65 protein-coding genes (2 of these 65 only partly in view) are annotated in these 56,424 nt (G+C 53.3%); 64 read left to right on the top strand and 1 reads right to left on the bottom strand.

Annotation, left to right across the window (positions count from 1 at the left end; genetic code table 11):
• From ypeB to R70723_RS20430, 49 genes are all read left to right on the top strand, one after another.
• Positions 1-632 carry the final stretch of a germination protein YpeB gene (ypeB, locus tag R70723_RS20665; protein WP_039874978.1) on the top strand. Its footprint begins 730 nt before the window's first position, so only the last 632 of its 1,362 coding nucleotides appear in the window; its start codon lies beyond the left edge, outside the window; the stop codon is at positions 630-632.
• Between the two features lie 159 nt (positions 633-791).
• On the top strand, positions 792-1,445 hold the full coding sequence (locus tag R70723_RS20660; RefSeq protein WP_179088055.1) for a flagellar brake protein: 654 nt from the start codon (positions 792-794) through the stop codon (positions 1,443-1,445).
• A 184-nt stretch (positions 1,446-1,629) separates the two neighbouring features.
• Positions 1,630-2,340, top strand: coding sequence for a (d)CMP kinase (cmk, locus tag R70723_RS20655; protein WP_039874976.1), 711 nt, complete (start codon positions 1,630-1,632; stop codon positions 2,338-2,340).
• Positions 2,337-2,924 carry a lysophospholipid acyltransferase family protein gene (locus tag R70723_RS20650; protein ID WP_039874973.1) on the top strand — a complete coding sequence of 196 codons (588 nt, stop codon included), beginning with the start codon at positions 2,337-2,339 and terminating at the stop codon, positions 2,922-2,924. Before cmk ends, R70723_RS20650 begins: the two co-directional genes overlap by 4 nt.
• A gap of 167 nt (positions 2,925-3,091) precedes the next feature.
• Positions 3,092-4,405: a 30S ribosomal protein S1 gene (gene rpsA / locus R70723_RS20645; RefSeq protein WP_039874970.1), complete on the top strand. Its 1,314-nt coding sequence runs from the start codon at positions 3,092-3,094 to the stop codon at positions 4,403-4,405.
• A 198-nt stretch (positions 4,406-4,603) separates the two neighbouring features.
• Complete coding sequence (gene der / locus R70723_RS20640; RefSeq protein WP_039874968.1) at positions 4,604-5,929, top strand: ribosome biogenesis GTPase Der; 1,326 nt, start codon at positions 4,604-4,606, stop codon at positions 5,927-5,929.
• Between the two features lie 12 nt (positions 5,930-5,941).
• Positions 5,942-6,559, top strand: coding sequence for a glycerol-3-phosphate 1-O-acyltransferase PlsY (gene plsY / locus R70723_RS20635; RefSeq protein ID WP_039874965.1), 618 nt, complete (start codon positions 5,942-5,944; stop codon positions 6,557-6,559).
• Positions 6,552-7,592, top strand: a complete 1,041-nt coding sequence (locus R70723_RS20630) for an NAD(P)H-dependent glycerol-3-phosphate dehydrogenase (RefSeq protein ID WP_039874962.1) — start codon at positions 6,552-6,554, stop codon at positions 7,590-7,592. Before plsY ends, R70723_RS20630 begins: the two co-directional genes overlap by 8 nt.
• A 66-nt stretch (positions 7,593-7,658) precedes the next feature.
• Entirely contained in the window at positions 7,659-7,934 is a 276-nt protein-coding gene (locus R70723_RS20625) for a stage VI sporulation protein F (protein ID WP_039874961.1), read from the top strand.
• A gap of 162 nt (positions 7,935-8,096) precedes the next feature.
• Entirely contained in the window at positions 8,097-8,276 is a 180-nt protein-coding gene (locus R70723_RS20620) for a DUF2768 family protein (RefSeq protein ID WP_039874959.1), read from the top strand.
• A 92-nt stretch (positions 8,277-8,368) separates the two neighbouring features.
• Positions 8,369-8,992, top strand: coding sequence for a nucleotidyltransferase family protein (locus R70723_RS31665; RefSeq protein WP_144027082.1), 624 nt, complete (start codon positions 8,369-8,371; stop codon positions 8,990-8,992).
• Positions 8,989-9,357: a 2Fe-2S iron-sulfur cluster-binding protein gene (locus tag R70723_RS20610; protein WP_039874958.1), complete on the top strand. Its 369-nt coding sequence runs from the start codon at positions 8,989-8,991 to the stop codon at positions 9,355-9,357. The genes R70723_RS31665 and R70723_RS20610 overlap by 4 nt, the downstream gene beginning before the upstream one ends.
• A 28-nt stretch (positions 9,358-9,385) precedes the next feature.
• Entirely contained in the window at positions 9,386-10,180 is a 795-nt protein-coding gene (locus tag R70723_RS20605; protein WP_231574758.1) for a DUF3939 domain-containing protein, read from the top strand.
• 412 nt (positions 10,181-10,592) lie between these two features.
• Entirely contained in the window at positions 10,593-12,071 is a 1,479-nt protein-coding gene (gene spoIVA, locus R70723_RS20600; protein ID WP_039874956.1) for a stage IV sporulation protein A, read from the top strand.
• A 296-nt stretch (positions 12,072-12,367) separates the two neighbouring features.
• Complete coding sequence (locus tag R70723_RS20595) at positions 12,368-12,640, top strand: HU family DNA-binding protein (RefSeq protein ID WP_039874954.1); 273 nt, start codon at positions 12,368-12,370, stop codon at positions 12,638-12,640.
• Between the two features lie 119 nt (positions 12,641-12,759).
• Complete coding sequence (gene mtrB, locus R70723_RS20590; protein ID WP_039874953.1) at positions 12,760-13,008, top strand: trp RNA-binding attenuation protein MtrB; 249 nt, start codon at positions 12,760-12,762, stop codon at positions 13,006-13,008.
• Positions 13,009-13,115: 107 nt separating this feature from the next.
• Positions 13,116-13,649, top strand: a complete 534-nt coding sequence (locus R70723_RS20585) for a hypothetical protein (protein WP_039874949.1) — start codon at positions 13,116-13,118, stop codon at positions 13,647-13,649.
• A gap of 112 nt (positions 13,650-13,761) precedes the next feature.
• Positions 13,762-14,631, top strand: coding sequence for a heptaprenyl diphosphate synthase component 1 (locus R70723_RS20580; RefSeq protein ID WP_039874948.1), 870 nt, complete (start codon positions 13,762-13,764; stop codon positions 14,629-14,631).
• A 3-nt stretch (positions 14,632-14,634) separates the two neighbouring features.
• Positions 14,635-15,387: a demethylmenaquinone methyltransferase gene (locus R70723_RS20575; protein WP_047171174.1), complete on the top strand. Its 753-nt coding sequence runs from the start codon at positions 14,635-14,637 to the stop codon at positions 15,385-15,387.
• Positions 15,380-16,252 carry a UbiA-like polyprenyltransferase gene (locus R70723_RS20570; protein WP_039874946.1) on the top strand — a complete coding sequence of 291 codons (873 nt, stop codon included), beginning with the start codon at positions 15,380-15,382 and terminating at the stop codon, positions 16,250-16,252. Before R70723_RS20575 ends, R70723_RS20570 begins: the two co-directional genes overlap by 8 nt.
• A complete protein-coding gene (locus R70723_RS20565; protein ID WP_039874944.1) occupies positions 16,249-16,857 on the top strand; it encodes a UbiX family flavin prenyltransferase in 609 nt (202 codons plus the stop codon). The genes R70723_RS20570 and R70723_RS20565 overlap by 4 nt, the downstream gene beginning before the upstream one ends.
• Positions 16,854-17,714 (top strand): menaquinone biosynthetic enzyme MqnA/MqnD family protein, encoded by an 861-nt coding sequence (locus R70723_RS20560; protein ID WP_039874943.1) that lies wholly within the window; start codon positions 16,854-16,856, stop codon positions 17,712-17,714. The genes R70723_RS20565 and R70723_RS20560 overlap by 4 nt, the downstream gene beginning before the upstream one ends.
• A complete protein-coding gene (locus R70723_RS20555) occupies positions 17,711-18,679 on the top strand; it encodes a polyprenyl synthetase family protein (protein ID WP_039874941.1) in 969 nt (322 codons plus the stop codon). The genes R70723_RS20560 and R70723_RS20555 overlap by 4 nt, the downstream gene beginning before the upstream one ends.
• Before the next feature lie 88 nt (positions 18,680-18,767).
• Positions 18,768-19,211, top strand: coding sequence for a nucleoside-diphosphate kinase (gene ndk, locus R70723_RS20550; protein ID WP_039874938.1), 444 nt, complete (start codon positions 18,768-18,770; stop codon positions 19,209-19,211).
• 27 nt (positions 19,212-19,238) lie between these two features.
• Positions 19,239-20,039: a CheR family methyltransferase gene (locus R70723_RS20545; RefSeq protein ID WP_039874937.1), complete on the top strand. Its 801-nt coding sequence runs from the start codon at positions 19,239-19,241 to the stop codon at positions 20,037-20,039.
• A gap of 105 nt (positions 20,040-20,144) precedes the next feature.
• Positions 20,145-20,306 carry a hypothetical protein gene (locus R70723_RS33800; RefSeq protein ID WP_179088054.1) on the top strand — a complete coding sequence of 54 codons (162 nt, stop codon included), beginning with the start codon at positions 20,145-20,147 and terminating at the stop codon, positions 20,304-20,306.
• Positions 20,307-20,505: 199 nt separating this feature from the next.
• Positions 20,506-21,675: a chorismate synthase gene (gene aroC, locus R70723_RS20540; protein ID WP_039874935.1), complete on the top strand. Its 1,170-nt coding sequence runs from the start codon at positions 20,506-20,508 to the stop codon at positions 21,673-21,675.
• Between the two features lie 2 nt (positions 21,676-21,677).
• Positions 21,678-22,781 (top strand): 3-dehydroquinate synthase, encoded by a 1,104-nt coding sequence (aroB, locus tag R70723_RS20535; RefSeq protein WP_039874932.1) that lies wholly within the window; start codon positions 21,678-21,680, stop codon positions 22,779-22,781.
• Positions 22,775-23,146, top strand: a complete 372-nt coding sequence (aroH, locus tag R70723_RS20530; protein ID WP_039874930.1) for a chorismate mutase — start codon at positions 22,775-22,777, stop codon at positions 23,144-23,146. Before aroB ends, aroH begins: the two co-directional genes overlap by 7 nt.
• A gap of 337 nt (positions 23,147-23,483) precedes the next feature.
• Positions 23,484-25,037: an anthranilate synthase component I gene (gene trpE / locus R70723_RS20525; protein ID WP_039874929.1), complete on the top strand. Its 1,554-nt coding sequence runs from the start codon at positions 23,484-23,486 to the stop codon at positions 25,035-25,037.
• A gap of 72 nt (positions 25,038-25,109) precedes the next feature.
• Positions 25,110-26,150: an anthranilate phosphoribosyltransferase gene (trpD, locus tag R70723_RS20520; protein WP_039874928.1), complete on the top strand. Its 1,041-nt coding sequence runs from the start codon at positions 25,110-25,112 to the stop codon at positions 26,148-26,150.
• Positions 26,140-26,970, top strand: a complete 831-nt coding sequence (gene trpC / locus R70723_RS20515; RefSeq protein WP_039874926.1) for an indole-3-glycerol phosphate synthase TrpC — start codon at positions 26,140-26,142, stop codon at positions 26,968-26,970. The genes trpD and trpC overlap by 11 nt, the downstream gene beginning before the upstream one ends.
• Positions 26,963-27,646, top strand: a complete 684-nt coding sequence (locus tag R70723_RS20510; protein WP_039874923.1) for a phosphoribosylanthranilate isomerase — start codon at positions 26,963-26,965, stop codon at positions 27,644-27,646. Before trpC ends, R70723_RS20510 begins: the two co-directional genes overlap by 8 nt.
• Positions 27,643-28,839, top strand: a complete 1,197-nt coding sequence (trpB, locus tag R70723_RS20505) for a tryptophan synthase subunit beta (protein WP_039874921.1) — start codon at positions 27,643-27,645, stop codon at positions 28,837-28,839. Before R70723_RS20510 ends, trpB begins: the two co-directional genes overlap by 4 nt.
• A complete protein-coding gene (trpA, locus tag R70723_RS20500) occupies positions 28,839-29,660 on the top strand; it encodes a tryptophan synthase subunit alpha (protein WP_039874919.1) in 822 nt (273 codons plus the stop codon). The genes trpB and trpA overlap by 1 nt, the downstream gene beginning before the upstream one ends.
• Before the next feature lie 56 nt (positions 29,661-29,716).
• Positions 29,717-30,814, top strand: coding sequence for a histidinol-phosphate transaminase (gene hisC, locus R70723_RS20495; protein WP_039874918.1), 1,098 nt, complete (start codon positions 29,717-29,719; stop codon positions 30,812-30,814).
• Positions 30,815-30,862: 48 nt separating this feature from the next.
• Entirely contained in the window at positions 30,863-31,957 is a 1,095-nt protein-coding gene (locus tag R70723_RS20490) for a prephenate dehydrogenase (protein ID WP_039874915.1), read from the top strand.
• Positions 31,958-32,684: 727 nt separating this feature from the next.
• On the top strand, positions 32,685-33,272 hold the full coding sequence (locus R70723_RS20485) for an RNA polymerase sigma factor (protein ID WP_039874913.1): 588 nt from the start codon (positions 32,685-32,687) through the stop codon (positions 33,270-33,272).
• 5 nt (positions 33,273-33,277) lie between these two features.
• A complete protein-coding gene (locus R70723_RS20480; protein ID WP_039874912.1) occupies positions 33,278-33,871 on the top strand; it encodes an anti-sigma factor family protein in 594 nt (197 codons plus the stop codon).
• A 253-nt stretch (positions 33,872-34,124) separates the two neighbouring features.
• Positions 34,125-34,712 (top strand): histidine phosphatase family protein, encoded by a 588-nt coding sequence (locus R70723_RS20475; protein ID WP_039874910.1) that lies wholly within the window; start codon positions 34,125-34,127, stop codon positions 34,710-34,712.
• An 89-nt stretch (positions 34,713-34,801) separates the two neighbouring features.
• Positions 34,802-35,890: a hypothetical protein gene (locus tag R70723_RS20470; RefSeq protein ID WP_039879058.1), complete on the top strand. Its 1,089-nt coding sequence runs from the start codon at positions 34,802-34,804 to the stop codon at positions 35,888-35,890.
• An 11-nt stretch (positions 35,891-35,901) separates the two neighbouring features.
• Positions 35,902-36,408: a gamma carbonic anhydrase family protein gene (locus R70723_RS20465; RefSeq protein ID WP_039874909.1), complete on the top strand. Its 507-nt coding sequence runs from the start codon at positions 35,902-35,904 to the stop codon at positions 36,406-36,408.
• A gap of 18 nt (positions 36,409-36,426) precedes the next feature.
• A complete protein-coding gene (locus R70723_RS20460; protein WP_038594463.1) occupies positions 36,427-36,606 on the top strand; it encodes an IDEAL domain-containing protein in 180 nt (59 codons plus the stop codon).
• Positions 36,607-36,683: 77 nt separating this feature from the next.
• Positions 36,684-37,088 carry a DUF2487 family protein gene (locus R70723_RS20455; RefSeq protein WP_179088053.1) on the top strand — a complete coding sequence of 135 codons (405 nt, stop codon included), beginning with the start codon at positions 36,684-36,686 and terminating at the stop codon, positions 37,086-37,088.
• A gap of 218 nt (positions 37,089-37,306) precedes the next feature.
• Complete coding sequence (locus tag R70723_RS20450) at positions 37,307-37,861, top strand: Rieske (2Fe-2S) protein (RefSeq protein ID WP_039874903.1); 555 nt, start codon at positions 37,307-37,309, stop codon at positions 37,859-37,861.
• Between the two features lie 5 nt (positions 37,862-37,866).
• Positions 37,867-38,538 (top strand): menaquinol-cytochrome c reductase cytochrome b subunit, encoded by a 672-nt coding sequence (qcrB, locus tag R70723_RS20445; RefSeq protein ID WP_039874901.1) that lies wholly within the window; start codon positions 37,867-37,869, stop codon positions 38,536-38,538.
• Between the two features lie 28 nt (positions 38,539-38,566).
• The gene (locus R70723_RS20440) at positions 38,567-39,445 is read left to right on the top strand and encodes a menaquinol-cytochrome c reductase cytochrome b/c subunit (RefSeq protein ID WP_039874899.1); all 879 of its coding nucleotides are present in this window, start codon (positions 38,567-38,569) and stop codon (positions 39,443-39,445) included.
• Between the two features lie 96 nt (positions 39,446-39,541).
• Entirely contained in the window at positions 39,542-40,189 is a 648-nt protein-coding gene (locus tag R70723_RS20435) for a DUF1405 domain-containing protein (RefSeq protein WP_039874897.1), read from the top strand.
• Between the two features lie 55 nt (positions 40,190-40,244).
• Positions 40,245-41,129 (top strand): sporulation protein YpjB, encoded by an 885-nt coding sequence (locus tag R70723_RS20430; protein ID WP_052421404.1) that lies wholly within the window; start codon positions 40,245-40,247, stop codon positions 41,127-41,129.
• Between the two features lie 181 nt (positions 41,130-41,310).
• Here R70723_RS20430 and R70723_RS20425 read toward each other — a convergent pair whose 3' ends face one another.
• Complete coding sequence (locus R70723_RS20425; protein WP_039874895.1) at positions 41,311-42,180, bottom strand: YitT family protein; 870 nt, start codon at positions 42,178-42,180, stop codon at positions 41,311-41,313.
• Between the two features lie 159 nt (positions 42,181-42,339).
• On the opposite strand from R70723_RS20425, the gene R70723_RS20420 reads away from it, so the two are divergent.
• The 15 genes from R70723_RS20420 to R70723_RS20350 form a co-directional block, all read left to right on the top strand.
• On the top strand, positions 42,340-42,669 hold the full coding sequence (locus R70723_RS20420; RefSeq protein ID WP_039874892.1) for a nucleotide pyrophosphohydrolase: 330 nt from the start codon (positions 42,340-42,342) through the stop codon (positions 42,667-42,669).
• A 59-nt stretch (positions 42,670-42,728) separates the two neighbouring features.
• Positions 42,729-43,250, top strand: coding sequence for a tetratricopeptide repeat protein (locus tag R70723_RS20415; RefSeq protein WP_039874888.1), 522 nt, complete (start codon positions 42,729-42,731; stop codon positions 43,248-43,250).
• Between the two features lie 34 nt (positions 43,251-43,284).
• On the top strand, positions 43,285-44,088 hold the full coding sequence (dapB, locus tag R70723_RS20410) for a 4-hydroxy-tetrahydrodipicolinate reductase (RefSeq protein WP_039874887.1): 804 nt from the start codon (positions 43,285-43,287) through the stop codon (positions 44,086-44,088).
• A 17-nt stretch (positions 44,089-44,105) separates the two neighbouring features.
• Positions 44,106-44,528 carry a methylglyoxal synthase gene (mgsA, locus tag R70723_RS20405; protein ID WP_039874886.1) on the top strand — a complete coding sequence of 141 codons (423 nt, stop codon included), beginning with the start codon at positions 44,106-44,108 and terminating at the stop codon, positions 44,526-44,528.
• On the top strand, positions 44,528-45,238 hold the full coding sequence (gene bshB1, locus R70723_RS20400; protein WP_039874885.1) for a bacillithiol biosynthesis deacetylase BshB1: 711 nt from the start codon (positions 44,528-44,530) through the stop codon (positions 45,236-45,238). Before mgsA ends, bshB1 begins: the two co-directional genes overlap by 1 nt.
• 83 nt (positions 45,239-45,321) lie before the next feature.
• The gene (gene bshA, locus R70723_RS20395; RefSeq protein ID WP_039874884.1) at positions 45,322-46,479 is read left to right on the top strand and encodes an N-acetyl-alpha-D-glucosaminyl L-malate synthase BshA; all 1,158 of its coding nucleotides are present in this window, start codon (positions 45,322-45,324) and stop codon (positions 46,477-46,479) included.
• A 10-nt stretch (positions 46,480-46,489) separates the two neighbouring features.
• Positions 46,490-47,827, top strand: a complete 1,338-nt coding sequence (locus R70723_RS20390; RefSeq protein WP_047171173.1) for a CCA tRNA nucleotidyltransferase — start codon at positions 46,490-46,492, stop codon at positions 47,825-47,827.
• A complete protein-coding gene (locus R70723_RS20385) occupies positions 47,817-48,617 on the top strand; it encodes a biotin--[acetyl-CoA-carboxylase] ligase (protein WP_052421403.1) in 801 nt (266 codons plus the stop codon). The genes R70723_RS20390 and R70723_RS20385 overlap by 11 nt, the downstream gene beginning before the upstream one ends.
• A 325-nt stretch (positions 48,618-48,942) precedes the next feature.
• Complete coding sequence (gene panB, locus R70723_RS20380) at positions 48,943-49,809, top strand: 3-methyl-2-oxobutanoate hydroxymethyltransferase (protein WP_039874882.1); 867 nt, start codon at positions 48,943-48,945, stop codon at positions 49,807-49,809.
• Positions 49,810-49,858: 49 nt separating this feature from the next.
• Positions 49,859-50,701 (top strand): pantoate--beta-alanine ligase, encoded by an 843-nt coding sequence (gene panC, locus R70723_RS20375; RefSeq protein WP_372238243.1) that lies wholly within the window; start codon positions 49,859-49,861, stop codon positions 50,699-50,701.
• The gene (gene panD, locus R70723_RS20370; RefSeq protein WP_039874878.1) at positions 50,694-51,077 is read left to right on the top strand and encodes an aspartate 1-decarboxylase; all 384 of its coding nucleotides are present in this window, start codon (positions 50,694-50,696) and stop codon (positions 51,075-51,077) included. Before panC ends, panD begins: the two co-directional genes overlap by 8 nt.
• A 114-nt stretch (positions 51,078-51,191) precedes the next feature.
• Positions 51,192-51,833, top strand: a complete 642-nt coding sequence (locus tag R70723_RS20365) for a tetratricopeptide repeat protein (RefSeq protein WP_039874876.1) — start codon at positions 51,192-51,194, stop codon at positions 51,831-51,833.
• 114 nt (positions 51,834-51,947) lie between these two features.
• Positions 51,948-54,806 (top strand): ATP-dependent DNA helicase DinG, encoded by a 2,859-nt coding sequence (gene dinG, locus R70723_RS20360; protein ID WP_039874873.1) that lies wholly within the window; start codon positions 51,948-51,950, stop codon positions 54,804-54,806.
• Positions 54,807-54,927: 121 nt separating this feature from the next.
• Complete coding sequence (locus R70723_RS20355) at positions 54,928-55,581, top strand: redox-sensing transcriptional repressor Rex (protein WP_039874869.1); 654 nt, start codon at positions 54,928-54,930, stop codon at positions 55,579-55,581.
• Positions 55,568-56,424: the 5' portion of an amidohydrolase gene (locus R70723_RS20350; RefSeq protein WP_039874866.1), read on the top strand. 445 nt of this gene lie beyond the right edge of the window; the window shows 857 of its 1,302 coding nt (coding positions 1-857); the start codon lies at positions 55,568-55,570; its stop codon lies beyond the right edge, outside the window. The genes R70723_RS20355 and R70723_RS20350 overlap by 14 nt, the downstream gene beginning before the upstream one ends.

Below are 56,424 nucleotides of genomic sequence, written 5' to 3'. Positions count from 1 at the left end.
TGGACATCCGCGAAAACGGGAAGGATACCGAGTGGGCCTCATATACCGCTACGGTGACGAGTCCGGATCATAAGCAGCCGGTTACCATGAATTTCACCAGAGAAGGCGGGCTGCTGATCGGCTATAACGACAACCGCGAGGTTGGGGAGGCCAAAGTATCAATGGAGCAGGCGGTGGAGAAATCCGGTGAATTCCTCGCGAAAAAAGGGTACCCGGACATGACGGCTGTCAATGCGGACCGGTATGACAATCTGGGTAATCTCACCTTTGTAAGCAGCCAGGACGGAGTGCTGATCTATCCGGAGAAAATAACGGTCCGCGTCGGGCTGGATACCGGATTGCCTACAGGCTTCCAGGCCAGTGATTATGCCAAGGAGCATCAGGAGAAGCGGGAGATTCCGGAGCCGGGCTTATCAGTTGAGAAGGTAAGAGAGCATCTGAATCCTGAATTCAGGGAGCTGTACCACCGGCTGGCCTGGATCGAGAATGAGGATGCGGTGGAGCTTCTGACCTATGAATTCGGCGGAAAAATCAACGGCTCCCAATACCGGATCTACCTGAATGCGGCTGACGGAAACGAGGAAGCTGTCGAAGAGGTGCGCACCTCTTCGGGGGCACAGGACAAGCAATAAGATATGCAGGCTAGAGGAGGAGTGCTTCCGGCGGGAGTGCTCCTCCTTCTGCTGTCTGAAATTTTGACCGGCTGTACAGCAAGTTTTACTAACCCGGTGTCAAAAGGCCGTGCTATAATCGGTAATATGATTAATTACTAACTTGTGGCGGTGACCGGATTGTATCCCAAAATTAATGAGCATCTTTACATACAGGTAGCTTCCAGCGATGCGGCTGAAGCAGAGAATGAATACAGATCCAGAATCGCTGACATTGAGGACGATGCCCTCCTGATTGAAATTCCGATGCAGATCGGCAAGGCACGCCTGAAAAAGCTGTTTATGGGAGATGAGCTCTCCGTATATTTTCTGACCGAGGGCGGTATCAAAAATTATTTCAATACTCATGTCATCGGGTTTAAGGAGGATGTGATCCGGATGATCCGGATCCGTAAGCCTGAAGAGGAGCATATCTTCAAAATCCAGCGCCGCAGCTTCCTGCGTGTAAACGCAGAGCTTGAGCTGGCGGTAAAGGACTCGCTCGGCAGCCGCATACTTGTCCGTACTGACGATGTCGGAGGCGGGGGGACCTCTTTCCTGAGTGACGGTAAGGTCAAATTCGCGCTGGCTGACAAGCTGAGCTGCTGGATACTCCTTCCATACCGCAACGGCAGCATCGAGCATGCGAACTTCGAAGGGGAGATTGTGCGGATGAAGGAGCTGGATAACGGCCGCAATCTGGTTATGCTGAAATATTCGGAAATTTCCGATGCGGAGCGGCAAAAGATTATCCGTTATTGCTTCGAGCGCCAGTTCGATTTCCGTAACCGCTGATGATTTTTTGTGTTTTTTTGCACGGTTAGCCCTTTATGCGGTTTTGCACTGTGTTCCAAACTGTGGTATAATTTTATAAGTCGCAGGCAATGCCTGCTTTTTTCTTGATAATATCAGCAGATTCCTTGGGGGTCTGCAGCGGCCGGAATTTCGGCTGAATGAGTGTTTGAGGAGGAATGCCCCGTTGGACAGGCAGGGGACACATACTTACGACAGAATTAACGTCGCCATCGACGGACCTGCTGGGGCAGGCAAGAGCACTGTTGCCCGATTGGTAGCACGTAAGCTTTCTTACATTTATGTTGATACCGGTGCCATGTACCGTGCTATTACGTGGTATATGCTCCGTGAAGGCATACCACCCGAGGATGAAACTCAAGTGAACCGGATTGTCCGGGACATGGTAATTGAGCTCATTCTGGAGGAAGATGTGCAGAAGGTGCTGCTGGGCGGGGAAGATGTAACCCCGCATATCCGGAGTCTTCAGGTCAGCGGCCAGGTATCGCAATACTCGAAGCTTGAAGGGGTACGCGACAGACTCAGTCATCTGCAGCGTCAGATGGCGCTCCGCAAGGGAGTGGTCATGGACGGGCGTGACATTGGTACGACCGTGCTGCCGGATGCCGAAGTGAAGATTTTCATGACGGCAAGCGTGGAGGAACGTGCTCTCCGTCGTTACAAGGAGCTGAAGGATACGGAAACAGTGACTTTAGAACAGCTTGAACACGATATTGCAGCACGCGACCGTCTGGATGAAGGGCGGGAAATTTCGCCGCTGCGCCGTGCAGAGGATGCCATTCTTCTGGACACGACCTTTATGGATATCAATCAAGCCGTGGAAGCCATTGTCTCCCACTGCAGATCTCACGTTGACGGGGAGAGAAATCATTCATGATTTATGTATTTTGCCGTGGATTGCTTCGCTTGATTTATGCCATCTTATTCCCGCTTAAGATTGTAGGGAGAGAAAATGTGCCAAAGGAGGGCGGAGTGCTGCTCTGCGCGAACCACATCAGCCTGCTCGATCCGATGACGATCGGGATTAAGCTGGAACGTCAGGTTAAGTATATGGCTAAAGCTGAGCTGTTTGCAGTCCCGGTGTTGGGCTGGCTTATCGGCAAGCTGGGCGCTTTTCCGGTCAAACGTGGCGGCGTAAGCAAAGAATCCATTAAAACGGCCCTTAATACGCTTCGCGGCGGACATGTTATGGGCATCTTCCCGGAAGGAACACGCAACTCTGATACCGGTGTGGCGAAGAAGGGTGCAGCAAGCTTTGCACTCCGCAGCGGGGCAGCAGTTGTTCCGGCCGCTATCGTCGGGTCCTACAAGCCTTTCCGGCGGATGACTGTCATCTACGGGCAGCCTATTGACCTGAGCGCCTTTGACGGGGCGGGCAGCGAGTCTCTAGAAGAGGTTACCGATGTTATCATGGGACGGATTCATGAGATGATTCAGACCGGCAGGCCCAGCGCCAGATAATAGCAATCCGGTTAAGCTTTCTGATGCTGCTGTGGATTAACGGCATAACCGCTAATTTTTGGAACATACTAACGTAATACTGAAATGGTATACATGTATTGATTGTTTTGAACCCTGCTATACGCGGGTTTAAATAAATGGGGTTTTGAATCGAGGAGGGTAATCACATGTCTGAAGAAATTAAAAATCAGGAAGCTGCAGCTAATGTTGAGAACAACGAAGCTGTGGAAGCAACAGAAGCTGTGGAAACCGCTGCACCTGCTGCTAGCAACGAAGAAGAAGTGACTAGCCAAGAAGGTTTGGAAATCATTTCTGTGAAAAAAGGCGATACCGTGAAAGGAACAATCGTCAAAATCGAAGATAACCAAGCTTATGTAAGCATTGGATATAAATACGACGGTGTGATTCCGATTCGCGAACTTTCTTCCGTACAGCTTGACAACGCTGCAGCAGCAGTTGAAGTAGGACAAGAAGTGGAATGCAAAGTAGTAAGCGTCAACGACAACAAGGAAAGCCTTGTGCTCTCCAAACGTGCCATTGACAGCGAAAAATCATGGGAAGATCTGGAGAAGTATTTTGCTTCCCAGGAAGTGATCGAAGTTACAGTCGCTGATGTTGTTAAAGGCGGTCTTGTAGCTGATGTCGGCGCGCGCGGATTTATTCCGGCTTCCATGGTTGAGCGTCACTTCGTAGAAGATTTCAGCGACTACAAAGGCCGCACACTCCGCGTTAAAGTAAAAGAACTGGACCGCGAGAACAGCAAGGTTATTCTTTCCGCCAAAGAAGTGCTGGAAGAAGAATTCGAAGCTAACAAGCAGAAAATCATGTCCGAGCTGACTGAAGGACAGGTTATCGAAGGTACAGTACAACGTCTGACCCAGTTCGGCGCATTTGTTGATGTAGGCGGCGTTGACGGTCTGGTTCACGTATCCGAGATCGCCTGGAACCACGTTGAGAAACCATCCGACGTTGTATCCGAAGGCGACAAGGTAACGGTTAAAGTACTTAAAGTAGATCCTGAAAAGGGCAAAATCAGCCTCAGCATCAAAGCTGCTGCTCCAGGTCCTTGGGATTCTGCTGCCGGCAAGATCAACATCGGCGATGTAGTAACAGGCGAAGTTAAACGCCTTGTAAACTTCGGTGCATTTGTTGAGCTGCTGCCAGGCGTTGAAGGCCTTGTGCACATCTCCCAGATTTCCCACAAGCACATCGGCACTCCGCACGAAGTGCTTAAGGAAGGACAAGAGGTACAGGTTAAGGTTCTGGACTTCAATCCATCCGAGAAGCGCGTTAGCCTCAGCATCAAGGAAACCGAAGAAGCTCCGGCTCCTACGGCTAAACCTGAACGCAGAGAGAGACAGGACAGAGCTCCTAAAGAAGTTCTGAACAATCCTAACGTATCCCTTAGCAACGAAGGCCTCAGCTTCACACTGGCTGAGCGTTTCGGTGACAAGCTGGATAAATTCAAGGGCAACAACTAATCCCTTACATTAAGCTTCACACTGCAATATAAGAATGCTGCATAAGGCAACTTATCTGCTCTTATATGTGGTGTTATACCGGGTAAAGTAATCGGCGAGCCCTCACTTGGGGGTTCGCCGATTGTGTTTGTATGGAGTTAGCCAATTGAATTGTTTTTTGCTATGATGAGAGACGTAAGTAAGACAGGAGGAATGAATATGGCAAGACCCGTTGTGGCCATTGTAGGCAGGCCTAACGTCGGCAAATCGACGATATTTAACAGGCTGATTGGTGATAAGCTGGCCATTGTAGAAGATAAACCGGGTATTACCCGTGACCGGATTTATGGAATTTCCGATTGGAACGGCAAATCCTTCAGTGTTATTGATACCGGGGGGATTGAGGTAGACGGTGAGGATTTCATCCTGAAGTCCATCCGCGTCCAGGCCGAGCTGGCTATTGAGGAAGCGGATGTAATCATCTTTATGTGTGAGGCCAAGAGCGGACTGACAAATGCCGATGAAGAGGTAGCACAGATTCTGTTCCGGTCAGGCAAGCCGATTGTTCTGGCCATTAATAAAGTGGACAATATGAAGCGTGCAGATGATATCTATGAATTCTACGGGCTCGGCATCGGCGATCCGATTGGTATTTCCGGCAGCCATGGTACAGGTGTCGGCGATCTGCTGGATGCGGTTGTTGAGAAGCTGCCGGATAAGACTGATGAAGAATACGATGATGATGTAATCCGCGTTGCGCTGATCGGACGGCCTAACGTAGGCAAGTCCTCGCTGGTCAACGCCATTCTTGGCGAAGAGCGCGTTATTGTCAGTGATGTAGCCGGAACTACACGCGATGCAATTGATACGCCGTTTGAACGGGATGGCCAGAAATATGTCCTGATCGATACTGCGGGTATGCGCAAGCGCGGAAAGGTCTATGAAAGCACAGAGAAATACAGCGTGATGCGCGCCATGCGCGCTATAGAACGGGCGGATGTGGTACTGGTTGTCATCAACGGCCAGGAAGGCATCATCGATCAGGATAAGCACATTGCCGGTTATGCGCATGATGCGGGCAAGGCTTCTATCTTTGTCGTGAACAAGTGGGATGTCGTGGAAAAGGACGACAAGACCATGCAGCACTTTGAAAATACAATCCGTGATCACTTCCTGTTCATGAGCTATGCTCCGGTTGTGTTCCTGTCTGCATTAACGAAGCAGCGCCTGCAGAAGCTGCTGCCGGTCGTGCAGCATGTTGCACAGCAGCACGCTCTGCGGATTACCACCCATCTGGTTAACGATGTGGTATCTGATGCCGTTGCGATTAACCCGCCGCCAACAGATAAAGGACGCCGCCTGCGCATCAACTACGTAACCCAGGTTGCCGTGAAGCCGCCGACGATTGTGGTGTTTGTAAATGATCCGTCGCTGATGCACTTCTCCTATGAACGTTATCTGGAGAACAAAATCCGCGCGGCATTCAATTTCGAAGGCACACCGATCCGTCTCTTTACACGGCGTAAATCTGATAACGAAAGTTAGGGGAGAAGTGTAGTGGCGTTTGAACTTCTGGTTATCGTTGTAAGCTATTTGCTTGGCTCTGTCAGCTTCAGTGTTCTGCTTGCCCGGCTGCTTAAGGGGATTGATATCCGCCAGTACGGAAGCGGCAATGCAGGTGCAACCAATACACTGAGGGTGCTGGGAAAAGGACCGGCTATACTCGTACTTGTTCTGGACGTAATGAAGGGAATTGGTGCGGTCTGGCTTGGAACATGGGCCGGCGGCTGGGGAAGCTGGATTGCGGTCGGCTGCGGGATTGCAGCCATTATCGGACATAACTGGCCGGTATATTTCCACTTCCGCGGGGGCAAGGGGGTTGCTACGGCAATCGGCGTCATGGCGACACTGTTCTTCTGGCCTGCGCTGGCTGCAGGCGTCCTGGCTATTCTGGCTATTGTCATTACCCGTTATGTATCGCTTGGTTCCCTGATTTTTGTAGCGCTGACTCCGGTATTTCTGCTGTTTGCCGATTATACAACCCCCGAGCTGTGGGGCAGTCTAATCATCGCAGTCTTTGCCTTCTGGCGGCACCGCAGCAATATCGTCAAGCTCTCACAGGGAAAAGAGAACAAAATCGGCTCCAAAGCCAAGGAGGGGAATCGTGTTGTCTGATAAAGTAACTGTGCTGGTTGCAGGCAGCTGGGGAACTGCACTGGCATCTGTGCTGGCGGCTAATCACAAGGAAGTTTATCTTTGGACACGCAGGCCCGAACAAGCTGCCGAGATCAATGAACACCACACGAATGAACACTTTTTGCCGGGCATCCGCCTGCCTGAGAATATCATTGCCACAACGGATATGGAACAGGCAGCCGCCGGCTCCAAGGCGGTAGTCATTGTTTCGCCTTCCTCCGGTATGCGCCAGGTAGCGCGCAGCCTGAAGCCTTACTGGAAGGATGATATGCTCTGCATTCATGCCACCAAAGGCTTCGAGACGGAAACCATGAAACGGATGTCTACGGTTATTTCCGAGGAGCTGGGTTGCAAGGAGGGAGAGATCGTTGTCCTCTCCGGGCCGAGCCATGCTGAGGAGGTCGTCCGCCTCTGTCCGACAACCGTGGTTGTTGCTTCTGCAGATGAAGCACGTGCGGTCACTGCACAGGGACTGTTCATCAATAACGATTTCCGCGTGTATACCAACCGCGATCAGCTCGGTGTTGAGCTGGCAGGAGCGCTCAAGAATATCATCGCTCTTGGTGCAGGCCTTTCCGATGGTCTGGGCTTCGGTGATAATGCCAAGGCAGCACTTCTCACCCGCGGGCTTGCCGAGATTTCCCGTGTCGGAGTCGAGCTAGGAGCGAATCCGCTGACCTTCTCCGGGCTTGCCGGACTCGGTGACCTTGTGGTAACCGCAACCAGCCGTCATAGCCGTAACTGGCGTGCAGGCTCGATGCTGGGACAGGGCAAGCCGCTTGCTGAGGTGCTGGAATCGATGGGCATGGTTGTTGAAGGAATCCGGACGACAGAGGCGGCCTATGCCATTTCGGTGAAATTGGGCGTACAGATGCCGATAACGGATCAGATTTACCATGTGCTGTTTAAGGGCAGAACACCGCGCAATGCGGTGGAAGCCTTGATGGGCCGTGACCGCAAAACGGAGATGGAAGCTATTTCGCAGGAAACCTGGGAGCAGTGGCATTCCTGAGATTGTTCACCTTTTGCCGGATATTCTCATATGTTGTAGTGGGGATTGACGGAGGAGGGAAGAAGAGTGAACAGAGATTTTTCCAAGGATGCCCTGAATGCTATCAACAAAAAAACGGGCAAGAATATCACACCGGGTGCTGTTAAGAAGCTCGCAAGCACGGTGAAGCCGGGAACCACACAGAATGAGGCCCAGCTCCGCCAGCTGATCAAGCAGGTATCCGCAATGGCCAAAGTGCCGGTTACTGAGGCTACCGTGCAGGAAATCGTGAATACGGTCAAAAAAGGCGGCACAGGTTCCGGCACAATGGAGTCTTTAATGAAAATGCTTATGAAAAAATAGTGCCATCTCTTTGATGCATTCAAAGAGCAGAAGCCGGAGTCTTGCAGATTCCGGCTTTTTTGCTTTTTTTTTGCTGCAGACAGCACTTTATAGGTTTCGGGACCTGATGTTCATGCTATAATATTTGCAATTCAATACAAGCGGCAGGAGGCTCGGGCGGCTATGGATCCGATGACGAAGATGTGGTTATCACTAATTGCGATACTGATTATGGGAGTATCCGTATTTCTGATCACGTTTGCGCGCAGCAGAACTAAGGGGCTGCTCAGAGCCGTGTTATCCGTCATCGCGTTTGTCGTAATGCTGGTCGGTCTGCTCAGCGGAGCGGCTTCAATAATGTAAGCATTTACAACCGGGCTCAGTCAGATGTGTTTCTGGAACAATCGGTTACCGATTACTCAGGAATGGGGCGTGCTCAGATGACGGGGGCAGGGATGTCTTACTTATACGAGTCAGCACTCAGGAGGATTGCGGAAGCACTGGATGTGGGCGGGCTGGAGAAGCCGCCGGTCTGGCTGCTGGGAGGGAGCTGTGCTCTGCTGCTGCATAATGTGCCGCTGGATAAACCGCCGTCTGATATAGATCTATACGCTGATCTGGAGGATGCAGGGCTGCTGCATCAGGCGCTTAGCTGCTATTCGGCAGATGAGGGGCCGGAAGAGGATTACAGCGGCAATTGCTACTCAAGGCGCAGCCGGTATGTGGTGGACGGGATGAAGGTTGAGCTGGTATGCGGCTTCCGGATGGGGATTCCGCCCTTCGGTTATGCAGCGGATATACATATGCTGCTCAACCATGCCCCAGTCAGCCGGATTGACAGTCTATGCCTGATCCGGCTTATGCCGCTAGCACACGAGCTGCTGTTTAATATGCTGCGAGGAAGAATGGAGCGGTGCCGTGCTATCGCCGGCAGGATGCACAGCAGCCTTCAGCTGCATGTTCCCCTGCTGAACGAGCTGGCAGACCGGAACGAGCTTGCCCCCTCCTGCCGGGCGGAGCTGTACGGACTGCTGCGGCAGCCGCTGGAAACAGAATTCAGGAAGGAAACTGCACGATGAAACCGCAAAAAGGAATTACCGTTACTTTTCAGCCGGGCGGCCGCCAGGCTGCAGTTAAGCAAGGCACAACCATACTGGAGGCTGCCCGCAAAGCCGGCGTAGTCCTGCCGACCCGCTGCGGCGGTAAAGCCGCCTGCATGATGTGCAAAGTGACCGTCGGAGCAGAGGAGGCCGGAGCTGTCCGCCCGCCTGAGGACATTGAGCGCCGCAAGCTCGGCAGCCTGCTGGAGCAGGGCATACGTCTGGCTTGCCAGACCGCGGTATGGGCTGATCTGAGTGTCACTGTACCGGAAGATCCGCTCAAGGCTGCCGTAAGGCGCAGGCTCGAAGCTGCACGGCGCGGCGGAATGGACGAGCTGTGGTAGAAAGGGCAGTGCCGGCGGATTAACAGAATTGATAGTACAGCAACTGTTGATTAAACGGGAGGTGAAGGCAGTCGGTAACAACAGACGGAAGGGGAATGTCTCATCGGCCAGTCTGCGGCTGACGGCGGCAGTATTGCTGCTATGTGTCATGGCAGGCTGTATGTATCCAAAGGAACAGCAGCAGCCGGGAAACGGCAGCAGAGAGAGCGTCAGACGGGTACAGGCTGCTGTTGATGATTACCGGCAGCAGGAAGGGTTATTGCCCATTCTGAACAGTACAGCGGATACTCCGCGTTATGAGAAGTTTGTGATTGACCTGGAGAAGCTCAATCGTCAGGGGTATCTGGATGAAATTCCGTCCGCTTCATTTGAGCAGGGTGGGAATTTCTATTTCCTTCTGCTGGATGAAGAAACATTGCCTGTAGTGAAGCTGATGGATCTGGTCACAGTGCAGCTGGTAAATGATGTCCAGCGGCAGGTGAACCGCTATAAGTCTGCTCACGGGGGCCGCCTCCCGGCAGGAGAAGAGCTGTACCCCGGGCTATATGCTGTTGAAGACAAGGCGGCGGGGATCTCTGCTATCACACTCAGCAGTGTCTATTCCGGTCAGCCGCTTGAGTTCATGATGGACGATAGCGGCAATGTATTTGTAGATTATGCGTCTGATATTATGACTGCTGTGCGGAATAGCGGCTCCACCCCCGGAGCAGACGCGGATTTACGGACAATGCTTGAGGACGTCTCCTATTATGTGCCTGTCAAATCCCTGCCTTATCTGTGGCTCAGCGGCGAACCTGTTCCGCAGCCTGAGGATCATCCATAACTGCGCCCAAGGCCTCCTTAACCAGGGAGGCTTTTTTATTTTCCGAATCTATAAGGCAATCCGGTAAGTTCTATCTCCTGAATCCCGTTCATATGCTGGATGAGAAGGTTTCCGGGCATCGTGACGCCCTTTCTCTGCGCAATTGCTGACGCGTGTGAAATTCCTGCATAAAATGCGCAGCTGCGGGTCATAAATCCGTTCCGGATACATATGATGATACTAGTCCAAATGCATGTCCGAGCATTCGGAGTTTAGCGCGGGGCAAGAATGTTCCGCTTAGGCAGGCTAGGCTCCCTGGCGGGCAATGCCAAAGTCCGGTGGATGTCCTGCAAGGGTCCGTTTACCGGCGGAACGCGAAGTCGATGCTCTTCAGGCATTTTTTCTTCGGAGTAATATGAGGAGGGGATCTCTTTTGGAAAAAGTGGATATTTTCAAGGACATTGCCGAGCGTACCGGCGGAGACATTTATCTTGGCGTCGTCGGCGCGGTTCGCACGGGAAAATCGACATTCATTAAGCGCTTCATGGAGACGATTGTTCTGCCGAACATTACGAGCGAAGCAGACCGGGTAAGAGCTGTGGATGAACTGCCTCAGAGCGCAGCAGGCAAAACAATCATGACAACCGAGCCGAAATTTGTGCCGAACAACGCGGTGCAGATCAAGGTTGCGGAAGGCCTTGAAGTAAATGTAAGGCTGGTTGACTGTGTAGGATACGCTGTTGAGGGCGCCAAGGGCTATGAGGATGAAAACGGCCCGCGCATGATTTCCACCCCGTGGTTTGAGGAGCCGATTCCTTTCCAGGAAGCGGCGGAAATCGGCACCCGCAAGGTCATTCAGGAGCATTCCACTCTGGGTGTAGTGGTAACTACGGATGGTACGATCGCCGAAATTCCGCGGCACTCCTACATTGACTCAGAAGAGCGTGTAATTGCTGAGCTGAAGGAGGTCGGCAAGCCGTTTGTGCTCGTGATCAACTCCACCCGGCCGCGCAGTGAGGAGACCCAGCAGCTCCGCGGTGAGCTGGCTGCCAAATATGATATCCCGGTAATGACGCTCAGTGCCGCCAATATGTCGGAGGATGACGTAACCGGTGTACTGCGTGAAGTGCTCTATGAGTTCCCTGTACATGAAGTCAATGTCAATCTGCCGAGCTGGGTAATGGTGCTTGGAGAAAACCACTGGCTGCGCAGTGCTTATGAGAACTCTGTCCGTGATACAGTAAAAGATATCCGCCGCCTGCGGGATGTGGACCGTCTGGTGGCCCAGTTTACCGAATACGACTTCATTGACCGTGCAGGCCTCAGCGGGATGAACATGGGCCAGGGCGTGGCGGAAATTGACCTGTACGCACCGGAGGAGCTGTATGACCAGGTGCTGATGGAAGTGGTCGGTGTCGAGATCCGCGGCAAGGATCATCTGCTGCAGCTGATGCAGGATTTCTCGCATGCCAAGCGTGAGTATGACCGCTTCTCCGAAGCGCTGGAGATGGTTAAAACAACCGGATACGGCATCGCTGCCCCGTCGCTGGCTGAAATGGCCCTTGATGAGCCGGAGCTGATCCGTCAGGGCTCCCGCTTCGGAGTCCGGCTAAAAGCGACAGCGCCGTCCATTCATATGATCCGTGTGGATGTGGAGTCGGAATTCTCGCCGATCATCGGTACGGAGAAGCAGAGTGAAGAACTGGTGCGCTACCTGATGCAGGATTTCGAGAACGACCCGATCAAAATCTGGGAGTCCGATATTTTCGGCCGCTCGCTGCACTCCATTGTGCGTGAGGGTATTCAGGGCAAGATCGCCATGATGCCGGACAATGCCCGCTACAAGCTGCAGGAAACGCTTGGACGGATCATCAATGAGGGCTCGGGCGGACTTATCGCCATTATTTTATAGAATAAATATAGGCAGACAGGAGGGCGGAGCGATCCGCTCTCTTTTTTGTGCACCCATAGAAGAATCTAACATTATTAGTCTATCATTTCAGGGTGGGAGGCCCATTGAAATGCTACTTTCTGCTCCTTTTTTGAGTAACGCCTTGAAATTATGGGTGGGCTGTATTACTATAAGTTTGTTGCGCTTCTAGGAAAGAGGCGCCAGTATCTAGTAATTAACGGGATTATCACGTATATTTTGCGTTGAAACGGAAAGAGTGTATGATACCGGAAATTTACCCAGGGAGGTGAGAAGACATGAATAAATCAGATTTGATCAACGTGGTTACAGAAGCAACTGAACTTCCCAAGAAGGATGCTACTAAAGCGGTAGACGCCGTTTTCGAAGCAATCACTAATGCCCTGCAGAGCGGTGACAAGGTTCAGCTGGTTGGCTTCGGAAACTTTGAAGTGCGCGAACGTTCCGCACGTAAAGGCCGCAACCCGCAAACTGGTGAAGAAATCGATATTCCTTCCAGCAAAGTACCTGCTTTCAAACCAGGTAAAGCGCTCAAAGACGGAATCAAATAGAGATTTCTACATATCGATCCTATAGTCTTTCCGAGTCATAACGATGCCGCCCTTCAAGGCGGCATTTGTTTTTCCGAAGAGGATTCACCGGAGTTATCACACTTTTAGGAGGATCAACCATGACTGAGAAGAATAGCGGCGGGAGCCCGGCACCTTCAGGCAGTGAATACATTGTGGTAAAGGCCAAAGAAAACGGTGTTCAGGTAATCGGCCTCACCCGTGGTCTGGACACACGGTTTCACCATACGGAGAAGCTGGATAAAGGCGAGGTTCTCATTGCCCAGTTTACTGATCATACCTCAGCAATGAAAATCCGCGGTAAAGCAGAAATTTGGAGCAAGCACGGACAACTTGAAAGTGAAAGCTGAAAAGCAGGCATAGCCTGCTTTTTTTCAAAATATAACTAGATATGGGCCATTAGTAATATTCGTATAATGTCACGGCTTGGCGGATACTATGGATAAGGGGGCAGGCTATGAACCGGGGCTGGCTGATCGGAACGGTATTGCTGGTGACTGCTGCTTCTGCTGTAATTATGCCGCAGCTGGCTGCTCTGGAGCCTGCATTGCCGCAGCATGCGGCAGTGACGCTTGGCGGCGGAGGAGCTGCGCTTGCAGAGGATAATATCGTGGATACGATGAGCGGCCTGCCCTTCAGCCTGGTTATTGGAAGCGTCGGCTGGAAAAACGGGGTGCTTTCGCTGGATCTTAAGGTAACCGGTAACGAACATGAGCCGGAAGAGCTATACCGTAATATGGCACTGGCCATTTCTTTTGCCTTTGAGGATACGGACAACGTCAATCAGCTGCTGCTGCGGATTATTGCTGAGGACAGGTGGCTGGACAGCCGCCGGCTGCTGCTGGCCGGTGACATCCGCCGCGGCGAATGGTCGCAGCAGCTTCAGCAGCTGCTGCAGGAGACAGGGAACAGGCCGCTGCCTGACGTCCTCAAGGAAGGCTTCCGGATAAGTGAAAGTGAGCTGTGGCGGAAGCAGTTCATTTATCCCTGAAGTGGGTAAAAGAAACTAGATACTCCAAGTGCGTGACAAAAAAACATGTGATATAATAGACAAGATTGTGAACAAAGATATTGTAATAACGTCAATGGCTCCGGAGGCTGAAATGAAACCGTACCGCATACCGCAATTAGCTAAACCCTACACAGACTACGACATGATTCAGCGGCATACGGAATTGCCGCCGTTTTCAGACGGGCGCAGTCATTTGTTATATATTTTTCTGAGTTACGGGAGTGCGGGTGAAGACCGTAACAAGGAGCTTTATACATTGGTTACAGGACTTGTGCAGCTTGCTCTTGACACGCATGAGAGCATAGAGCATGTGAGTGATAACCCGGCCAGCGACCCGATGCGGTCCCGGCAGCTCAAGGTGCTGGCCGGCGATTACTTCAGCAGCTGGTTCTACCACCTCCTGGCCAAGAACGGCCAGATCGGGATGGTGGGCACGCTCAGCTCGGCCATTGCTGATTTTAATGTGCTGAAGGCGCGGCTATACAGCAAGATGGAGGAGCAGCTGCTCTCCTCGGAACAATACCTGCGGCATTCGGTACAGCTGAACATGCGGCTGTTTCTTTCTTTTACACCGCTTATCCGGGAGGAGCTTGCCGGTGTATGGGAGCAGCTGCTCGCTGAATACAGTCTTTGTGAAATGGTGTGCTCTGAGCTGCGGCGCGGAAATGATCCGGTGTCGGCACGTGACGGGTATAGTTACTGGAGGATAATGGAAGGTGCTGCAGAAGAAGAGAAGATACTGCTGCAGAGCCGTGAGCTGGACCTAAAGGACTGGAAAAAGCTCAAAATGAAATATAAGTGTGACACCCTGCTGACCGACAGGCTTCACCAGTCGGTTCAGTCCATTCAAGGACTGCTACAGGGTATTAAGGACGAGCATCTGATCAGTGAGCTCAGCACTGCTCTGGACTGTTTTCTCCTGCAGATGAAAATTTCCGGACAAGCAGCCGTGGAGGGGTAAAGAATGACTACAGAGAAAACTTCCGCACTGGGAGATACGAGCGTTAAGCCGAAAGAGCAGTTTGTGCACTCCGTATTTGAGAGCATAGCCGGCAAATACGATTTGATGAACGACATCCTGAGCTTCCGCCGCCATAAAGCCTGGCGCAAGTTCACGATGCGCAAGATGGCGATGAAGCGCGGGGATTCTGCTGTGGATCTTTGCTGCGGAACCTGTGACTGGAGCATCGCCCTGGCTGAAGCGAGCCAGAGCGGCTCTGTTGTAGGACTTGACTTTAGTGCGGGGATGCTTGAAGTCGGACGCGGCAAAGTGGAAGCCCAGGGGCTTCAGGACAGAATCTCCTTGATTCAGGGCAATGCAATGGATTTGCCGTTCGGCGACAATTCCTTTGACTATGCGACTATAGGCTTCGGGCTTCGCAATGTGCCTGATCTCGTTCAAGTGCTGAACGAAATGAAGCGTGTGGTGAAACCAGGGGGGATGGTCGTCTGTCTGGAGCTGTCCAAGCCGATGAAGCAGCCCTTTAAGGGCATTTATTATTTTTATTTCCAGCGGGTGCTTCCGCTTCTCGGCAAGCTGTTTGCCAAGCGGTATGAGCAGTACAAATGGTTACCCGAATCACTGGCCCTCTTTCCGGACAGAGAGCAGCTTGCGGTGATTTTCCGTGAGACCGGACTGACGAAAGTGGAATCCTTCCCCTTGACCGGAGGCATCGCAGCACTACATATTGGGTTCAAGGAGAACTGTAATGTTTAAAAAAGTCGGCGTTTTTCTGCAAATGATTAAGTTTGAACACACTGTTTTTGCTTTACCGTTCGCCTTTATGGGGGCTTTGCTCGGATCGGTCGTCATGTTCGGCAAGCTGCCGTCCTGGCCGCAGATCGGCTGGATCGTCGTTGCCATGTTCGGCGCCCGCAGCGCGGCTATGGGATTGAACCGGCTGATTGACCGGATCAGTGATGCCAAGAATCCCCGGACAGCCGGGAGAGCCATTCCTGCCGGCCTGCTGAAGGTCGGAGAAGTATCGGTCTTTATCGCTATTTCCTTCTTTTTATTATTCTGGGCCGCCTTTAAGCTGAATCCGTTGTCAGCCAAGCTGCTGCCGGTTGCTGTATTTCTGCTTGTGTTCTATTCCTTTACGAAGCGCTTTACCTGGACCTGTCATCTGATCCTCGGACTGACTATTGCGCTTGCTCCGCTGGGCGGCTGGGTAGCGGTAACGGGTAATGTGGACCTGACGGCGATGATTTTTTATTTCACGATCGTTTTCTGGACTGCAGGGTTTGATATCATTTATTCCTGCCAGGATGTCGAGTTTGACAAGCGGGAGGGGCTCTATTCCATTCCGGTACGCTTTGGAGTTGCCCGTGCGCTGGTTATTGCCAAGGGACTTCATATTTTAACCGGGATCGGATTCGTGTCCCTGCTCTTTATGACAGATCTCAGCTGGTGGTATGTAGCAGGGATGATCATTGCCTACATTATTTTGTTTTACGAGCATCATATTGTGTCTCCTAGTGATTTGAGCCGCCTTCAGACCGCTTTCTTTACAATGAATGGTGTGCTTAGTATCGTTGTGTTCTCTTTTACCCTGATTGACCTGGTGGTGCAGTTCAGATGACTGAGCCGAAGCCTAAACGCCTTGTTGTTGGAATTACGGGAGCGAGCGGCGGGATTTATGGTGTCCGTCTGACGGAAACTCTGCTGTCACTGGGATATAGCGTTCATCTTGTGGTCAGTAATGCAGGCTGGCGGGTGTTCAAGGAAGAGCTGGGCTTTAACGCCTCTGACCGGGAGGGCTTTCTGAACAGACAGTTCAGCGGCTATCCCGGTTCTCTGCATTATCATCCGGTAGCCGATATCGGGGCCTCCATAGCCAGCGGCTCCTTCCGGACGGAAGGAATGATTATTATGCCTTGCTCGATGGGCACACTGTCTGCTGTAGCACATGGAAGCTCTGACAATTTGATGACACGGGCTGCTGACGTTATGCTGAAGGAAGGACGGCCGCTTGTCCTGGTGCCCCGCGAGACCCCGCTGCATGCGATTCATCTGGAGAACATGCTGAAGCTGTCACGGCTTGGAGTGAAGCTGATCCCGGCGATGCCGGCCTTTTATTTCGGCCCGCGCAGCATGGATGATCTGGTAGACTTCATGGTCGGTAAGGTGCTTGACAGCCTGGGCATTGAGCACAGCCTATTTCGCAGATGGGGGGAAGAAGAATGAGAGAACACCAGCATACTGTAATCGGAAAAATCAGTTACACCAACTCATGGCCGGTATTTCACAATTTTAACCCCTCTGCCCTGAAGCATCCGGCCGAGATGGTGAGTGAAGTGCCTGCCATTCTTAATCAGGGGATGAACCGCGGTACAATTCATGTCGGCGCACTGTCCTCCTTTGCCTACGCTGAGGCCAGTGACCGGTTGCTGCTGCTGCCTGATCTGTCTGTGAGTGCAGACGGGCCGGTGAATTCAATCCTGCTCTTCTCCAGAGTGCCGGCAGAGCAGATCGGGACAGGACGGATTGCGGTAACCAACACCTCGGCAACCTCAGTCAATCTGCTCAAAATATTGATGGAGAAGGCTATCGGCTGTAGTCCTGAATATGTCACCGCTGAACCGGAGCTTGACAGTATGATGGATCAGGCGGATGCCTGTCTGCTGATCGGCGATCATGCCATCAAGGCGGCCTGGCAGGATCAGGGCTACCTGGTTACGGACCTTGGACATATATGGAAGGAATGGACCGGGCACAGCATGACTTTTGCCGTCTGGGCGGTTAACCGGGAGGCGGCAAGGCATAAGCCGGAGGCGGTTGCCGAGATTGCCGCAGCCTTTGTGGACAGCAAGCAGCGCGGAGTTAACAATCTTGGGCCGATCATCCGTGAAGCCTGTTCGCGGGTCGGGGGAACAGCAGAATACTGGAACGGCTATTTCAGCAATTTATGTTATGACTTTGGGGAAAGGCAGCAGGAAGGTCTAAACCTCTATTTCCGCTACGCCTATGAGATGGGCCTGCTGCCGCAGGAAGTGAAAATGGAGCTATGGAGCCGTAATCTGCTGACACGGGTGAACGAATGAAGCGAATGCAAATTTTTGGGATGCTGAGCAAAGACATGGATCAGATTGAAAAGGAGCTATACCGCAGTGTGCAGGGCGATGATGAGCTGCTTACAGAAACCTCACTCCATCTGCTGAAGGCCGGCGGCAAACGGCTGCGCCCGGTATTTGTCCTGATGGGAGGCAAGTTCGGGCAGTATGATCTGGAGAAGCTTAAGCGTGTCGCCATACCGCTTGAGCTTATACATAGCGCGTCGCTGGTTCACGATGATGTGATTGACGACGCCGAGCTGCGCCGCGGAGAGCTTACTGTAAAGGCCAAATGGGGCAACAAGATCGCCATGTACACCGGTGATTACATTTATGCCAAGGCGCTCGTGATGGCTTCGGAGCTCAAGAATCCGCGGATTCATCTTATCCTGTCCAAAGCGATGGTGGAGATGTCGGTCGGCGAGATGGAACAGATCCGCGATTTCTTCAACAGCGGACAGAGCGTGCGCCATTATCTGCGGCGCATCCGGCGCAAAACAGCGCTGCTGATTGCAATCAGCTGCGAGCTCGGGGCGCTGGCTGCAGACAGCGAGCCGGAAACGGCCCGCCTGTTGTATAACTACGGCTATAACGTCGGAATGGCGTTTCAGATCCGTGACGATCTGCTGGATCTGTCGGGAACCGAGAAGCAGATCGGCAAGCCGCCCGGCAGTGACATGAGACAGGGGAATATTACGCTGCCGGTTATTTACAGCCTGGAGGACAGCCGTCTGCGCCCGCAGCTGCTCGAGGAGCTTGCGCTGATCCGCAGCGGGCAGGCCGGAGTCGGCCGTGCGGTTGATCTTATTCTGTCCGGTGACGGCATAACAAGGGCAGAGGAGCTGGCCTCACGCTATATCGACAAGGCGCTGGCTGCGCTGGAGCAGCTTCCGAGCAACAGAACGAGACGCAATTTGCGCGATATTGCCTATTTTGTGACGGGACGGGCTTACTAACTCCTCCTGAAAGGAATAATAAGCGTTCACAGATGGCAGGCTTTCTGATAATATCAGAAAATAAAAAGCGAAAATGGAGAGTGGCTCTATGGAAAAGACGTATCTGATGATCAAACCGGATGGTGTACAGCGCGGACTAATCGGACGTATTGTCGCCCGTCTGGAGGATAAGGGCTTCAAGCTGGTTGCAGCTAAGCTGATTACAGTTACCGAAGAACAGGCCAAGAAGCATTATGCTGAGCATGAAGGCAAGGATTTCTTCGCAGAGCTGGTAGGCTTCATTACTTCAGGTCCCGTATTCGCGATGGTCTGGGAAGGTGATGACGTGATCGCCCTGTCCCGTCTGCTGATTGGCAAAACCAAGGTGGGTGAAGCACTGCCGGGTACCATCCGCGGTGACTATGCCAGCCACACTCCGCTTAACCTCATTCACGGTTCGGATTCTCCGGAAAGTGCGGCACGGGAAATCGCCAACTTCTTTGCTCCCGATGAACTGAATGACTACAATAAAGACATCGCGGTCTGGATGTAGATCCAGGCGGGAGGCAGGGGGTTAATAATGGCTGATCGTGAAGAAACAACAGCACCGGACCCGGATTACACCGGTTTTATTCATAATGTTAAGCAGAGCACGGGAATCGACCTTGCCCAATATAAGGAAGCCCAGATGAAGCGCCGGCTGACTACACTGCGGATGAAGAACGGGTATCATTCATTCACGGATTTTTTTGCTGCTATGATGAAGGACAAGGCCTTATTCTATGAATTTCTGGACCGCATGACGATTAACGTATCAGAGTTCTGGCGTAATCCGAACCGCTGGGAGGTGCTGCGGGACGTTATTTTACCAGAGCTGCAGCAATCCGGCCGCCGGTTGAAGCTATGGAGTGCAGCCTGTTCCACCGGAGAAGAGCCGTATACGCTCGCCATGATTCTCGCGGACAAAAATCTGCTATCCCAGACCGGCATTCTCGCATCGGATATTGATGACGGGGCACTGGCCAAAGCGAAGCAGGGGCTCTATCTGGAGCGTTCGCTGAAGGATGTGCCGAAGGATGTGGCTGACCGCTATTTTACGCCCGAAGGCCCGGTATTCAAGGTCAGTGAGACCCTCAAGAAAAACATCGAATTCCGCAAGCAGAACCTGCTGCTCGACAAATTTGATGACGGCTTTGATCTGATTATTTGCCGCAATGTAATGATCTATTTTACCGAAGAAGCGAAGAACAAGCTGTACCACAAATTCTCGGCAAGCCTGCGGCCCGGCGGATATTTGTTCGTAGGCAGCACAGAGCAGATTTTTACACCGGCACAATACGGATTTGAATCAACGGAAACCTTCTTCTACCGCAAAAAATAGCTCCGCGTGCCTTTGTCATTCTTCCTGCAGCAGAGTATACTTTATCCGCTTTTCAGTGATAATGGATAGTAGATACCGTATGTCATGCGAAAGGTCGTAATCCAGATGGACAAAAGCAAGGTCATTGCCGCGTACAGACGCGGGTTTCTGACCGTCCGCGAGTGCGGGCAAATTCTTGGCGTCGAGGAGCTTCAGCTGCAGAGCCTGCTTAGGCAGGAGGAGGGCAGACAGAACGTCCCGCCGGCGCAGCGGAGAATGGGAAGCTAGATTCGGAGCACGGAACCGTGAGGTGCAGGCAGCGCCGCCTAAGCTCGAAAGAGCGGGGCGGCGCTGTTCTTATATGTATGGAAGCTGTCCGTCCTGAAGCTATCCTTTCTTGTCAAAGCGTGTAGCCTATACTATAATGAGGCAAGAGTTTTTATATTTTAGCGGTTTACAGTTTAAAAGTGTGAAAGGGGAACGCAGCATGAGTTTACGCTACTTGACAGCGGGGGAAACGCACGGCCCCCAGCTTACAGCCATTATCGAGGGATTGCCAAGCAATCTGACACTTCATTTCGAAGAGCTTAATTTTCAGCTGCACCGCAGACAGAAGGGCTACGGCCGCGGACGCCGTATGCAGATCGAGAAGGATACGGCACAGATCGTCGGCGGAGTACGCCACGGGTATACAACAGGTGCCCCGGTTGCCCTTGTAGTCGAGAACAAGGACTGGACACACTGGAAGAATATTATGAATATTGAGCCGATTCCCGGCAGTGACGAGGAGAAGCGGCGTGTGAACCGTCCGCGTCCCGGACATGCCGATCTGAACGGCGGACTCAAGTATAATCATAAGGATCTGCGCAATGTACTCGAGCGCTCCAGCGCCCGTGAGACGGCGGCAAGAGTGGCGGTCGGTGCGGTAGCCCGGCAGCTGCTGGCTGAATTCGGCGTGAAGATTGCCGGCCAGGTTATCCGGATCGGCGAGATTGAAGCGCCTGCGAACGATCTGCCTATCGACGAGCTGATTGCGAAGACCGAGGAATCATCTGTCAGAGTTGTGGACAAAGAAACTGAGCAGAAGATGGAGGCATACATAGACAAGATCAAGGAGGAAGGCGACTCCATCGGCGGTATTGTGGAATGCGTCGTGGAAGGCCTGCCTATCGGTCTCGGCAGCTATGTACAATATGACCGCAAGCTGGATGCGGCAATTGCCGGTGCCGTTATGTCGATCAATGCATTTAAAGGCGTGGAAATCGGCATCGGCTTCGAAGCGGGTGTCCTGCGCGGCTCACAGGTGCACGACGAGATCATGTATGATCCTTCCCGTGGATACTACAGAGCAAGCAACCGGCTTGGCGGCTTCGAAGGCGGTATGACCAACGGAATGCCGGTGGTGGTCCGCGGCGTCATGAAGCCGATCCCTACCCTGTACAAGCCGCTGCAAAGCGTGGACATCGACACTAAAGAGCCGTTTACGGCCCAGGTGGAGCGTTCGGATGCCTGCGCGGTTCCTGCTGCCTGTGTGGTACTGGAAAGTGTTGTAGCCTGGGAGCTTGCCAAGGCCTTCCTCGATAAGTTCGGCGGGGACTCTATTGAGGAAGTCAGAGCTAACTACAACAGCTATCTGGCCCAGCTGGAGAGCTACTGATCATGCGCAGCATTACTGTGGATTTGGGGGAACGCTCCTATCCGATCCTGATCGGCAGCGGCCTGCTGCAGACAGCCGGCGAGCGTTGCCGGGAAGCCGGGTATCCGGTACGCAGCCCGCTGCTGGTGGTCAGTGACAGTGAGGTAGCCCCGCGTTATCTGGATGTGGTCGAAGCCTCACTGCGCGGACAGGGCTATACTGTCGTTAGTCATGTAATACCGTCGGGGGAAGCATCCAAATCACTGGCGGTATATGAAGAAGTAATTACAACGGCCATTAAGGCCGGGCTGGACCGCAGCTCTGCTGTTCTGGCGCTTGGCGGCGGTGTTGTCGGAGATCTGGCCGGGTATGTGGCTGCCACGTATATGCGGGGGATCGGCTTCGTTCAGCTTCCGACGACCATCCTTGCCCATGACAGCAGCGTCGGCGGCAAGGTGGCCGTCAACCATCCGCTGGCGAAGAATATGATCGGTGCCTTTTATCAGCCGTCCATGGTCCTGTATGATCTGGATACACTGCGTACGCTGCCGCCCCGTGAGGTATCTTCGGGACTGGCTGAAGTGGTGAAGCATGGCCTTATCCTGGATAAAGAGTTTGCTTACTGGTGCCGCGAGCACGCTTCAGAGCTGCTGGCCCTCGATGCTGAGGCGCTTGGCTATGCGATTGAGCGCGGCTGTGCCGTTAAAGCCAGCGTTGTGGGTACTGACGAGCGTGAGAACGGCCTGCGGGCCATTCTCAACCTGGGACACACCATCGGTCATGCTATTGAAGCAGTAGGCGGCTATGGTGTATTCCTGCACGGGGAGGCCATTTCCATCGGCATGGCCGGGTCAGCGCTGCTGGCGGCTAAGCTGGGCCGGGACCGCGTAATTTATGAGGATACCGTCTCCATGCTGTCTGCACTGTCACTTCCCGTCAGACTTCCGGCGGAGTACAGTGCGGATCAGCTGATGGAAGCGATGATGCATGACAAGAAGTTTAAGGAAGGTAAAATGACCTTCATCGTGCCTGATTCAATCGGTGCTGTGAGCATCATTAATGATGTGCAGCAGAGCGCCGTGCGCGAGGTTATCGCACAGCTTAAGAAGGAGGGGAGCCCATGGTAAACCGGGGAATCCGCGGTGCAACGACCGTAGTCAATAATGAGGAAAATGAAATTTTGCGTGAAACAGTAGTGCTGCTTCGGGAAATCGTTGAGCGCAATGATGTAATTGCCGAGGATATCTGCAGCGTATGGATTACTGTGACCGGAGATCTGGATGCGACGTTTCCGGCACGGGCGATCCGCGAGATTGAAGGCTGGGAGCTGGTGCCGCTCATGTGCTCCGTTGAGATTCCCGTCAAAGGCGGGCTGCCGATGTGTATCCGCCTGATGGTACAGGTCAATACAGACAAATCCCAGCGTGATATCCGCCACGTATATCTTAATGAAGCTAAGAAGCTTCGTCCTGATCTCTCACAGGGCAAGTAATTAATTTGCCGCTGCGGGTTGTCAATGAACACCGTCATCATGTATAGTGTAGTTAGCCGAGAGAAGTTGAGTTTAGTTAGAGCCTAGTTGAGTATAGCAGAGATGAGTGCAGGATGTTTATCCGAGGCATTCCGTTTATTACATATGTCCGTACGGATTATGAGCTGGTAGTTATTTGTGCTACCCGTCTATCCTTTAAGGGGCGATTATGTTTATTACGGAGCAGTTGCCTGATCCAGTGCGCTTTTTCATATACTTGCCTACACAACCTCTACTCCGGTAGAGGTTTTTTTGTATTCCGGACTATAGATCCAACCATTCCAAGGAGGTATCCGAAATGACGAACCCTAGCGTTGAAGAAGCGGTAAAGCTGTCGCGGGAGTATAATCTGATTCCTGTAGTAAAAAGACTGCTGGCTGATATGGAGACGCCGATCCGGCTGTTCCAGCGGTTTGCCGGCGAATCCCATGCTTTCCTGCTGGAAAGCGTAGAGGGCGGCATTCAGTGGGCGCGGTATTCTTTTATCGGCAGCGACCCGTTTCTGACCATTTCGGGTAAAAAGAACGCCATCCATGTAAAGGTGGGGGGAGAGCAGAAGCGGCTCACCGGCAAACCGATCGAGGAGCTAAAAGCGCTGCTCCGCTCGTACCGCAGTCCGAAGCTGGACGGAATGCCTCCCTTTACCGGCGGGGCGATCGGATTCTTCGGATATGATCTGCTGCAATACTATGAGAAGCTGTCCCCGCACGCGGTGGATGATCTCGGGACGGATGATATCCGCTTTATGTTCTGTGACCGCATCATTGTATTTGATCATGTGAAGCAGCAGATCCTGCTGATCGGCAACCTGCATATCAAAGAAGGCGATACGGATTCCGATATCCGGGCCGCCTATGATGCCCTGAACCGCAGGCTGGAGGATTTCGCCGAGGAGCTGCAGAAGGAAGGGCCGAAGGAGAATGTCAACCGCCGCAGTATTCCGGAGGACATTGAGCTGGGCAAGATTCATTCCAACCTGACCAAGGAGCAGTACATTTCCAATGTCGAGCAGGCTAAAGAGTATATCCGGGCGGGAGATATTTTTCAGGTAGTGCTGTCGCAGCGGCTGCATATTGAGACTGAGGTATCCCCGCTGCATGTGTACCGGATGCTGCGTACGCTGAACCCTTCACCCTACATGTATTATCTCAAGATGGATGAGGAGATCATCGTCGGCACCTCTCCGGAGGCGCTGGTGAAGGTGGACGGCAGCCGGGTAGCGACCCGGCCGATTGCCGGGACCAGGCCGCGCGGGGAGACTGAAGCGGAAGACCGGGCACTGGCGCAGGAGCTGCTGGAGGATGAAAAGGAGCGGGCGGAGCATCTGATGCTGGTTGACCTGGGCCGCAATGATCTGGGCCGGGTCTCAAAGTTTGGCACAGTGAAATGCGACTCCTTTATGGAAATAGAGAAATACTCCCATGTAATGCACATGGTATCCAATGTGTCGGGAACACTGGATGAAAACAAGGATTTCTTCGATGCCTTCCTGTCCTGCCTGCCGGCCGGCACCGTCTCCGGTGCGCCGAAGCTGCGGGCGATGGAAATTATCTCCGAGCTGGAACGGGAAGCCAGAGGCGCTTATGCCGGTGCTATCGGCTATCTCGGATTCTCCGGTAATATGGATTCCTGCATCACGATCCGTACTATCATCTTCCGCAAAGGCCGGGCTTACGTGCAGGCCGGGGCGGGGATTGTCTGGGATTCGGTGCCGGAGAAGGAATACGAAGAGACCCTTAACAAAGCAAAGGCGATGTTAAAAGCGATCCGGATGGCAGAAGCCATGTTTCCGGCAGAGATCAGAGAACCGCAGGTAATCAATCAGGATTACATGTACGAATATACCCCGTAAGCGAGAGAAGCAGCGAAGAATAGATGAGCCGAGCAGAGAATGCTCCATACTACTTTTATAAGGAGAATGACTATGGAAGCGAGCCAGTTATTACAATCAGGGATTGCGGGATTGATCGAAGGAAAAGACTTGAGCCGGGCGCAGGCCCGTGAAATAATGGGAACAATTATGAACGGAACCGCCTCGGCGGCGCAGATCGGCGCCTTGCTGACCGCGCTGCGGATCAAGGGCGAGACCGTTGAAGAGATTACCGGCTTCGCGGAAGCAATGCGCGGATTTGGAACGCCGGTGCTTACAGAGCGCACCCGGCTGCTGGATACCTGCGGTACCGGCGGGTCGGGTATTCATAAATTCAATATCTCCACTGCCTCGGCGATTATCTCTTCAGCGGCTTCTGTACGCGTCGCGAAGCACGGCAACCGCTCCGCCTCCGGCAGAGCAGGCAGCGCGGATGTGCTCGAAGCGCTGGGTGTGAACATTCATCTGAATGCGGAGCAGGCCCGCCAGTGCCTGGACAGCATCGGAATCTGCTTCCTGTTCGCGCAGATCTATCACCCGTCCATGAAGCATGCTGCCGCACCGCGCCGTGAGCTTGGGGTCCGGACTGTATTCAACATGCTGGGCCCGCTGACCAATCCGGCTGGAGCCGACCGGCAGCTGATGGGCATCTACGACCGGAATAAGACGGAGATTGTAGCTAACGTGCTGAAGGAGCTCGGCTCTAAGCGGGCTATGATCGTGAGCAGTCTGGACGGCCTTGATGAAATCAGCATATCGGCACCTACACAGGTATCGGAGTTAAAGAACGGTATAGTAACCACTTATGAGATTACGCCGGAAGAGCTCGGTCTTAGCAGACATCCGCTGGAGGCTGTACTGGGCGGAGATGCTGCCGAGAATGCAGCTATTATTACTGCGGTGCTGCAGGGAGCGCTCACGCCATACCGTGACATTGTTCTGGCCAATGCCGGCGCCTGTATCTATGTTGCCGGACTGGCAGACAGCCTCAGCGAAGGTGTGGCGCAGGCGCGCCAGATGATTGATTCCGGCAAAGCGCTGCTCAAGCTGGAGCAGCTGAAAGCTATGACAAAGGAGCTTGACTATGTATCTTGATAAAATTGTCGCTACCAAGGTGAAAGAGGTTGAAGCTCTGGGCAGAAGCTTCTCTATAGAAGATGCTGAAGAGGTTATATCCGGCCTGCCGGCTACCAGAGGATTCAGGGATGCGCTGGTGAACCGCCGGAACCGCAGTATGGGGCTGATTGCCGAGGTTAAGAAGGCATCCCCGTCGAAGGGGCTGATCCGTGCCGATTTTGATCCGGCTGCAATTGCCCGGGGCTACGAAGCCGGCGGGGCTGATTGCCTTTCGGTCTTGACTGACCAGGATTACTTCCAGGGCAGTAATGCATTCCTGCAGCAGGTGAGGGAAGCGGTAAGCCTTCCGCTGCTTCGCAAGGATTTTATCATTGATGAGCGCCAGATTTATGAAGCACGGATACTCGGGGCAGATGCCATACTGCTGATTGCGGCCATTCTGACGGCGGAGCAGCTGGCTTCCTTTACCGATTTGGCAGCGTCCCTGGATTTGGATGTGCTGATTGAGATTCATGACCGCAGCGAGCTGGAGCTGGTAACGGGCACCGGGAAAATAGAGCATCCTCACGTGCTGCTCGGCATCAATAACCGCAATCTGCGCACGTTTGAGACACGGCTGGAGACCTCAGCCGAGCTGGCGGCTCTGGTGCCGGCCGGAGTGCCTGTGATTAGCGAAAGCGGGATAGCCGGTCCTGCTGATATCGATTATTTAAGCACAAGCGGCGCTGTCGGCGTGCTGGTCGGGGAATATCTGATGCGGCAGGATAACGTGGAAGAAGCTGTATACGGGCTGCTCGGACCTGTTACTGCCGGAAAGGATCGTGCCCTGCATGGCTGAAGCGCTGGTAAAAATCTGTGGACTTCAGGACGTTGAAGTGCTAAAATCTATGAAGTCATTGCCAATTGATTATATCGGCTTTGTGTTTGCCCCAAGCCGCCGCAGAGTCACCGCAGAACAGGCAGCTCTGCTGGCTGCCGAGCTGCCCGGCTGGGATACAGATAAGGCTCCCGGGGCAGCCGGAGTGTTCGTGAATCCGGAGCTGCAGGAGCTGAAGGAGCTGCTGGCCGTCGTTCCGCTGGATGTCATCCAGCTGCACGGACAGGAGAGCCCCGGGTTTTGCAGAGAGGTAAAGCAGGCTTTTCCGCAGGCTAAGATCTGGAAAGCTATTTCCGTAGCAGACGGCGGTCCAGCGGACAGCGCAGGGGAGCGGAGCCGTGTTGTAGACAGCTATGCAGGCAGCGTTGATGCCCTGCTGCTGGATACCTATGATCCGCAGGGAAGCGGCGGCTCCGGCCGTACCTTTGACTGGGACAGGATTCCCTTTTTCCTGCAGGCTGCTTCCAGGCACGGGCTGCCTCTATTTGTAGCCGGGGGACTTCATCCGGGTAATGTGGGTGAGCTGCTCAGCGGCTACAGCCCTGACGGAGTAGATGTATCCAGCGGTGTGGAGAGCAGCGGAGTAAAGGATATTGCCAAAATGACTTCTTTCGTGGAAAGGGTGAAGCAATCATGATACAAGTACCGGACAAGTACGGGCGCTTTGGTTCTTTTGGAGGCCGCTTCGTTCCTGAAACCTTGATGAATGCACTGATTGAGCTGGAGGAGTCCTATGCCAAGTTTTCGGCAGACCCGGCTTTTCAGGAAGAAATAGAGTATTTGCTGAAGCAGTATTCCGGGCGTGAAACCCCCCTGTATTATGCAGAACGGCTGACCAGCCAGCTTGGCGGGGCGAAGATTTATCTGAAGCGTGAGGATCTCAACCATACCGGAGCCCATAAGATCAACAATGCGATCGGGCAGGGGATTCTCGCTAAAAAGATGGGCAAAACCAAGGTCATTGCTGAAACGGGCGCCGGCCAGCACGGGGTAGCTACCGCAACGGTGGCAGCGCTGCTGGGCATGGAATGCAAAGTGTTCATGGGCGAGGAGGACACGCGCCGCCAGGCGCTTAATGTGTTCCGCATGAAGCTGCTTGGTGCAGAGGTTATCCCGGTGACTTCGGGTTCCCGGACGCTCAAGGATGCCGGCAATGAAGCGCTGCGCTACTGGGTCAGCAATGTTGAGGATACCTTCTATATTCTGGGCTCGGCAGTCGGTCCCCACCCTTACCCGATGATGGTCCGTAATTTCCAGCGGGTTATCGGAGACGAAACGCGGCGGCAGATTCTGGAGGCCGAAGGCCGTCTGCCGGATCTGCTGGTTGCCGCTGTCGGCGGAGGCAGCAATGCCATCGGCATGTTTTATCCGTTCATGGAGGACGAGAATGTCGGCATGATCGGTGTAGAGGCTGCCGGTAAAGGCGTCGATACCCCATTCCATGCGGCAACCATGAGCAAAGGCTCCCACGGGGTATTCCAGGGCTCAATGAGCTATCTGCTGCAGGATGAATACGGCCAGGTTACCGAAGCCCATTCTATCTCGGCCGGTCTGGATTACCCGGGGGTTGGCCCGGAGCATTCGTATCTCAAGGATATTGAGCGCGCCAAGTACGTCCCTGTTACCGACAAGGAAGCGCTGGATGCGCTTAAGCTGTTATGTGTAACGGAAGGCATCATACCAGCCCTGGAATCGGCGCATGCCATCGCCCATGCAGCGAAGATTGCCCCTGGACTCAGCAAGGACGACATCGTGGTAATCTGCCTCTCCGGACGGGGAGACAAAGATGTGGAGTCCATTATGGCCTATACGGAAGGGGCGGATTTGTAATGACCACAGAAACGACAAACCGGATGGATCTGGCTTTCCGGAAGCTCAAAGCGGAGGGCAAAACAGCCCTGATCCCATTTCTGACCGTGGGCGATCCGGATCTTGACACCACGCTGGACATTATTGCCGAGCTGGAGGCTGCCGGAGCGGATGTGCTGGAGCTTGGTGTTCCTTATTCCGATCCGCTGGCTGACGGCCCGGTCATTCAGCGGGCTTCATCCAGAGCGCTGCGCGGCAAGGTTCACCTCCGCACCTGTATGGAGACCGCACTCAAAGCGCGGCAGAATGGCAGTAAGCTGCCTTTCATCCTGTTCACCTACTACAATCCGGTGCTGCAGATGGGTCTTGATACGTTTTTTGCCGAGCTGGATACACATGAGATCAGCGGACTGATCATTCCCGATCTGCCTGTAGAGGAGTCGGAGGACCTGCGCCGGCGCAGCCGTGAAGCTGGCGTGAATCTCATTCCGCTGGTTGCACCGACCTCAAGTGAGCGGATTGAACGGATCGTATCAGGAGCGAGCGGCTTTGTCTATTGTGTCTCTTCCCTGGGTGTGACAGGGGAGCGGTCCTCTTTTCACAGCGGTGTAGACGAATTCATTGCTTCGGTCCGCCGTGCAACGGATCTGCCTGTAGCTGTAGGCTTCGGAATTTCCACCGGTGAGCAGGTGGCCCACTTCGCACAGATATGCGACGGTGTCGTTGTGGGCAGCGCTATCGTCCGCAAGGTGGAGGAGGTTATACCGCTGCTGGATAACCCGGCTACCCGGAGCGGCGGGCTGTTGCAAATTCGTGAATTTGTGGCACAATTAAAACCATAACTGTCAAGCCTGCCAGAAGCAGGCTGTTATTTATTCATGGAGAGCGAGGACTGCAGATGAATCCGAAACCGAATATCGTTAATCTCCCTGTCTACAAGCCGGGAAAACCAATTGAAGAAGTGAAGAAAGAGCTTGGACTGGATGAGGTCATTAAGCTTGCTTCCAATGAAAATCCTTACGGAGCCTCTCCGAGCGCAAAGGCTGCTATTATTGCGGACCTGGACAATCTGTTCCTGTATCCCGACGGCTCAGCCGCTGACTTGACGGCCGCTTTGGCGGGACATCTCGGTGTAGAGAGCGAAAACATCATCTTTGGCTGCGGCTCCGATGAGATTATCGCCCTGATCTGCCGCGCGTTCTTCCTGCCCGGGGACGAAACGATTATGGCTGATCAGACCTTCTCTGTATACAAAAGCAATGCGGACATTGAAGGTGCTGTATCCATTGAAGTGCCGCTGGCAGACGGAACCCATGATCTTGACGGCATACTTGCCCACGTTACAGACAAAACAAAGGTGATCTGGATCTGTAATCCGAATAACCCTACCGGAACGATTGTTCCGCACGATGCACTGGTTACATTCCTGAATGCAGTACCTTCCTCAGTAATGGTGGTGCTGGATGAGGCTTACTTCGAATATGTGACAGACGAATCCTACTCGGATGGGATCAAGCTGCTGGAGCAGTATCCGAATCTGGTAGTGCTGCGGACCTTCTCCAAGATTTACGGTCTGGCTGCCCTGCGTATCGGATATGGAGTTGCCAGCCCGCAGATCATTAACCTGATCAACAAGGTGCGCGAGCCGTTTAATACGTCCCGCCTGGCACAGGCAGGAGCGCTTGCTGCGCTGGCCGATCAGGATTATGTGGCTGAGTGCCGCCGTCTTAACAGTGAAGGCATCGTACAGCTGCAGGCTGAATTCCGCCGCCTGGGTCTGCATGCATTCCCGGCTAACGGCAATTTCATTATGGTGGATGTGCGCAAGCCGGCTGTAGAGGTATTTGATGAACTGCTGCGTCTCGGTATCATTGTCCGGGCCGGCCACCGTCTGTACCCGACTTATATCCGTGTAACTGTCGGCTCGGCAGAGCAGAACAAGGCTTTTATCACTGCGCTGGAGCAGACACTGTCCGAACAGGAAGTACGGGCATAACCAGTAACGTTCATAGACGAAACAAGAGAAGGCAGGTAGTACAAAGATATGACGACAAAAATAGCAATCTTCGGTGTCGGTCTGATCGGAGGCTCACTGGCCCTTTGCTTCAAAGGCAAGGAGGGCCTGACCGTTGTCGGCCATGCCCACCGTCCTGAATCCGCGGTTAAGTATGTCAGCAGGGGCGTGGTAGATCAGGCTACGCTTTCTGTTGAGGAAGCGGCGCTGGACGCCGATTATATCTTCCTGTGCGTGCCCGTGGGCATGCTGGAGGAGTATCTGCAGCAGCTGAGCAGACTTCCGCTTAAGCCGGGATGCATCATCACCGATGTCGGCAGCACCAAAGCCAGCATCGCAGCCTGCGCGGTATCCCTGGATATTCCAGGCGTTCATTTTATCGGCGGCCATCCGATGGCCGGCTCGGAGCGTTCGGGTGTGGAGGCCGCTTCATCCCTGCTGTTCGAGAATGCCTACTATGTGCTGACTCCGCCGCCAGGAGTGCCTGAGGAAGCCTATGAGGCGCTGAAATCACTGTTATTACATACGAGAGCACAGATCGTCCGGCTTGAACCGGAACGTCATGATGAAATTGTCGGGGCTATCAGCCACCTGCCGCATATTATCGCTGTTGCTCTTGTAAACCAGGTTCATGCTTATGATACGGAGGATTCACTGTACAGTACTCTGGCTGCCGGAGGATTCCGTGACATAACCCGGATTGCCTCCAGCGATCCGATCATCTGGCGCGATATTCTGCTCAATAACCGCTCCGTCATGCTGCGTCTGCTTAAGGATTGGAACGAGGAGGTCTCCTCCTTTATTCAGTTGCTGGAGAACTCGGACGGTACCGGAATAGAGGCAGCCTTCCACGAAGCGAACGGGTTCCGCAGCCAGCTGCCGGAACGGCGCAAAGGAATGATTACCCCGCTGTTCGATCTGCATATCGATGTTCCCGACCATCCGGGGATTATCGGCCGCATCGCTACCGAGCTTGGGGATCAGGGCATTAACTTAAGCAATGTACAGATTATTGAAAGCCGTGAGGATGTACCGGGGATTATGCGCCTGTCTTTCCGCCAGGAAAATGACATGGAGCGGGCCAAGGTGCTTCTGCAGCATAACGATTATACGGTCTACGTATAGACGGCAGTGCTGCGGCTGCCAAGTCATCCAATTGAGCGGCTGACACATTAAGCTGTTTGCAGAAGCGAGGCGCGTACCGGTTCAAGCCGGTATGCGCTTTTTTTTGGATTATCTCGGGGAAGAAGCTTATTCTCTAAATAACTAATAATGAGGGAAACGGGAGGCGGCGATTCCTTAAGAGGGCCAGCACTTTTACAAAAAAAAGAACCGCTTACAAAGTAAGCGGCTACAATTCACAATGGATATTGGAATCGTACAGTGTTTGGATAGGAGTGGAGAGAAACCATACTGTACTTTTATTATATGTATCCGTTTACATTTTGTCAACACTTTCTTTAAACTAATTTTACCAGTGTCTTTATCGGCCCGGGAGGGCGTTTTACGGCTTTCGACTTTTTCCTGCACAAAGGTAGAGAACAGCTTTACAAAAGTCTACTAATTTCATCCTGATAGAATGTATGCTATACTTGGTTAAGTATGTTTATAGACTTCATTATTGGAAATTTATGAATATGCGTTTTTATTTCTGTATTTACATACAGCATATCTTATTTGCCCGGATGCTGAATATACATAGGAAGTACTGCCTTATCCACGAGGGAACTTATTTCATGCTTATGATATTGCAAATTTGGAGGAATCACCGCAACTTTTTTACCCCAAGCCGGTATATACATACGGACCGGGCGGGGATAAACGTGCAAGGGCGAGGAGGGCCGAACTCACCATGACGGATTCCCAGTTGATCCAGTTAATTAAGCAAGGTAACACAGAACTATACTCGGAACTGATGCGAAGATACCAACGAAAGATACTGGCTTTTGTGTATCATATGCTCAAAAATTCGCATATGGAGCTGATCGCAGAGGATCTTTGCTCAGAGACCTTTTACAAGGCGTTCCGGAGCCTGCATTCCTTCCGTGAAGTGGATGCCTCTTTCTCTACATGGCTGTATACTATTGCCCGCAACACTGTGCTAAGTGAGCTGCGCAAGAACCGTGCGGGAAATGTATCACTGGAAGAGAGCGGATACACGCCTGTAGCACCGCCAGAGGTAGCTCCTGAACAGGCTGCACTGCGCAAGGAACGGATGAATCTGGTCCGCGAAGCCATTAACAATCTTCCGGAGAAGCAGCGTTCGGCGCTGATTCTGCGTGAATATGACCAGATGGATTATCAGGAAATTGCCGTCATTTTGGATCAGAGTGTCAGCTCCGTGAAATCACTGTTGTTCCGTGCAAGGAGCAGTGTGAAGCTCCAACTCGAATCCTACTTTTATGAGCCTGAGGCAGAAGAGCAGGCTGAGAGGGTGTAAGGCCTATGAAATGCAGGGAAGCGCAGGATTTCATTCCGCTGTTGTGGGACGCTCCCCCCACAGACCCTAAGCGGATTGAGCTGGAAAGGCATATCGCCGGCTGTTCTTATTGTGCTGCCGAATGGGCATTATGGCAGGAGAGCAACGAGCTTATGCAGGATTTACGGATAGAGATCAGCACGGAACGTGCCGAGGCTATCAATCAGAAGGTTATGGAGCGGATTTACCTGGAAAGCCCTTGGCTGATGCCCGGGGACGGCAAGTCTGCCGGCAGCACAACTGTGTTCCGCCGCCGGCTGAGCCTGTGGATCGCCTGCTTTCTGGCTGTGTTTTTATCAAGCTTCCTGTATTTCACCATGTTCAAGACCTCTGCGAATACCAGCTCCGCACAGAGCGGTATTATTGAGACCGGTGTAGCCGGACTTTCGCTGGAGTGGTCATCTTCTTATCCTGCCACAGAAACCGGAGGCGGGATTATTGAGCCGCTGGTTGTAAATATGGGTCCGACACATCCGCAGTACTGGATGGTATTATCTACGCTGGGTGTGGCGCTGTCGATTTTTCTGCTGACCCGCCTTAACCGTTACAGAAGACAATGACAAGGTCCCTTTACCCAGGTAAAGCGGACTTTTTTGTAAATATAAGCTTTATATGTTCGACGCTATCAATAATCCTTATATTTCTCGCAGAAACGGCTGCCGCCTTCCCTCAAGGACGGCGAAGCCGTTTCTACTTGTGTATCCGCACTTGAAACCATATCACAAAACCCCATAAACCTTCAAAAAGAAGACATTTGTTTGCATTCATGATACATTATTAAGCAAAACATACTGGATGGAAGGATGATAGGCGATGCTGATCGGCTTGATACGCCATGGACTGACGGATTGGAACGCAGCAGGCAGAATTCAGGGACAAAGTGATATTCCGCTTAATGAGGAAGGCCGGAGGCAGGCTGAGATGCTCGGTGACCGGCTGCTGCAGGAGCCCTACCGCTGGGATTTTTGTGTTACGAGCGGCTTGTCCCGCGCTGAAGAGACAGGTAGAATCATTGCTGCCAAGCTGGGGATTCCCCTGATTGAGCCGGATGAACGGATCCGGGAGCGCGCCTACGGCCAGGTTGAAGGACTGACTGCACTGGAGCGCGAGGCCAAATGGGGCAAGGAGTGGAATCTGCTGGAGCTTGGGCAGGAATCCGATGAGCAGCTGCAGCTTCGGGGGCTTGCTTTTATGGAGGACATTACCGCACGTTATCCGGACAGTAACATACTGGTCATTTCCCATGGCGGGTTTCTGGCCCAGCTCTATGTAGCGCTTTACAAGGACAAATATACAGAACGTCTGGGAAATCTGTCGCTGACCATTATTGAGAAAAGCGAGCAGGAATGGAACGCGCTTTTGTATAACTGTACACGCCATATTTTGCAGAATCAGCGCTAACCCGAGCTTTCGGGTTATTTTTTTTGAGAAAAAGGAATAAAAAGGGCTGTATTTCCCATAATGGTAGTAAAACAGTGAGGCGATGAATGATGAATCTGGCGGATATGCTCACATACGCGGACATTGGCCAGCTTACCGCAATGGCGGGGCGCTACCAGTGCGATTGCAAACGAAACTCAAAACATGACTTGATCCAGAGTCTCCTCATCCTGCTTGGAAGCCGGGATTTCATGGAGTCCCATATCCGGAGCTGTAAGCCGGAGGAATTACGGTTTCTGAACACACTGCTTTTTGATGAACGCAGCCACTTTAGCCCTGAGGATCTGCTGGCAGCAGCCAAACAGGCTTCCTTCGACCGTCCTGACGGTAAAGACGGCGGATACCGTGAAATGATCGGCCGCTTTAAAAACGGAGGCTGGCTGTTCAGCGGCACCTCGCAGCAAAGCAAATATCTGTATCAGGTGCCTGAGGATTTAAAGCGCCGCTTTCTTGAACAGATGGGACATTTTATCCGGGAAAAGGTTACCTGCAGCGGTGAACCTGCTGTGTACCGTGCCGAAGGGGATCTGCTGGAAGGGGATCTGCTGCTGTTTCTGCGTTATGTGAAGGAGAATGAGCCTGAGCTGAACCAGGAGGGCGCGCTGTATAAACGGTATCAGCAGGGACTGATGAATGCACTGCAGATCCCGGAGCCGCTGCTCGGAAAAGGCGGATGGAGATTCGGTTACGGCAGAGCATGTGAGCATTACCCGCCGCGGCTGGCCCTTTTGTATGATTATGCCAGACACCGCCGTTTTATTTCTGAAGAAGGCTACCGTCTCAAGCTGACTGCCCCCGGTGAATCACTGCTGGCCGAAGGAAAAAGTGAAAGGATGATACAGATATTCTTCTTTTGGTTAAAACTGTATAAAGGTGCTGTTCCCAATCTTCCATCAATCGTATACTGGATAAGTAAGAGTGCCGGAGAGTGGGTAAGCCTTTCTTCCCTGGTGGAAGGAATAGGCTGGCTGGTCAGACCATTCTACTATGACAATGCTGCATCTATCCTGGAACAGCGCATAATACGGATGATGCTTCATCTGGGAATGATCCGGCTGGGGGAAACTCCTGACGGACCTGTAGTCATAATGACCCCATGGGGAATGGAAGCGGCCACTCCGAGGAGGCTGCCTAAGTAAGGGGGAGAAACATGCGGATTGCTTACGGGAATTACATACCGCGGACTGACGAATCCGTATACGTGGCGGAAGGCGCTAAGCTGGTAGGCGATGTGACGGTGGGGCAGCATTCTAGCATCTGGTTCAATGCCGTGCTCCGGGGTGATCTGGCTCCGGTAATGATCGGTGAACGCTGCAATATTCAGGACGGGGCTGTTGGACATGTAGGGGAAGGCTTGCCGCTGATCCTGGGAGACGGGATATCGGTTGGGCATTCCGCCATCATCCACGGCTGCAGGATAGGCAAAGGCACATTAATCGGAATGGGTGCAATTGTTTTGAACGGAGCAGAAATTGGTGAATATGCTTTAATAGGAGCCGGTTCCATTGTAACCGAAAACAAAATCATCCCGCCGTACACATTGTCTTTGGGTTCTCCTGCAAAAGTCGTCCGTGAACTGACGGAGCAGGATCTGCTCCGGATGAAGCACACTTGTGAAAGCTATGTGATTAAAGCTAAGGAATATGGAATCTTCTAAACAGCGGAGGTGTATCGAATGGACAAAATGAAGGCTACCTATGAAGTGATGCTAGGGCTTGCGGCAGAAATGGTGTGGGATGAAGCGCTGCGAAAGCGTCGTACCGACATCTTGTACCGGGAGATCGACACGGCGCTGGCGGCCGGAGATAAAGCGGCGTTCCGTTATTTGACTGAAGAACTGAAGAGTCTGGCATAAGAAATGCGCTAAGCGCATTTCTTTTTTTGAGATCAAAGGTCAGGGGGCTGGACGGAATGAGATTCAGTGAGTTCACTGTGGAGGAATGGAATAAAAATGGACACTATTATGATACCTGCCTGATTCCTTATACAGGATTACAGGGGACAGAGAGTCCGCCTCAGGCGGCGGCTGTGCTGGAGAGGCTTCGTGACCTGCTGGAGCAGATTGAGCAGCTGTTCCGGGGACGCATCGTTATCTACCCTGCATTACAGTATGAAACAGGATGGAATTCAGAATTGATTAATGATATTTGCCGAAAAGTCAAATACAGTAACTTCCAGTACGTGATTGTTGTTTCAGCTGCTCCGGAGGCTTCAGGTTCAGGGATTTATGAAAGCGATTTATTCCTTGCTGTACCTGAAATTTGTGCCGATTCTAGCGCGGCCTTAAGGTCCGGTATTAAAGAGAAAATACAGGCCGTTTGGCAGTCTGAAAAATGAGTTAAATGTGACGAAAAATCAACAATTTATTAAAAGTTAGAATTTATGCCTGTCACAAAATAGACAAAATTATTGACGGGTAATGGTGCCTGAGCTATGATATGGGTGAATTGAGATGACGTATGATATATGTCATTGCAAACGGATTATTTACATTAAATGACTCTGTGTTACCTGCAGGTGGCTTCTCCATTTTCTCTAAGGGGGTTACACACCGTATGAGCAGCTACAATGAAGAGCATGAAGAGAATCCTCAACAAACGCCCGGACGTAAGGAGATGTCCCGCAGGCAGTTTCTAACCTACACGCTTGGCGGAGCCACTGCCTACATGGCAGCCGGAGTCTTTCTTCCGATGGCCCGTTTTGCAGTAGATCCTATTTTACATAAGCGGGGTGAAGGGGATTTCATTAAAGTTGTGGAAGCCTCTCAAATAACAGATATCCCTCAGGAATTCAACTTTGAGCTCAAGCAGCAGGACGGCTGGTATGCCAGTACGGCTACCCTCACAGCCTGGATCCGCAAAGATGCGGGCGGAAATATTTATGCGCTTTCACCGGTCTGTAAGCACCTCGGCTGCACTGTAGGCTGGAACAATGATAAGGCTTTTCCGGATGAATACCATTGTCCCTGCCATGGTGCCCGCTATACGAGGTCCGGCAAACAGCTGGCTGTTGCGGCTAAGCCGCTGGACCGGTATCTGACCAGGATTGAAGGCGGCTGGGTGTACCTGGGCGACATTGTTCCTAACAGTGAAGCCAATAAGGAGGCGTAATAGCGATGTTTAAAAACATCTACAACTGGATTGATGAACGTCTGGATATTACGCCGATCTGGAGAGATGTCGCCGACCACGAGGTGCCTGAGCACGTCAATCCGGCCCATCACTTTTCGGCATTCGTGTACTGCTTTGGCGGCCTTACTTTTTTTATCACCGTTATTCAGATTCTGTCCGGCATGTTTCTGACGATGTATTATGTGCCGGATATTATCAATGCCTATGCCAGTGTGGAATATCTGCAGACCAAGGTTGCTTTCGGGCAAATCGTCCGCGGCATGCACCACTGGGGGGCTAGTCTCGTTATAGTAATGATGTTCCTGCATACAATGAGGGTTTTCTTTACTGGCTCCTATAAAGCTCCGCGCGAGATGAACTGGGTGGTCGGGATGCTGATCTTTTTCGTCATGCTGGGCCTGGGACTGACCGGTTACCTGCTGCCATGGGATAATAAAGCCTACTTCGCTACCAAGGTCACACTTGAGATTGCCAACTCCGTGCCTGTAATGGGTCCTGTGCTAAAAGAGCTGATGCAGGGCGGAACGATTGTCGGTGCAGAGACACTTACCCGCTTCTTCGCTCTCCATGTATTCTTCCTCCCGGCCGTTCTGCTTATACTGCTGGTCGGACACTTTATTATGATCCGCAAGCAAGGCATATCCGGCCCGCTGTAAGCCAATTGACAAAAGGAGGGGCACCGCAATGGCACATAAGGGCAAAGACGGCTCTGATGAAAAAATTGTCTATGTCGGCGACTCCCGGGTAAGGAAGGGCAGCGGGTTCATTACACCGCCTGATTACACGGCCTATCCCGGTAAATCGGAGGCGTTCATTCCAAACTTCCTGCTTAAGGAATGGATGGTCGGTGTAGTTGTACTGGTGGGAATACTGGTGCTTACCATTTCTGAGCCGGCACCGCTGGGATTCCCGGCAGATGCCCGGGCGACCGTCATTCCGATTCCAGACTGGTATTTTCTGTTTCTTTATCAATATCTAAAGCTGCCTTATGCATCGGGAGATTATATTGTGCTTGGAACCCTGGGTGTTACCGGCGTAGCCTTCGGTGCCCTGCTGCTTGCACCCTTTCTGGATACCGGCCGGGAACGCCGCTTCTATAAGCGGCCGATCGCCTCCTCGCTGATGTTCCTGTCACTTGCGGCTATCGTCTACTTAACCAATACGGCCTGGACCGAATACAAGCATGAAATGGCTGAGTCCGGACAGATACCGGAGGATGTGCAGCGAGAGGAGCAGGCGGCAGAGAAGCGGGCCAAAGGCTTGCCCACGACCAGTGCTGTCCAGACCGGGGATATTGCCATCGTGGACAAGGATGACCCGGCAATGGCCCTCTTCAAGCAGGCTACCTGTGTAAGCTGTCATGCGGTAGATCTGAAGGGCGGAGGCGGGCCGTCGCTGCGGGGAGTAGGGGATACTCACGACCAGGCTGCGATCCTGTCCATCATAAAGGACGGCCAGGGACAGATGCCGCCGATGTACGAAACTGCATTGGGAGCCGGACTGTCAGATGAAGATATTGACTCACTGGCCGCCTGGCTTGCCAAACAAAAAAGCGAACAGTAAAATAATGATAACGCGAACCTGATCGTATTCTTGCGGTCAGGTTTTTATGTGTGTCAAAGAAGTCAGAGGTTATGATTCGGGAGGGTGAAATGGTGTATGTCGGTTAACCTGCTGGACAAGGTGTTTAAGCATCGGGGAGTGATATGGCTGCTCTTTATCGTCAATCTTCTCGGCACGATTTACGGATACATATGGTATGGCAATCAATTGAAGTATACAGCCGAGAACTACCCGGCCTGGCTGCTTCCGTTTGTCCCGGACAGCCCGACGGCGAGCCTGTTCTTTACGATTGCGCTTCTGCTGCTGCTATTTCCGCCGAAAGGGCTGAAGGGAACGCTGGTGCGCGAGCTGATTGAGGCGCTTGCCGTGATTACTTCTGTGAAGTACGGGATATGGGCTGTAGGCGTTATTTTTGCCGGAGGGGCTCAGGGGGACGTTATCACCTGGAAGGATTGGATGCTGGTGGTGTCGCATACCGGAATGGCAGTGGAGGCGCTGATCTATGCCCGCTACTTCGCCTTCCGGCGGATGCTGCCGGTTGCTCTGCTCTGGACGCTGGCTAATGATATGGTGGATTATTCGGCCGGGGTATACCCGTGGCTGCCGTCCGTTCTGGACGATGACCTTACCGAGGTGCAGAATCTTACGATTCTGCTGACCTTATTAAGTGCCGCAGCCGCATGGGCCGCCGGCCCCAAAATCAGGCGTATTCTACCCTGGCAGTCAAGCGGGGACCGGGGCTGACAGGCTGTTCTAACTCTTGTCCTCCTGCCATAGATTAGGGTAGGAGGGATGTCTCATGCCGCGCAGGCGATATATTGTGCTGACTGGTTTAATTGTGTGCTGGCTGCTTGCCGGCATGAACGGCGGGATTGTATTTGCAAAGGATGCGAACGCTACTGGCGGAGCCGCTAACGGCGGGGCAGGACAGGCGGCAGAAGCGCCTGTGCTGACTGGAAGGAACGGGGCTGAACGGCTGGAGCAGGCTGCAGAAGCCTTGTACAGCTATGTTCTTGAAGGTGATGTGGTGAAGGCAAGGCAGGAGAGCGCAGAGATTACGCGGATTTTTGAATCCTCCTCCTTTGAAGGCTTAACCTCGGTAGAAGGAATAAACGCCTTGTCCGGAGTAATTGTGGATCTTAAGGCTGCTTTGGCAGCTGCACAGATTGATCCTGAGAAATGGGAGGCGGCAGCTGCCAGGCTGCGGCTTGCCGCCAACAGCCTGAACCATCCCCGACAGCCGATGTGGCAGCAGTATTACAAGCTGATCCGTGAGGATCTGAACGATATGGAGCAGAGCGCTGCGGCCGGGAAGCCGGAAGGCTGGAAAACAGCCGTCTCCCGGCTGCAGAGCAGGTATGACACTATCCGGCATGCGGTTGTGATCTCAAGCCGGCCGGAAACGGTAAATGCCTTCGATTCGTGGCTGTCCTATGCAGCAGGAATCACCTCTTCCGCCCAGCCGCCCGGCCGCTCAAGGCTGCTGGAGATCGTCTCCTACGGCCAGGATGCCGTAAGGGTGCTGTTCGGCAAGGAACGGGATGAGCCGGCGTTATCCCTGCCGCTAGCGCCGAGGGAATACGGCGCCTGGGGACTGCTGGGCGGTGCCTTCATTATTTCCGCCCTGGGCTATGCTGCTTACCGCAAATACCGGGGTGAGCGGGAGGATCTGAAGCCGGTGTAGCTGAGGGCGGACTCTCCGCCAGGCGTATGTACAAACTGGCTGAGCGCAGTTATAACCTGAGTGATCCACAATAAAGACTCCTCTTTCCGTTAGCTGCGGGAGAGGAGTCTTTTTGCGATACGTGCCTTAATGAGGAAAGTGTATTTTCTGCAGCTAAACCGGGTGAAATCGCCGCTGCTGCTCAGGATTCCCGGAAGCCCTCGCCCATTACATCATGTACATCGCTGATTATCACGAATGCCGTAGGGTCAATGGATTTGACCAGCTGGCTTAGCCGGCGGATCTCCTGGCGGGAAACTACGCAGTAGACCATGTGCTTCGCCTGCTTGGAATATGCGCCGATGGCCGGAATAAGGGTTACGCCGCGCTCCATCTCTGCAGTAATCAGATCGGCAATCTGCGGCGCATCGTCGCTGATTATAGTAAAGGCCTTGGCAGCGTACGCACCCTCCTGGATGAAGTCAATGACACGGGAAGCGATGAACACGGCCACAAGGGTGTACAAAATCTTTTCACGGGGTATGTAGAGCAAGGAAGCGCCGATAATGATGATATCAACAACAAGGATGATCTGGCCCATGCTCCAGCCGAATTTACGGCCCAGAATGCGTGCCACAATATCGACCCCGCCGGTAGTGCCGCCATAACGGAAGACAATGCCAAGTCCCAGACCCAGTGTAACGCCTGCATATAATGAAGCAAGAATAAAATCATGCTCCGTAGTGAAGGGAACGAGCCAGCCTTTGGCAATCACTTGTTCAAACACCCACAGGAAAAAGGTCAGAGACCCGATGCCTAGGCCGGTATAGACGATCTGGTTGGAGCCCAGTACCTTCCAGCCCAGCAGGAACAGAGGAAGGTTAAGCAGCAGTGTCGTCAGGAAGATCGGAATGTCGAATGCGTAGTTTAGCAAAATGGTGATCCCGGTCACGCCGCCCTCCATCAGCTGGTTAGGCACGATAAAGTACAGCAGTCCGAAGGCGTAGACAGCTGTGCCGAGCATGATGGGGGCAATGGTTTTGCCGATATTCATAACGTTTAATGATTTCATTAGATCCCTCGCCTAAGCCCTTGAACGGGCCGAATATAGATGATTTGTTTTCATCGGGTGAAGCTGCAAATTTAAAAAAGATTTGTCTTCAAAACGTCTTTACGATAACATAGGGGCAAACATAAGGCAAGATCATACAGGGGGGCGCAGCTGCAAATTATGGAAAAAAGTCTATCTGATATTCAGCGTGAAGTTGACGCTTATATCTCACAGTTTAAGGAAGGCTACTTCAGCCCGCTGTCCATGCTGGCCCGGATGTCCGAGGAAGTGGGGGAGCTGGCGCGTGAAGTGAACCATCAGTTTGGTGAAAAGCCAAAAAAAGCGGATGAAGCCGATAATTCCATTGAGCTGGAGCTGGGTGACATCCTGTTTATTACGGTATGCTTTGCGAATTCGCTGGGCATAGACCTGACAGAAGCCCACAATAAAGTAATGCACAAGTTCAATACCCGGGATGCCGGCCGCTGGACCCTCAAAAACACCGATTAGGCCTCTATATCATATGCTGTACCAAACGAACGGGATTTAGCCGTAAGGATGGTGAGGATATGGATCATAATGATTATGTTAAGGCGGCATACCGCTCCATTTTGCGCAGTGATTTTGCTCAGGCAATCGCTTTTTTTGAGGCTGCAATTTCAGCAAGCCCGGATGATGCCGAGGTCAGATACCGCTGCTCCATTACGTATGCCCGGAGCGGAATGGCGGAGAAGGCGCTGGAGCATGCGGTTGCAGCGGTGAGGCTGGATGATACGAAGCCTGAATACCGGCTGCATCTTCAGCATCTGCAGGCGCTCCGGCTTGTGCAGGAGGCCAAACGCCTGCTGGAGGATGATGCGGGAGGCACGTATAATCCGTACCATCCGGTTACACTCCTTAAAGAAGCTATAACGCTTGACCCCTTATATGGAGACGCCTATGTATGGCTGGCGATTGCGCACAGCCGGATGAATGAGCATGTACAGGCGATTGCCGCCATGAAAGAGGTAATTGCGCTTCATCCGGATGATACGGGACTGCGCCAGCTTATGAAAGACCTGCAAAGATCTTTGCAAAAATATATTCACTAATAATGGAACCATTGAAAGCGAGGAGGAAATAAAGGTGAGCGACAAGATCAGAGTGATTGTCTCCGGAGCAGGAGGCAGAATGGGTAAAGAGGTTGTGAAGCTGGTGCTGGAGGATGATGGTCTGGAGCTGGCAGCAGCGGTAGACCGTTCTGCGGGCGAGAAAGATGCCGGACGTATGGTGGGTCTGGAGGAATGCGGAATAACCGTTACTTCCGATCTGGAAGCTGCCTTGGCAGGAAGCCGCGGGGATGTAATGGTTGATTTTACTATTCCGCAATCGGCTTATGCCAATACTTCGCTTGCAATTAAATACGGGGTGCGCCCGGTTATCGGAACTACCGGGTTCACTCCGGAGCAAATTGCCGAGCTGGACAAGCAATGCAAGGAGCAGGGAATCGGCGGCCTGATTGCCCCGAACTTCTCCATCGGAGCCATTCTGATGATGAAATTTGCCGCACAGGCAGCGAAATATTTCCCGCATCTGGAAATTATCGAGTATCATGGAGATCAGAAGCTCGATGCCCCTTCAGGTACAGCAATCAAGACGGCAGAAATGATCTCTGAAGCCAGACAGGAGCTCCGCCAGGGCCATCCCGAGGAGGAGGAGCTTATTGAAGGCTCACGCGGCGGCTATTACAACGGCTTCCGTATCCACAGCGTCCGTCTTCCGGGAGTGTTCGCCCAGGAGGAGGTTGTGTTCGGCGGCTTCGGCCAGTCGCTCAAAATCCGTCATGATTCGTACGAACGGGCGGGCTATATGCCGGGGGTTAAGATGGGAGTTCAGAAGGTAATGGGGTATACCGGTCTGATCTACGGCTTCGAGCATTTTATTGAATAGACAGGGGAGAAATCAACATGCTAAAGATCGCCTTTATCGCACATGACCGTAAAAAAGAAGAGATGGTCAATTTCGTTACAGCCTATGAAAATGTTTTTACCGGGCTGGAGCTCTACTCGACTGGAACAACAGGCCAGCGGATTATGGAAGCAACGCAGCTGCAGATTAACCGGTTCATGTCCGGCCCGCTGGGCGGGGACCAGCAGATCGGCTCTCTGGTTGCGCAGGATGAGCTGGACCTGATTATTTTCCTGCGTGATCCGCTGATGGCACAGCCGCACGAGCCGGACATTACGGCACTGCTCCGGTTGTGCGATGTATACGGTATTCCGGTGGCAACCAATATTGCAACAGCGGAGATTCTGGTGAAAGCCATCGACCGCGGGGATTTCGGCTGGCGTGAGCTGGTACATAAATACAAGCCGGGTGTGGGCGAATAATGAAGCTGGATATTCTTGTATTCGGGGCACATGCCGATGACGCCGAAATCGGCATGGCGGGAACGATCGCCAAGCATACGGCTGCAGGGCTCAAGGTTGGCTTATGCGACCTGACGGCTGCGGAAATGTCATCAAACGGCACCGTGGAGCGCCGTAAACAGGAGGCGCAGCAGGCAGCTGATGTGCTGGGTGCTGCTGTGCGCACTAATCTGGGACTGCCGGACCGCGGCCTTTATATGACAGAAGAGCATCTGGCGGCAGTAACTGCGGAAATCCGCCGTTTTGCTCCCGCTGTCGTTTTTGCGCCGTATTGGGAGGACAGGCATCCCGATCATATCGCCTGCAGCAAGCTGGTGGAAGAGGCTGTATTTAACGCCAAGCTGCGGAAATATATGCCGGACAAGCCTGCGGTGCCTGCGCCGCTGCTTTATTTTTATTTCATCAATGATCTGGGCCGTACCGATCTTATTGTGGATGTAACGGAGCAATACGCTGTGAAGGAGCAGGCGCTGTCCTGCTACCGTTCCCAGTTCGAAAAGGCTCCGGGTGAGGATGTCGTGTCCACTCCGCTTAATGAGGGGTATATTGAACGCGTCCGCTCGCGGGATATGCTGCTGGGCCAGCGCAGGCTCATCCCCTTTGCCGAAGGCTTTGCCACGAGGGTTCCCCATGCCGTTGACCTGTTCCTTAGCGGGGGCAGAGCAGAATAGCTTTATTTTGTTGTGTGATGCAACTATAATAAATCCATGACATTACTTAAAGTAAGAGATAAGTCTACGAAGGAGACGGAGCTATGAACCGGCTAAAAATAGGCATCACCTGTTATCCGTCTCTCGGCGGCTCGGGCGTAGTGGCGACTGAACTGGGCAAGCTTCTGGCAGAAAAGGGCCATGAAGTCCATTTTATAACACACAGTATCCCGTTCCGGCTTGGAACGTTTCAGAAGAATATATTTTATCATGAGGTTGAGGTTAACGATTATTATGTATTCCGTTACCCTCCTTATGATCTCGCACTGGCGACCAAAATGGCCCAGGTAGCCAAAATGCAGGGGCTGGATCTGCTGCATGTACATTATGCGGTACCCCATGCCGTCTGCGCATTCCTGGCAAAGCAGATGCTCGGCAATGATATGAAGGTTGTAACCACTCTGCACGGTACGGATATCACGGTGCTGGGCCAGGATGAATCGCTGAAGGATCTGATCCGGCTGGGTATCAATGAGAGCGACGCGGTTACGGCGGTTTCGCTCGATCTGATTAATGAAACCCGGCGGGTACTGGATATTACACGCGACATTGACCTGACCTATAACTTTGTCGACAAGCGGGTGTACTATCCGCGCGATGTAACCGATCTGCGGGGCGATTATGCCAATCCGGATGAGAAAATTCTGATGCATATCAGTAATTTCCGGCCGGTTAAGCGGGTAAGCGATGTAGTGGATGTGTTTGCAAAAGTGAGCCGTGAGCTTCCGGCCAAGCTGCTGCTTGTAGGGGAAGGTCCGGAGCTGCCGAAAATTCAGGCGAAGATCAACGAGATGGGCCTGGAGCACAAGGTCCGCTTTCTTGGCAAGCAGGATGAAATCGCCCAGGTCATCTCGCTGGCCGACCTGCTGCTGCTCCCTTCGGAGAAGGAGAGCTTCGGGCTGGTGGCACTGGAGGCAATGGCCTGCGGCGTACCGACCATCGGTTCACAGGCCGGAGGTATTCCGGAGCTGGTCCAGCACGGAAAGACCGGCTTCCTGGCACCTATCGGCGATACATCGGCCATGGCTAAGTATGCAATAAAGCTTTTGTCGGATGAGGCAATGGCGGAGCAGTTCCGGACGGCCTGTCTGGCGCGGTCCTGCAACGACTTCAGCCGTGACAGCATCACGAACCAATATGAAGATATTTATTACCGTGTGCTTGGGCGCAAGGTACTCGGAATGGATACAATCCGGGGGTAAGGAGTACAGGATGAAATGGACAATGGCGCCGGAAGGCATGGCGGAGGCGGCCGGCAAGGTGATTACCGGCCTGCTGGAGAGCGGCCGGGAAGCCTATTTTGTCGGCGGCTGTATCCGTGATGAGCTGCTTGGCCGTCCGGTGCATGATATAGACCTGACTACCTCGGCGCTGCCTGAGGAGGTAATGGCCGTATTTCCGCGCTGTGTCCCGACGGGACTGGCGCATGGAACGGTTACCGTGCTTCAGGACGGCTTCAGCTTTGAGGTGACCACCTACCGTACAGAAAGCGGCTATGCGGATCACCGGCGTCCGGAGCATGTAGCTTTTGTAAGCGATGTTAAAGAGGATCTGCGGCGGCGGGACTTCACGATTAATGCCATCTGCTGCGGACTTGACGGGGAGCTGGTTGATCCGTTTCTGGGTGCTCAGGATTTAGACGCCCGTCTGGTCCGCTGCGTAGGCAGCGCGGAGGAGCGCTTCGACGAGGACGCCCTGCGCATGCTGCGCTGTGTGCGGTTCGCGTCGGTGCTGGATTTTGCCATCGCCAAGAATACGTGGCGGGGGCTGCTGCGCCAGCGGGACAAGCTGGCGCATATCGCCGTCGAGCGCGTGCGCGCCGAGACTGCGAAGATTGTCGAGGGGCCGCACCCTGTGCGCGGCCTTGGCCTGCTTGCGCGCAGCGGCCTGCTGGCGCGCGGCAAAGCCCCGTTCCCCTGGACCGGCGAAGACCTGGCGGCTGCCGCCGCCATGCTGGCCGGGATCGGGGAACTGGAGAGCGCCCGCCTGCGGTGGGCGCTCCTCCTCCATGCCCTGGGGCAGTCGGCCGAAGCGGCCGACAAGCTCCTGCGGGCATGGACGTTCCCGGGGGCGGCGCGCAGCAGCACCGCCGCCGTGCTCCGCGTCCGCGAGGCGTGGGACGCGGCTCTGGCCTCAGCAGCGCCGGATGCTCCCGGCGCTGCTGAGCATTTGCGGCGGCGCTGGATAGCCGCCGTGCTGACCTTCGGCGCGGAAGCCGCCGAAGGGTGGGCGACGCTGCTTGCGGAGCCGCCTGCACAGCGCTCCCATGCAGGCCAGGCCGCCTTGCACGCTACCAGCGGCGCAGCCCCGTCGATCCGGTACATCCCGCCGGCGACCCTGCGGTCATGGACCGCGGAGATGCCGGTCCGCACGCTTGCCGAGCTGGCAGTTTCCGGCAAGGAGCTGGCCGGCCTGCTTGGAAAGGCTCCGGGGCCTTGGCTTGGTGCGCTGCTGAATAAGCTGCTGCTGGCTGTAGCGGCAGGAGACTGCCCGAATAATCAACAAGTGCTGCTTCAGGAAGCAAGAAGGATGGATGCAGATGAACGATGACAGAAAGCCTGCACACGGCCTCACGGCCCGGGATAGCTTCGTTCCCGGCTGGCAGGACCGCCTGCAGCTGCTTGATTCGGTGACTTCGACTCAGGAGGAAGCCAAAAAGCTGGCCGAGGCAGGTGCCCCCGAGGGAACAGCCGTCCGTGCCGAGGAGCAGACCGGCGGCCGGGGACGTATGGGCCGGAAGTGGCATTCGCCAAAGGGCAAGGGAATCTGGATGAGCATTGTGCTCCGTCCGGATCTGCCTCTGTCCCTGACGCCCCAGCTTACACTGCTCACCGGGGTTGCCGTCTGTACGGCAATCCGTGAGGTGACCGGTGTGCCGGCCGGAATTAAATGGCCGAATGATCTGCTGGCCGGCGGCCGCAAAATCTGCGGCATCCTGCTGGAATCCTCCCTCCGGGAAGGCGGGTTGCATTATGCCATCGCCGGAATCGGGATTTCCGCCAACCTGACCCCTGAGGACTACCCGGATGATCTCCAGGGGGTCGGCACTTCCCTGCTGATTGAAGGCGGAGGTATTCCGGTTGACCGTGAACAGCTGACTAGGGCTGTGCTGGCTGAGCTGGAATATTTATATGGCCTCTATTTAGAGCAGGGCTTTGGGCCGGTGAAGGAGCTCTGGGAAGACATGTCGGTGACACTCGGACGCCAGATAAGCTTAAATGCATCCCAGGGCCGCTCTGGAGGCAGAGCGGTGGGGCTGGACGAGAACGGCGGACTGCTGCTGCAGGATGAGGCTGGAAATATCACCAGCATTCTGTCTGGTGAGATAGAAATGATCTGATATGACAAGGGTTCCATCCCTTGTCATATTTTTTTCGTGTAATTGCCGTCAGGTTTTGGTATACTATGGACAGAGACGGTATCGCTGAACTGCGAACTGTACTCCGGCTAGGCTTCAATAATTGAGTAATTGCTTTTGGATGTACCTTCATAACTGTACAACACGGTTACGTTGGATTCTGCTCTGAGCCGTAAGGACCGAGACAGAAGGGACGATCGCGAGTGACTCTTTTTTGCCCTTCGGACCTATTTAGCCGATTATGCTAAAGGGTTTTTTTGTTTGCGCGTTTACGCGTATTTTAACTGCGAAAAGGGGAATGGAGAGAGTGGCTGACAAACATGCACTAAACATTGTAAAAATGAAAAAAATGAAAGCGGACGGTGTGCCGCTGAGCATGCTGACCGCTTATGATTATCCTTCGGCACTGCTGGCGGAGGAGGCAGGAATTGACCTGATCCTCGTCGGTGATTCACTTGGAAATGTAGTGCTCGGCTATGATACGACGCTGCCGGTGACGATCGATGATATGGTCTACCATACCCGCTCTGTCGTCCGGGGGGCGCAGAACACTTTTATCGTGGCGGATATGCCGTTCATGACCTATCACGGAAGCGTGGATGAGACGCTGCGCGGTGTGCGCAGATTGATGCAGGAGGGCCGTGCCCATGCTGTGAAGATGGAGGGCGGGCTTGAAATCTGCGATGCCGTGTCTGCGGTTACGAAGGCGGGGGTGCCGGTTCTCGGGCATATCGGACTGACTCCGCAGTCGGTCAATATGATCGGCGGCTACCGGATTCAGGGTAAAGACCCCGAGGATGCACAGCGGCTGATGGATGAGGCGAAGGCGCTTGAAGCGGCCGGCGCGTTCGGCATCGTTCTGGAGCTGGTAACGGAAGAAGTGGCGGAAGCCATTACGAAGGCGCTCAGCATTCCGACAATTGGCATCGGGGCGGGCAGGTACTGCGACGGACAGGTGCTTGTGTTCCATGATCTCGTGCGCTATGCCTCGCCATACCGGGAGAAGCGTTTTGTCAAAACCTATGCCGACGTCGGCGGCATCATCCGTGAGGGAATCAGCAGCTACGTCAAGGAAGTGAAGGAGCGTTCCTTCCCTGCTGAGAACCATGTTTTTAAAGCGGATGAGCAGGTACTGGAATCTTTATACGGCGCTGCCAAAAAAGGAGTGAAGTAAGATGAGAGTAGTCAGAACAGTAGCGCAATTGCGCGAAGCGCTTGATTATATGCGTCAGGGGGGGCATACCCCGATCGGGTTTGTGCCGACTATGGGTTATCTTCATGAAGGACATGCCAGTCTGCTGCGCAAGGCCGGTGAGAAGAGCAATACGGTGGTGATGAGCATTTTTGTCAATCCGCTGCAATTCGGCCCGAATGAAGATTATGCCTCCTATCCGCGTGATGAAGCACGTGATCTGGAGCTTGCCGAACGCGAAGGTGCAGATATTGTTTTTATTCCAAGCGTGGAGGAAATGTATCCGCAGCAGACTCTTACCAGGATCGCTGTCTCCTCACTGACTACAAGACTCTGCGGCGCTTCCCGGCCCGGCCATTTCGACGGTGTAACCACTGTTGTTAACAAGCTGTTTAATATGGTCCAGCCTGATTATGCATTCTTCGGGCTTAAGGATGCCCAGCAGGTGGCAGTGCTTCGCCGGATGGTATCCGACCTCAATATGAATGTAGAAATTATTGCCTGTCCGATCATCCGCGAAAATGACGGGCTGGCGCTCAGCTCACGCAATGTCTATCTGTCAGCAGAAGAACGCAGCCAGGCGCTTGTGCTGTCCCGTTCACTGAAGACTGTGCGCCAGGCAATGGATGAGGGTACAGTGCGTACTGCGGATGAAGCCCGGGCGCTTCTAGTATCTGAAATATCGGCTGCACCGCTAGCCGTGATCGATTATGTTGAAATTCTGACCTTCCCGGATCTGGAGACCTTGGAATCAGGCTCCCTGCTTACTGCCTCCGGCAGTGAAATTATCATTGCGCTGGCAGTCAAATTCGGCAGAACCCGGCTGATTGACAATAATGTATTTATTCCAAAGGAGGCTCCCGCCCTTGTTTAGACATATGATGAAATCCAAAATCCACCGCGCGACAGTGACTGAGGCTAATCTTAACTATGTTGGCAGCATTACGATTGATGAGGATCTGATGGAGGCGGCCGACCTGCTGGAGAACGAGAAGGTGCAGATTGTTGACAACAACAACGGCTCCCGTCTGGAAACGTATGTTATTCCCGGACCGCGCGGCAGCGGCGTCATCTGTCTGAACGGGGCAGCAGCCCGTCTGGTACAGCCCGGAGATACAGTGATTATTATTTCTTATGCCATGTTATCCTCAGAAGAGCTGGCCGGCCACAAGCCGACGGTTGTATTTGTAGATGGTGACAATAAGCCGGTCAAGCTGGCTGACCATGAGATTCACGCAACGATCGCCTGAGGCGGCTGCAGCGGATCATGTAATCAATGGCAGGGATGAACGGCCCCCACTTTGCGAAAAATGAAGGCAGGCAAGCTTAGGCTGATTTCATGTTCAGTAAAGGGGGATGGCCCGATGTTTCAACATTTATTTGCTGAGATGAACAAGATGCTCCAGGAGATTGCCCGCGACTACCCCTCTGCGGAGGGGGAATACCGGAATGATCTGATCCGCAAGTACAACATGCTTCACAGGCTCAGCGACCGAGTAATGGATGAATGGCTGGCCTTTGCCGAGAAGCTGAGTGAGTTCCGGGAGCAGACGGATTGTCAGCTTGAGCCGGAGGAAGAGGCTGCGCCGCAGGAGGCTCCTGAGCTTGCCATGGATTCCTTTGTCCGGGGTCAGGGCTATTACAAGCTGCTGATGTACGGCAAATGCATCCAGCAGTTTCAGGAGGTAATCAGGAGGTATCCGGACAGCCTTGCTGCCCGCCTGTATCTGGCAATGGCTTATTTGCAGGAGGGTGACGGTGAGACGGCCTGGAGTCACCTGAACCATATGCTTACCCTGATCCGGGAGAGCAAGCTCAAGGCAATGATCTATAATGCCCTCGGCTGCATCAGGGCCTCCCAGGAGCGCTTCCTTGAGGCGAGTGAGCTGTTTGGTTTATCTCTGCAGCACGACCCGGCCCTGCCGGAGCCGAATCTCAACCTTGAGGTCTGCCGCAAAAAAGGCGGGAAGCTCCAGTTTGGGGATCAGCTTGTTTCGCTTCTGTAATCATAGCCCATTATTTAGGCGATGCATCCACTTGACAAGCGGCTTGCATCGCCTTTTTACGTAACTTCTGTTATGCTGATATGGAGTCTCAAGTGAAAGGGAATAGAACTTACAATGAAATTTGCCGTGCTTGATTTTGAAACTACGGGAACCCAATCTGTGGGTGAGATCATCCAGGTTGGCCTTGCCATTATAGAAGAAGACCGGTCTGTTTCCCGGGTATATGGGTCCTATGTCAAGCCCGGAACACCGATTCCTCCTTTTATTACAGGCTTGACCGGCATTACCGATGCAGATGTTGCAGATGCGCCGGAGCTGGACGAAATGATGATGGAGCTGGTCCCGCTGCTGGACGATGTTGTGCTTGTAGGGCATAACGTCGCTTTTGATTTTCACTTTTTACAGAATGCCCTGGACCGCTGCGGTTATCTGCCGTTTCAGGGGAGAATTCTCGATACGATTGATTTTCTCAAAATATGCTTTCCATCGCTGTCCACGTACCAGCTCGGTGCTGTCAGCGGACATTTTGGACTGACGCATGAGCGGCCGCATCAGGCAGACAGTGATGCGCTGGCCACAGCGCTTGTACTGCTTAAATGTCTGGACGAGCTGTACAGCCTGCCGCTGCTGACCATTCAGCGGCTGAATGAGCTGTTCGCTGGTGAAGACAGCGATCTGGCCTGGTATTTCGACGGACTGCTGCGTGAACGGGAGATGGAGACCTTCCAGCCCGAGGGCGAGCTGACCTTTCACCGTCAGCTGGCACTGGCCGTCGGCGACTGGAATGAGCTTGCTCCGCCGCGCGAGGAGGGTTCCGGCAATCCTTTGGAGAATGTATCCTTTGAGGATTACATGGCCGAGGTAACGACCAGGCTGAAGGATACCTTACCCCAGTATGAAGCACGGGAAGCACAGGAGATTATGATTGGCGAAGTAAAGACAGCCCTTCAGGAGGAGAAGCATCTGCTGATTGAAGCGGGCACCGGCACCGGCAAATCGCTGGGCTACCTGCTGCCGGCTATTTACCATAGTGTGCGGACAGACCAGAAGGTGATGGTCAGCACCCATACTATCAATCTGCAGGATCAGCTGCGTGAGCGCGACATCCCCCTGCTGACTACTGTGGTTCCCTTTGCATTCAAAGCTGCCGTCTTTAAGGGAAGAGGGCACTATTTGTGTCTGCGCAAGTTTGAACATAAAATAAACAATAAAGACTTTGTAAGCACCAGGGAAGAATCGCTTACGGCAGCTCAGATGCTGGTCTGGCTCACCCAGACGCAGTCCGGCGACGATGAGGAGCTGAACCTCAGCGGCCGGGGCGGCGATTTCTGGGAGAGTGTTGCCAGCGATACGGATTCCTGTCTTGGCAGAGCCTGCCCCTGGTTCCGGAAATGCTACTATCACCGGGCCAAGCATGAAGCGGGCATTGCCGATGTCGTTATCACGAATCACTCCAAGCTGTTTGCTGATGTGAAGGCCGGACATCAGCTGCTGCCCGCGTATGAGCATCTTGTCATAGATGAGGCCCATCATCTGGAGGACGTGGCGGGCAAGCATCTGGGTATGCAGATGAAGTATTTCACGGTAGCCCATACCCTGACACGGCTGTATAAGGACAGCCGGAACGGACAGCTGCCGGCGCTGCGCCAGACCCTGCAGTCTTCAGGAAGCGAACAGGCCTCTGAATGGAGCGGTGTCATTGACCGGATCTATCCTGATCTGCTGACCGTTAAGGAGACATGGGATGTGCTCAGCGATAAGCTGTTCGGACTGCTGCCTGACCGCAGCGATGCGGCTGCCGGTGAAGCCGGACAGCTGGTGTCGCGGCTGCATCCCGGCAAGAAGCCAAGGGACTGGGAAGAGCTGGCGGCCCTGGAGAACACCCTGAATCTCAGCCTTAGTGATATTATCCGCAGAGGCGACAAGATGCTCAGCGAAATGCGCGATACGGACAGCCAGTCCTCCTCGGACAGTCTGGTGACTGACATCGGCGGACTGTTTAAGGACCTGGCCTCCATACGTGAGCAGATCCGCTTCTTCATGGGCCTGAATGACGAGAATATTGTGTACTGGATGGAGGGCAGTAGCAACTACCGCGGTAAATCCCTGCAGCTGTATGCTGTTCCGGTGGATGTCAGCACCCAGCTCAAAGAGCTGTTCTTCGATAAGAAGAAGAGTATAACGCTGACCTCGGCCACCCTGTCTGTAGATAAATCCTTCCAGTTCATGATAGATAATCTCGGCCTGGGAGAGGCTGTAGAGCAGGACAGGCTGATGACCGCACTGCTGCCTTCACCGTTTAATTACCGCGAGCAGGCGCTGCTTGTAATACCTCGGGATTTTCCTAGTGTGAAGGGCAGTGTAGGCGATGCCAGGTTTGTTGACCGGCTTGTGCACTCGCTTGCTGAGGCTGCAGTGGCAACCAAAGGGCGCATGCTGGTGCTGTTCACCTCCTACAAAATGCTGAGGCAGGTCTACGACCCGCTCAAGGAAGCGCTGGCTACTGAAGACATCGCAGTGCTGGGACAAGGAGTGGAGGGGGGCAGCCGCAGCAAGCTGATCCGCCGCTTCCAGGACAGCCCTGCAGCTGTTCTGCTTGGCACGAGCAGCTTCTGGGAGGGTGTGGATATTCCCGGAGATGCGCTGACCTGCCTGGCGATAGTCAGGCTGCCGTTCCAGCCGCCGAACCATCCGCTTGCAGAAGCGAAGTCGGAGCTGCTTCAGGCCCAGAAGAAGAATCCGTTCATGAAGCTGTCAGTGCCGCAGGCGGTTATCCGCTTCAAGCAGGGCTTTGGCAGGCTGGTTCGCACCGCCCAGGATCGGGGAATTGTCATTGTATATGATACCAGGGTAATAGAGTCTTATTACGGGAAGTATTTCCTGTATTCGCTGCCGGGTCCCAAGATGGAGCATATGCTGACCGACCAGATGGTTCCGAGAATCGAGGAATGGCTGGAAGGCGGTATTTCATAACCTTTTTACGTCATTATCTAATATTTGTCTAGTGCCGCAACCGCCTCCTGTGAATAGATGAGGGAGATGGTTGCGGATTTCATACACAGCAGAGTTATACTAAAATTTAGGAGGAGAAGACATGAAATCGGACAAAATATCGGAGGCTGTCGTCCGCAGGCTCCCTGTGTACCTGCGTTTCCTGAATGATCTCCAGAAGCGCGAAATTGCAACCGTTTCTTCCCAGGAGCTGGGACAGAAGCTGGATCTTAATCCGGCGCAGATCCGTAAGGATCTCGCTTATTTTGGAGATTTTGGCCGGAAGGGCATCGGCTATGATGTATCCTATCTGATCGAAAAAATCCGTCACATCCTCAAGCTGGACCAGCAGATCAACGTAGCTCTGGTCGGGGCCGGTAACCTGGGCCATGCCCTTTCGAATTACAATGCTTACCTTAAGGATACAATGAAAATTACTGCAGTATTCGACTCCTATGCACCCAAGGTGGGCCAGAAGATCAACTCCCTGACGGTTCAGCCGATGGAGGAGCTTGGACGGACCATCCGTGAGCAGGGAATCCGGATCGGCATCATAACCGTACCGGACAGCGAAGCGCAAAATGTTGCTGATATTCTGGTGGAATCGGGCATTGAGGCCATTCTTAATTTTGCGCCGGTTATTCTGAAGACACCGTCGTCCATCCGCATTCATGCGGCTGACTTTACAACGGATCTGCAGAGCCTTGCCTATTATTTGCATGACGGAAAGGAAGAAGTTAAAGATGAACAGCAATAAAACGATAATCGAGGGCGGGCGGTTTCTGGTACCCGGCTCCATTCAGCCTGTGCTGAGCGGTTATATGATGATAGAGGACGATCTGATCACTTACATAGGGGAAGATAAGCCTGCGGCCGGAGAAGGCGTCCTGACGGTCGATGGCAGCCGTCTGCTGTTCATGCCGGGACTGGTCAACACCCATGGCCATGCGGCGATGTCGCTGCTGCGCGGATATGGTGACGATATGGTGCTTCAGAGCTGGCTGCAGGAAAAGATGTGGCCGATGGAAGCGAAGTTTACTGGCGATGATGTGTACTGGGGAACCGCCTTGTCTGTGCTTGAAATGCTGAAGGGCGGAACTACAACCTTCCTGGACATGTATGATCACATGGACCGGGTGGCAGAGGTTACAGAGCAGTCTGGTATCCGCGGAGTACTTATGCGCGGCGCCATCGGCCTGTGCCCTGAGGATGTGCAGAACCAGAAGCTCGCGGAAGCTGTGGAGTTTGCGCGTAACTGGCACGGCAAAGCGGACGGCAGAATTACAGCCATGCTCTCGCCGCATGCTCCATACACCTGTCCGCCGGACTTCTTCATGAAGTTTGTACAGGCAGCCCATGATCTGGATCTGCCGATGCATACCCATATGTCCGAGACACGTCATGAAGTGGAACAGAATGTAGCAGATTACGGTCTTCGTCCGGTTGCGCATCTGGAAAAGCTGGGTATGTTCACCCGCCCTTCCCTGATTGCCCACGGCGTCCATCTGAATGATGAAGAAATTGAAATTCTGGCCAAATACAATGTCGGAGTATCTCATAATCCGGGCAGTAACCTGAAGCTGGCGAGCGGAGTTGCCCG

The organism is Paenibacillus sp. FSL R7-0273 (assembly GCF_000758625.1).
Taxonomy (GTDB): Bacteria; Bacillota; Bacilli; order Paenibacillales; family Paenibacillaceae; genus Paenibacillus_AQ.
Note: the sequence above shows the minus strand (reverse complement) of the source record. Positions and strands in the feature narration are given on the sequence as shown.

Excerpts from the sequence above, each read along its gene's own strand:
- R70723_RS20440 (WP_039874899.1), top strand. The coding sequence starts at position 38,567 with ATGGCACATAAGGGCAAAGACGGCTCTGATGAAAAAATTGTCTATGTC.
- aroH (WP_039874930.1), top strand. The coding sequence starts at position 22,775 with ATGGTAAACCGGGGAATCCGCGGTGCAACGACCGTAGTCAATAATGAG.
- aroC (WP_039874935.1), top strand. The coding sequence starts at position 20,506 with ATGAGTTTACGCTACTTGACAGCGGGGGAAACGCACGGCCCCCAGCTT.
- R70723_RS20565 (WP_039874944.1), top strand. The coding sequence starts at position 16,249 with ATGACTGAGCCGAAGCCTAAACGCCTTGTTGTTGGAATTACGGGAGCG.
- dinG (WP_039874873.1), top strand. The coding sequence starts at position 51,948 with ATGAAATTTGCCGTGCTTGATTTTGAAACTACGGGAACCCAATCTGTG.
- R70723_RS20365 (WP_039874876.1), top strand. The coding sequence starts at position 51,192 with ATGTTTCAACATTTATTTGCTGAGATGAACAAGATGCTCCAGGAGATT.
- R70723_RS20385 (WP_052421403.1), top strand. The coding sequence starts at position 47,817 with ATGAACGATGACAGAAAGCCTGCACACGGCCTCACGGCCCGGGATAGC.
- ndk (WP_039874938.1), top strand. The coding sequence starts at position 18,768 with ATGGAAAAGACGTATCTGATGATCAAACCGGATGGTGTACAGCGCGGA.
- R70723_RS20620 (WP_039874959.1), top strand. The coding sequence starts at position 8,097 with ATGGATCCGATGACGAAGATGTGGTTATCACTAATTGCGATACTGATT.
- R70723_RS20510 (WP_039874923.1), top strand. The coding sequence starts at position 26,963 with ATGGCTGAAGCGCTGGTAAAAATCTGTGGACTTCAGGACGTTGAAGTG.
- R70723_RS20570 (WP_039874946.1), top strand. The coding sequence starts at position 15,380 with ATGTTTAAAAAAGTCGGCGTTTTTCTGCAAATGATTAAGTTTGAACAC.
- mtrB (WP_039874953.1), top strand. The coding sequence starts at position 12,760 with ATGACTGAGAAGAATAGCGGCGGGAGCCCGGCACCTTCAGGCAGTGAA.
- R70723_RS20545 (WP_039874937.1), top strand. The coding sequence starts at position 19,239 with ATGGCTGATCGTGAAGAAACAACAGCACCGGACCCGGATTACACCGGT.
- hisC (WP_039874918.1), top strand. The coding sequence starts at position 29,717 with ATGAATCCGAAACCGAATATCGTTAATCTCCCTGTCTACAAGCCGGGA.
- der (WP_039874968.1), top strand. The coding sequence starts at position 4,604 with ATGGCAAGACCCGTTGTGGCCATTGTAGGCAGGCCTAACGTCGGCAAA.
- R70723_RS20610 (WP_039874958.1), top strand. The coding sequence starts at position 8,989 with ATGAAACCGCAAAAAGGAATTACCGTTACTTTTCAGCCGGGCGGCCGC.
- qcrB (WP_039874901.1), top strand. The coding sequence starts at position 37,867 with ATGTTTAAAAACATCTACAACTGGATTGATGAACGTCTGGATATTACG.
- R70723_RS20470 (WP_039879058.1), top strand. The coding sequence starts at position 34,802 with ATGAATCTGGCGGATATGCTCACATACGCGGACATTGGCCAGCTTACC.
- R70723_RS20560 (WP_039874943.1), top strand. The coding sequence starts at position 16,854 with ATGAGAGAACACCAGCATACTGTAATCGGAAAAATCAGTTACACCAAC.
- trpA (WP_039874919.1), top strand. The coding sequence starts at position 28,839 with ATGACCACAGAAACGACAAACCGGATGGATCTGGCTTTCCGGAAGCTC.
- R70723_RS20650 (WP_039874973.1), top strand. The coding sequence starts at position 2,337 with ATGATTTATGTATTTTGCCGTGGATTGCTTCGCTTGATTTATGCCATC.
- R70723_RS20465 (WP_039874909.1), top strand. The coding sequence starts at position 35,902 with ATGCGGATTGCTTACGGGAATTACATACCGCGGACTGACGAATCCGTA.
- R70723_RS20595 (WP_039874954.1), top strand. The coding sequence starts at position 12,368 with ATGAATAAATCAGATTTGATCAACGTGGTTACAGAAGCAACTGAACTT.
- trpD (WP_039874928.1), top strand. The coding sequence starts at position 25,110 with ATGGAAGCGAGCCAGTTATTACAATCAGGGATTGCGGGATTGATCGAA.
- R70723_RS20575 (WP_047171174.1), top strand. The coding sequence starts at position 14,635 with ATGACTACAGAGAAAACTTCCGCACTGGGAGATACGAGCGTTAAGCCG.
- aroB (WP_039874932.1), top strand. The coding sequence starts at position 21,678 with ATGCGCAGCATTACTGTGGATTTGGGGGAACGCTCCTATCCGATCCTG.
- R70723_RS20415 (WP_039874888.1), top strand. The coding sequence starts at position 42,729 with ATGGATCATAATGATTATGTTAAGGCGGCATACCGCTCCATTTTGCGC.
- bshA (WP_039874884.1), top strand. The coding sequence starts at position 45,322 with ATGAACCGGCTAAAAATAGGCATCACCTGTTATCCGTCTCTCGGCGGC.
- panC (WP_372238243.1), top strand. The coding sequence starts at position 49,859 with ATGCGTCAGGGGGGGCATACCCCGATCGGGTTTGTGCCGACTATGGGT.
- R70723_RS20425 (WP_039874895.1), bottom strand. The coding sequence starts at position 42,180 with ATGAAATCATTAAACGTTATGAATATCGGCAAAACCATTGCCCCCATC.
- trpB (WP_039874921.1), top strand. The coding sequence starts at position 27,643 with ATGATACAAGTACCGGACAAGTACGGGCGCTTTGGTTCTTTTGGAGGC.
- R70723_RS20355 (WP_039874869.1), top strand. The coding sequence starts at position 54,928 with ATGAAATCGGACAAAATATCGGAGGCTGTCGTCCGCAGGCTCCCTGTG.
- R70723_RS20480 (WP_039874912.1), top strand. The coding sequence starts at position 33,278 with ATGAAATGCAGGGAAGCGCAGGATTTCATTCCGCTGTTGTGGGACGCT.
- R70723_RS33800 (WP_179088054.1), top strand. The coding sequence starts at position 20,145 with ATGGACAAAAGCAAGGTCATTGCCGCGTACAGACGCGGGTTTCTGACC.
- rpsA (WP_039874970.1), top strand. The coding sequence starts at position 3,092 with ATGTCTGAAGAAATTAAAAATCAGGAAGCTGCAGCTAATGTTGAGAAC.
- R70723_RS20450 (WP_039874903.1), top strand. The coding sequence starts at position 37,307 with ATGAGCAGCTACAATGAAGAGCATGAAGAGAATCCTCAACAAACGCCC.
- trpC (WP_039874926.1), top strand. The coding sequence starts at position 26,140 with ATGTATCTTGATAAAATTGTCGCTACCAAGGTGAAAGAGGTTGAAGCT.
- R70723_RS20420 (WP_039874892.1), top strand. The coding sequence starts at position 42,340 with ATGGAAAAAAGTCTATCTGATATTCAGCGTGAAGTTGACGCTTATATC.
- R70723_RS20435 (WP_039874897.1), top strand. The coding sequence starts at position 39,542 with ATGTCGGTTAACCTGCTGGACAAGGTGTTTAAGCATCGGGGAGTGATA.
- R70723_RS20490 (WP_039874915.1), top strand. The coding sequence starts at position 30,863 with ATGACGACAAAAATAGCAATCTTCGGTGTCGGTCTGATCGGAGGCTCA.
- R70723_RS20430 (WP_052421404.1), top strand. The coding sequence starts at position 40,245 with ATGCCGCGCAGGCGATATATTGTGCTGACTGGTTTAATTGTGTGCTGG.
- mgsA (WP_039874886.1), top strand. The coding sequence starts at position 44,106 with ATGCTAAAGATCGCCTTTATCGCACATGACCGTAAAAAAGAAGAGATG.
- trpE (WP_039874929.1), top strand. The coding sequence starts at position 23,484 with ATGACGAACCCTAGCGTTGAAGAAGCGGTAAAGCTGTCGCGGGAGTAT.
- R70723_RS20475 (WP_039874910.1), top strand. The coding sequence starts at position 34,125 with ATGCTGATCGGCTTGATACGCCATGGACTGACGGATTGGAACGCAGCA.
- R70723_RS20390 (WP_047171173.1), top strand. The coding sequence starts at position 46,490 with ATGAAATGGACAATGGCGCCGGAAGGCATGGCGGAGGCGGCCGGCAAG.
- R70723_RS20580 (WP_039874948.1), top strand. The coding sequence starts at position 13,762 with ATGAAACCGTACCGCATACCGCAATTAGCTAAACCCTACACAGACTAC.
- R70723_RS20585 (WP_039874949.1), top strand. The coding sequence starts at position 13,116 with ATGAACCGGGGCTGGCTGATCGGAACGGTATTGCTGGTGACTGCTGCT.
- R70723_RS20485 (WP_039874913.1), top strand. The coding sequence starts at position 32,685 with ATGACGGATTCCCAGTTGATCCAGTTAATTAAGCAAGGTAACACAGAA.
- R70723_RS20460 (WP_038594463.1), top strand. The coding sequence starts at position 36,427 with ATGGACAAAATGAAGGCTACCTATGAAGTGATGCTAGGGCTTGCGGCA.
- R70723_RS20555 (WP_039874941.1), top strand. The coding sequence starts at position 17,711 with ATGAAGCGAATGCAAATTTTTGGGATGCTGAGCAAAGACATGGATCAG.
- bshB1 (WP_039874885.1), top strand. The coding sequence starts at position 44,528 with ATGAAGCTGGATATTCTTGTATTCGGGGCACATGCCGATGACGCCGAA.
- R70723_RS31665 (WP_144027082.1), top strand. The coding sequence starts at position 8,369 with ATGTCTTACTTATACGAGTCAGCACTCAGGAGGATTGCGGAAGCACTG.